Consider the following 57,671-nt stretch of genomic DNA (forward strand, 5'->3'; position numbering starts at 1 on the left):
CCATTTCCAGCTCTTCTTCGCTCTTATTATTTCCATGAAAATGAATTTTTTCAACCGGATATTTCGCAGCAATGGCCGTATACAACTCCCCGCCTGATACAACATCAAGGGAAAGTCCCTCCTCGTTGGCAAGCTGCAGCATCGCAATGGACGAGAAGGCTTTGCTCGCATAGGCGACCTGCGATTTGACCCCATGTTTTTCAAACATCTTTTTAAAAGAGCGGGCCCGGTTTCTGATCAATTCCACATCATAAACGTATAAAGGGGTGCCATATTTTTCAACCAATTCAACTGTATCGCATCCGCCAATTTCAAGATGGCCTTCATCATTGATCGATGCGGTTCCATGTAAGTGCATCTCTTTCCCTCCAAACGAACTTCTATAATAACAAAGCAATCGGATGATACCGATTGCTTCAACAAATTAACATAAATGAAAAATAAGTATGCATCATTTTACTATATTTTATGTCATTTTGCAATGGGATGTCACGGCTTGTTCTCAGGCTGGCGAAATCTATTGCGGGGATGGACGATACTCGGCCGCAGCCTACTGCCTGGAACAGGCCTCCTGATCAGGACTTGGATAAAAGCAATCGGATTGAACGGAATGAACGGCCACATATATGGCGCGTTTAGCGGTCGTAAAGAAACCAAATACAACATATAAATCGTACACCCCAGAATGAACCCTGGCACTTTAAACAAGGCAACAGCAATCAACAGAAGCATTCGAAAGATTTTATTCGCAACACTCAATTCATAACTTGGAGTAGAAAACGTTCCGATAGCCGCAATCGAAACATACAGGATCACTTCTGAATGGAATAGCCCGACATCTACTGCAATTTGTCCAATCAATACGGCAGCAATCAAACCCATAGCCGTCGATAACGGGGTGGGGGTGTGTATGGCCGCTATTCTTAAAAATTCTATTCCCAGATCAGCAATGAGTAATTGGATGATCAAAGGAACTTCAGATTCTTTATCGGGTCCGATATAAGCAAGTTTTTCAGGCAAAAGAGAAGGCTCCAATACAAAAAGAAACCATAGGGGCAATAAAAATATGGATGCCCAAATCCCAAGAAACCTAGTCCACCTTACGAACGTTCCCACTGCTGACGATTGCCGGTATTCTTCAGCGTGTTGAACATGATGGAAATATGTAGCCGGCGTGATCATCACGCTTGGGGAAGTATCAATAAAGATCAGTACATGGCCTTCCAAAAGGTGGATGGCTCCGACATCCGCTCTTTCCGTATACCGGACAAGAGGATATGGGTTGTACCCCTGTTTCATCAGATACTCTTCTATTGTTTTATCGGCCATGGATATTCCGTCGATATCAATATTGGAAATTTCCTTCCTGATCGTTTCAATCAATTCCGGGTTTGCCACACCCTTGATATATCCGATCGCAATGTCCGTTTTTGAACGTTCGCCGACTTTAAACATTTCAAATCTTAAATTCTCGTCCCTTATCCTTCTTCTTGTCAGAGCAGTGTTAACAATGATATTCTCTACATAGCCATCCCGTGATCCCCTGACAACTTTTTCGGTATCCGGTTCCTCTGGCTCCCTCCCAGGGTAACTTCTAACATCGACAATCAGAGCTGACTGCTGGCCTTCGACGACGATTCCCAACAATCCGGACAACACTTGGTCAGCCATTTCATCAAGTGTTTTTACAACTTCAACCGATTCGTGGACAAGTCTGTTCTGGATAATTTCAAAAACATTTCTGGATGGCCTTTCCCGTTCATTCAAATTAACAAGCTCTTTAATTAATTGAATGATAAACTCTGTATCACAAAGACCGTTTACATAATATAACTGCACCTCAGTCTTTAATATCACCAATTTCCTTTGGCCGATATCAAAACTTGTTCCCAGACCTACTCTGTCTTTAAAGTAATGCTCCAATCGTTGCAGATCCTCTGGAATTTCTTTGAAGTTTTTCTCTGCTTTTTTCTCCATTCAGACAGCTCCTTTCCACAGGCAGTATCAGTAATTCACAAAAATCAACCATTGAAATAAAGAACCTACCAATTTTCCCATGACTAGAGCCATCAGCAGACTAATGAGCATTCCCTCCATCCCGATCCTCTTCGATAAAATCGGCAATACATTCAGTACTTCAGTAAGAGCTGCTGCAAGCATGCCGATGAATATCCCACTGGCAAATCCAATGGGAATCAAGATAGCGGCACCAACCGGAATGGAGTAGTTATTCAAATCAGCAAAACTGGCCAACACAACGCTGATAACAACCGCCCATTCATAGGAATGAATATACTCACCGGTTTTCGTGAGTTGCGTAAGCCGCGGTATCACGCCAAGTACGGTTAAAAATGCGACAAATCCTATACCTACGGCAATGCCTCCTGATAAGCCTGTAAATATGACTGCAACAGTTTTAATGATCATCACTGTATTTCGTACTCTCTTTGTGCTTATTCAAAACAACATATTGATCAAGATCCTGCTGATAATTAAACATCTCTATTTCCAATGGACTGGGCTCCTGGTTGATCCTTTTCTTGAATAGATGATTAAAAAAAAGAATCATGCCTAGCCCAAGGCCAAGCGAATAAGGAATCTGGACAATATATGGAGTGGAATTCATCTTCCCTGTCATCATCCAGTAAATCTTCTGATGCATCGTTTGCATACTTGTTTCCTCATGGAAATTCATAATAGCCATGCCGGACCCAACGAAAAGCAAAAGCCAAACGAGAACAAATAAAAAGGAAGGAGCTGTCTTCCTCTTTTTCACTATTTCAAATATCGTTTCCGAAGGTCCGATAACTTGGATTTCCGCATCAGGATACCGGCTTTTTATTTTATTGATGACATTCATGACATCCAAGACAATAAACTTTTTCTCAACTTCAGAAGTATTCGAAAGTACAACCAATTCCTGAAGATTACTCATTTCCTCCGGGACAATCACTTGTGCCATGTCACTCAGCCTCACAATGGCACCCTTTTTAATTGTCAGGCGGTGTTTCATTTGAATATAAATCGTATTCTCCATCATTCCACATCCCGCATTGCTGTTTGTGTATTCTCTATTATGCTTCATTCCATTTACAGCCATTCATTTATTTATGAGAAGGCAGCCTCCTTATCCTCTGAAAGGAAAAACATAAAAAAACGTATGGATTCCCAGCTAAGTGGTATCCATACGCTCTTTCATCTGTTCTAGTATTTTCTTTTCCAGTCTCGAAACCTGGACTTGAGAGATTTCCAGGCGTTTTGCTACCTCAGACTGTGTCTGGTCTTTATAATATCTCAGATATACAATGAGCCTTTCCCGCTCATCAAGCCCTCGAATCGCTTCTTCAAGCGCAATTTTATCAAACCACTTATGTTCACTATGATCTGACAGTTGGTCCATCAATGTAATAGGGTCGCCGTCATTTTCATACACTGTTTCATGTATGGAGGCCGGGGTGCGCCCAGCGTCCTGAGCCATTATGACTTCCTCTAATGACACCTCTAGATGCTCTGCAATTTCCGAAACGGTAGGTACCCTGCCATGTTTCTTCGCGAGCTCATCTTTTGATCTTCGGATTTTATTGCTGAGTTCTTTTAATGAGCGGCTCACCTTTACCGTGCCGTCATCGCGGATGAAACGTTGAATTTCCCCTATAATCATAGGAACGGCATAGGTGGAAAATTTGACATCATATGAGAGGTCAAACTTGTCAACTGATTTCAGCAAGCCAATACTTCCTATTTGAAACAGGTCATCGGGTTCATATCCTCTGTTGAGGAAGCGCTGAACCACAGACCATACAAGTCTCATATTTTTTTCAACAAGTATATCTCGGGCTTCCTGATCTCCGTTCTGACTTCTCCTGATATATTCCTTTACTTCATCGTCTTTCAGAAATGATGTGTTCGAGTCTTTTTTAAGTTCCACATCCATAGGCGCGGCTCCTTAATTGCACAACGCTTTATTTTTCGTTAAATACTTGATTAAGCGTATGGTTGTTCCTGTCCCAGGGTGAGATTGTATTTCCAAGTGGTCAGTGAAATTTTCCATAATTGTAAAGCCCATGCCTGAACGCTCCATTTCCGGTTTTGTTGTAAATAACGGCTGCCTTGCTTCGTCAATGTCAGCAATGCCGACCCCCGAATCTTTAATGACCAGGTCGACTTTTCCATCTTCAATGACTGCAGAAATATAGACAATCCCTGTCGGATTTTGCTCGTAACCGTGTATGATTGCATTCGTAACAGCTTCAGACACCACTGTCTTGATTTCCGTCAGCTCGTCTAAATTTGGATCCAGCTGGGCTATGAATGCGGCGACTGTCACACGGGCAAACGATTCATTTTGGCTGAGTGCACTGAACTGGATTTGCATCTCGTTTCTCATTATCAGGCAACCCCCAATCTTTCAAGCGCAAATTTTTCAGAAGACTCCAAGCGGACGATTTTGAATAGACCCGACATTTCAAATAATCGTTTGACTGGTGGGGAAATGGAACAAACAACCATTTCTCCCTTCTTCAATTTAATTTGCTTATACCTTCCGAGGATTACCCCCAGCCCGGAGCTATCCATAAAAGATAGCTTTTCCAGGTTCAAGACGATATGCAAAATATCGTGAGCCTTGATTGCCTCGGTGATCCGCTCCCGCAAGTGTTCCGCCGTATGATGGTCCAGTTCGCCGGAAAGCCGGATGCATAGAACGTCTTGCTTCACTTCCAAATCAATCTTCAATCCCACATGCACAGCCTCCTTATGTGTCGTATAGTGAGTCAATTCTATCTTCATGCACCCGAATCCTTCTTCATGACAAAACTAGAACCTATTCGCTAAACTTATTGAATTTTCATCATTTTGACTGAGTAAAAATCCCGAATGATCTTTTATATAGTTGCCACCACGATGCTTTCTTTACATTTTTTTCTGCAACTAAGTCCGACTCTGCCAGTTTCTTTCCATCCTTTTTAATGATGATCTTTCCAATTGTTTCACCTTTTTTGATTGGAGCTTTTAAGTTTTTATCAAGTTTCAGTTCAGTGGAGAAATTTTTGGCTTCCTCCCCCTTTTTCGTCAAGAGGGAAACCGGTTCGCCAGTCTGAGCATTGATTTCCTTTACATCCCCTTTGCTAACTTTTACTTTTCCGAGGTTCTCTCCTTTTTTGTAAAGAGAGTGGGTGGCATACTGAGAAAATGCATAATCAAGCATTTTTGTAATCTGTGCATTCCTGCTTTTCGATGTAGGTGCACCAAAGACGACCGCAATGACGCGCATACCCTCTTTTTCCGCTGTTGCTGTTAGACAGTATTTCGCCTCGCTTGTAAAACCTGTTTTCAAGCCGTCGACCCCTGGGTAAAACCGGACGAGTTTATTTGTATTGACGAGCCAGAATTTCTTCTCGGAATCCTCTCTTAAATAGGATTCATATAGCTTCGTAAAATCAGTGATTTCCTCGTGTTTCAATAATTCCTTCGCCATGACTGCCATGTCATGGGCTGTACTGTAATGCTCCTTCGTAGTCAAGCCTGTTGTATTTTGGAATTTGGTATTTTTCAGGCCCAGTTCTTTTGCTCGTTCATTCATTTTGGCAACAAAGGCCTCCTCACTACCCGAAATCTTTTCTGCCATGGCAACGGAGGCATCGTTGGCTGAAGCGATTGCGATTCCAAGCAGCATATCTTTTACAGTCATTTCTTCACCAGGCTCTAGAAAAATCTGGGAACCTCCCATCGAAGCAGCATAGTCACTCGCCCGCACTTTTTCATCCATGCTAAGCTGTCCGCTGTCTAGCGCTTCCATGATGAGGAGCATCGTCATCACCTTTGTCATGGAGGCCGGCGGCAGTTTTTCATGGCTGTTCTTGTCATATAGAACCTTTCCTGTATCCCTTTCTATTAAAATCGCCGACCGAGAATCATCCGACAGCTCTTTTTGCTTCTCCTCTGTCGCGAAAACGTGCTGGTCTGCCAAAGTGAATATCAGCAAGAAAGAAAAAAATATACCGGCTAACCTTTTCATCAAAACCCCTCCATTTGTATGATAAAAAACGGTAATGTTTACCAACTATCACCATTGTCTCCTGGAAAGGTTTTTTTATACTTTTTTTATAAAAAATGCCTTGCGGACTAAACACCGCAAGGCCTATGATTTTTCTATCAACTTTCAATCGTTAAATCGGAAAGGAAGCTATCTCCTGCGCCCTTCCAGTCAATGCCGAAATTATGCGCGATCGTTGCACCTACATCGGCAAATGTTTTCCGGATCGGCAGCTCCCTACCGCCATTAAAACGTTTTGAATATACTAGTAGTGGCACGAATTCCCTTGTATGATCCGTCCCATGGTGGGTAGGATCATTTCCATGGTCAGCCGTTACAATCAATAAATCGTCTTCTTTCATTCTCTCAAAAACCTCAGGCAGTCGTTTATCGAACTGTTCAAGTGCAGCTCCATATCCTTCGGGGTCCCGTCTGTGACCAAATTTGGCATCAAAATCGACGAGATTAATGAAACTGAGACCAGTGAAATCTTCTTCCATTATCCGAATCAACTTGTCCATACCATCCATATTGGAATTGGTCCTGATGGATTTCGTAATCCCTTCTCCATCATAAATGTCATGGATTTTTCCAATGGCTATTACATCTAAGTCATTGGATGACAGCTCATTCATTACTGTCCGATCAAATGGCTTCAAGGCATAATCGTGACGATTGGCCGTACGCTGAAAATTTCCGGGCGATCCTATAAATGGGCGTGCAATCACCCGTCCGACCTTAAATTCCTCGTCAAGTGTAAGTTCCCTCGCTTTTTCACATATATTATACAGTTCCGTAAGCGGAATCACTTCTTCATGTGAGGCAATCTGCAAAACGGAATCTGCTGATGTATAAACGATCAATGCCCCTGTTTCCATGTGTTCAGGGCCAAGCCGTTCTATGATTTCTGTCCCGCTTGCAGGTATATTTCCAATGACTGACCTTCCAGAAGCCTCTTCGAGACGTGTGATAAGCAATTCGGGAAAACCGTTGGGAAACACTTTAAACGGGTGGCTTGTGATCAGTCCCATAATTTCCCAGTGGCCGGTCAGCGTATCTTTTCCTCTCGATGCCTCCTGCATTTTTGTATAAAAGGCAAGAGGCTTTTCAACTTTCTCTACCCCTTTGATTTCTCTAATGTTCGATAAACCGAGGCTCCCCATATTTGGCAAATTCAAACCGTCTATCTTTTCCGCGATATGGCCCAGCGTGTCAGCGCCGATATCATCGAAATCCTTCGCATCCGGGGCTTCGCCTATCCCTACTGAATCCAAGACTATCAAGTGAACCCGTTTATATTGAGAACTTATCACAATCATCCCTCCATATCCCATTATTTTTCTAATGGTACCATACCCGTTTAAATACGTTAAAAAAACCGCTTTTGAGAGTAAGCGGTTTTAGGCGCGCGGGTGATATAGTTTGTAAACATCTTTCAATCTCGATTTGGAAACATGCGTATATATCTGTGTAGTTGAAATGTCTGAATGGCCGAGCATTTCCTGGACTGCACGCAAATCTGCTCCATTTTCGAGCAAGTGGGTTGCGAAGGAATGCCTTAATGTATGGGGCGTCAATTCTTTTTCAATATTTGCCTTAGCCGCAAGTTTTTTCAAGTTTTTCCAAAACCCCTGCCTTGTCAACCTTTTGCCATGATGATTTAAAAATAATGCATTCGTCCTATTTTTTTCTTTCCGGAGCTTTGGCCTGGCGTCTCTTAAATAGTGTTCAATCGCTCTGGTTGCTTCCGTCCCGATTGGAATGATCCGCTCTTTATTTCCTTTTCCCCTGCACCTGACAAAACCGATGGTCAGATGTATGTCATCCAGGTTCAAATCCAGAAGCTCGCTGATCCGCGTACCTGTCCCGTATAAAAGCTCCAGCATCGCTTTATCGCGAATCCCAAATAGAGTGGAAAGGTCCGGGGCTTCAAGGAGAGATTGAATGTCTGATATGGAAAGGATTTTCGGCAGATTCTTTTCTAACTGCGGTGTTTCAATATGTATCGTGGGATCGTTCCCGACTACCTTTTCACGTAAAAGGAACTGATGGAACGATCGTATTGATGCAATATGCCGGGCAAGCGTTCTACTGGATTTGCCTTCACCCTTTAGCTGCCCCAAAAATTGAATAATATGCATACGAGAGATGTCATCAAAACGGGTGATTTTCAATATGTTTTGAATATAGGCAAGATAGTTAACCAAGTCACGTTCATAAGCCTTTACTGTGTTCTGGGACAACCCCTTTTCCACAACCATAAAATGAATAAAATCCTGCAGACGGTCTTTCATTTTCTTCCCTACTCCCCATTCGAATAAAAAAACAACAGGCGGGAGAGCCAATCACTCTCTTCATCACTCTCATGCTGCTGAATCACTTTGACAGCCGTTCCTTCTGGCTCGTCGTATCTCCGGTAATTTTCATACTCCTGGCTAACCCATATAATACCATAGTAGAACATAATCGTACATGCTGCAAAAAGCAGAAACACCCTCAGTACCTGGAATATCAATCTAGCAGTATTCCTCATCTCATCAAACCCTTTTCAAGTATTCGGTCTGCTTGTACCAGTAATACATGATATGCAATAATTGTCCATGTTTATACGTAAAGGGATATAAATTTGATGGTGAAGGATATGTCCTGCAAAAACGCCCACCCTTTTAAAATAAGGATGGGCGCTCAATTTCATTTATCTTTGCCGGCTGGCGGTTCTTTCCGTTCATTCTCCACTTTATCGTGACAACGCCAACAAATGCCATGAAATGTCAGCCTGTGATCTTTAATTTTAAAATTAAAATCATGTTCAACAATTTTTTCAACATCTCCGAGAAGATCTTCCTGTATTTCATCGACCGTTCCGCACTCGATACATATAAGATGGTGATGAAAATGATCGGCACCTTCCTGCCGCAGATCATATCTGGAAACCCCGTCTCCAAAATTAATTTTGTCGACCACTTTCAATTCAGTCAAAAGTTCAAGGGTCCTATATACAGTTGCAAGACCGATGTCCGGAGATTTGTCCTTGACAAGCAAATAGACATCTTCCGCACTCAAATGGTCGTCCTCATGTTCAAGCAACACCCTAACCGTGGCTTCACGCTGGGGAGTAAGCTTATAGCTTGCGGAATGCAATTGTTTCTTTATGCGATTAATGCGACTTTCCATCAGACGGTCCTCCCTCGCCACTATCCATTTTATTATAACAGACAGTGAATAATAATCAAATTAAAATTATTATAAAAATGGGAGGTTGACAATCGAAAATGACTATTATCTAGTGATGGAAACGATGATAGATTTCATCAGTGCCGGAGCTACGAATGCCTCAATGCTCGCAGCAAGTGTGATCACGGCCATAGCTGCTATAAAAGACAAGAAATAACGTGCAAATTCCGGAACAAAGTGAAATGAGAAACCCTGTCTTATAAATATTTTTCTCATGAGTTTAATTGAGAATGCTGTTGAAATGACAGCGATAAAAATGTATACGGGTATGAACAGCAGATTTTGGGGCAGCAAGGTCACAAATGCAAGAAGCAGGCCATGCCAGCCCATTTGATTTACAAGAAACCCGACAGAGAATCCCACAACTACCCCTTTTAAAAATAGCAGAATCAAAATCAAAGGAAATCCAATGATTGAAATCCCAAGCACCCACATTAATCCAGTAAATTTCACATTATGAAAAAAACTGAGTTTTAACAAATCTTCAGCCTGCCCGGTTTTTCCATCCGCCACTTGTCCAAAAAAATGATTCAAGTAATGAAAAAGATCTTCCTTCTGTGCGATTGACAGACTATTGACAATGACTGCTCCAAAAATGATGCCCATGATGAACAGTACCATGATGAATGAATAGATGGGAGAATAGGTTTGAATGTGTCGAGTAATATGGCTGGTATAGAATTTTTTCCGCATATGCTGCTTCCTCCTGTTCTGCGATTGATACATCTTATGAGAGAAAAGCAATGCATATGACTCGTTTCTATCTATCATTCATTATTTTTCAGTATCCTCTATCATTTCGCAACTTTTCCGTAGCGTCCTCCTCCTCCCTGCTTCAATTGCAATTCTCCTGCTCTGGCTTTTACAATCAAACCAGCCAGTTCGGAATTAACTACCTTCTTTAATTCGTCTTCAGACACCCGATGCAGAATATTCATTTCTGTTCCGAAATGACTGTACAGTTTATCCATGGTTTTTGCTCCAAGCCCAGGTATAAAGTCGAGCGGTACTTGATGGGTATAGGGGGGCCTTTCTAGAGGGTTCTGAATTCCTTCATCAGCAAGCTCTGAAATTCTCTCGGAAACCCCTTTGGTGAACTTCTCAGACCCACAGGTCAAACACGTGTCCCCTTCTTTCAATGTTAAGCACCTAGTACATGCCGTTCGGTAATATTTTCCCAAGAAAGGATTGAGGCCGTAGTTCTCATCAATTTTATTGCCATCTACACCAGTCAATGCTTTTTTGACAGCCGAGAATGTGGGGCCTTCCAAGGTCATTAATTGATATTCCCTGGCCATCTTTGGCAAAGAATGGGCATCGGAGTTCGTTACGAAAGTATACCTGTGCAGTTCCCCGATCTGATCAGCCATTATCGTATTGGAGCTCAGGCCAAGTTCAATCCCATCTATCAATTCTGGATTTAAAACTTCTGTCAGTGATTGCTTCACCCCTTTGCCGTATAAGCTTTTAAATGGTGTGAATACATGTGCAGGGATGAACAGGCCGCCTAATAACTTCACTTTCTCTTGAATATTGACTGCTTTTTCATATACCCTCTGTGTACTGAGCTGAGAATTCGTCACTCGCTTTGAAAGCCACGAGGAAAAGTCTTCTAATTGCTCAAAACCGGGGAAAAAGGCAAGCAGGTGAATCGGACCGCTGCAGCTCTCATCCAAAACTTCCATTTCTGTTCCCGGAAGTAATGTTACTTCATTTTCAAAGCGAAACCCACCTTCTTCCATTTCCATTAGCCGGCCCTCTTCACAGAGCTGTTTCATCTCCACAATCACTTCGGGTGAATGGCAGTCGATGACCCCTACAATATCCAGCCCCTTTGGGAACCTGGCTGTTTGTAATATGTTGGTCAGAGTAAGGCTTTTTGCTGCTGTGATTTTTACTGGTTTTCCCGAAAAAGTCCTGCCTATATGGATATGCAGGTCCACGAAATATTGATCCATGTTATTTTTTCTCCATTAATTGCAAGTACTGGATGGCAAATATTGTTTTGGCATCATAGATTCTATCATTTTCGATACATACAAGCGATTCCTCAAGTGAGAGCTCAACCAATTCAACAAATTCGTCATCATCAGCCTCCGCCGGATTTTCCACTTTTTCCAGCTCAGTAGCCAAATAAAGATGAATGATTTCATTGGCAAAACCAGGTGATGTGTAGAAGGAAGAAATGTATTCCATATTTCCGGCACGATAACCGGTTTCCTCCTCAAGCTCCCTCTCCGCAGTGACATCCGGATTTTCCCCCGGCTCTAATTTCCCTGCAGGAATTTCAAGCAACGATCTTTCCAAAGGCTTTCTAAACTGTTCTACCATGACAATTTTGTTGTCATCCGTCAATGCAATCAGGCCTACAGCACCAGGATGACGGACGATCTCACGCTTCGACAACTTCCCATTTGGAAGCTCAACCTCATCCACCTGTACACTGATGATTTTTCCTTTAAAAATTTGTTCTGTACTTACTGTTTTTTCTTCGAACTTATTCACCTTTCTTCAGCTCCCTGTTCTATTTCAATTCCCGATAATCATACATTTTACCATACATCGAGGGGGGATCATGATGAGAGTGACTATTAGTGAAAATCGTATAATCTTAGTTGGGAAAGCATGGGAGATCCAAGCTCTGCTTCGAAAATACTCCAAACAGCATAGGCTGCTAAAAAATTGGTTGGATTCCTGCACATTGATTGAATATTAGGACCGCCTTCGGATAGAATGGAAAAAATGAGGAAAGGCGGAATATGAATGGAAAAACGCAGGCTTGGAACATCGGATTTATCCGTATCGAAAATGGGTCTCGGCTGCATGTCTCTTGGTACGGATACCGCAACTGCTGAGAAAATCATTAAAACTGCGCTGGATGAAGGAGTCAACTATTTTGATACTGCTGATTTATACGATTACGGGGTCAACGAGGAAATAGTAGGAAAATCCCTCGCTTCCGTACGCGATCAAGTGATCATCGCCACGAAGGTCGGAAACCGCTGGACTGAAAAGAAAGACGGCTGGAGATGGGATCCATCTAACCATTATATAAAAGAAGCGGTGAAAAAGAGTCTTGAGCGTCTGGGTACAGATTACATCGATTTATATCAACTGCACGGCGGGACCATTGGTGACCCAATCGATGACACAATCGAAGCTTTTGAAGAATTGAAAGCCGAAGGTCTGATCAGACATTACGGGATTTCATCCATCAGGCCCAATGTCATTCGTGAATACGCGTCCAAGTCTTCCATTGTTAGTGTCATGATGCAATACAGCCTTCTGGACCGCCGTCCGGAAGAGATTATGCCTTTATTTGAGGAAAGTGGTATAAGTATCGTGACAAGGGGCTCTCTAGCCAAAGGCTTACTAAGTGATAAAATGCTGGGAATGAAAGATGGGCAATGGGAGGACAAAGATTACCTGGATTATTCTTCAAATGATGTCAAGGAATTGATAGAGAGCATTCAAGCAAAACTCTTACATGATAACAGGTCCTTGAATGAATTGGCGTTCCAATTCAATCTGGAAAATAGGGCAGTTGCGGCAGTTGTTGCAGGAGCCAGTACAGTCGAACAAGTGAGAGACAATGCCCGTGCTGTTAATTCCCCTGCCTTATCAAAAGAAGAGTTGGCGTTTTTACAACTGATTACAAAAGAGAGCCGATATACTGATCATCGTTGAAAATTTTTTCATCAAATTTTTACCTTTTTTCTAATAATTCCGCATATATTTTGTTCGCTAATTCTAGTATAATGGTAATATCGAATCATAAAACTCTTTTACCACAATTTTTTAGGGACATCTCGACATTTTTTTCATGAATATGATCAGGATTTAGTTCGTTTCGCCGCTTTTCGACAACGACATTTTTTTCATGAATATGACTTTGGAAACACTTATACTAAAATGCAACTTAGTGAAAAAGGCAAATCTGTTCGAAAGTCAGAGACGCAAAGCCACAGGCCTAAGGTTAATTTAACTATGGCAGCTGGGTTACCCGAATACATTCGTATTTATGGGAGGTAGCAATGAAAAAAACAGTCGTAACGAAATCGGAGGAACTGGACAAGGAATGGGTAGAGCTTATATTATTTGCACTGGGCGCTGGAATCAGTCCACAGGAAATTAAGAAATTCTTTAAAGAACGCCAATAATACATAATAGTACCCGTCAATCGGGAATTTTGCTCTATTCATAACTTTTTATTTTGTGTTATAATGGTCAAAGAGTAGGTGACTATGTAGATGATAGGTCAACGAATAAAAGATTATCGGCTTCAAAAAAAATTATCGCTGTCCGAGTTGGCTGACAGAGCGGGTATTGCCAAATCTTATTTAAGTTCAATCGAACGCAATATCCAGTCCAATCCGTCCATTCAAATATTGGAAAAACTTTCATCTGTGCTGGATGTCCCCGTCCATGTACTCCTTCACGGAGAAACGGGAGAGATCGAGTTGGATCATGATTGGGAAGAACTCGTTCGTGAAGCAATGTCTTCAGGCATTTCGAAAGAAGAATTCCGTGAGTTTTTGGAATTCAATAAATGGAAAATGAAGAACAAATGAACGTTCATGGCGATGTTTTCGTCTGAACGTTTTTTATTTTTATAGAAAATATTAAACGCTGGCCCCATTAATCCCTATCTTGCTCACATCACTAAAGTACGAAAAAGCTCCTCCACAAGTGCAATATCAATACACTGATACTATTCCCAGTTCTTTGTAAATGCTTAATAGAACTCCTCTATGCTTTTTGTATTTTTGTTCTTTATGACGAATTTTAAGTATCAAATAATTTTAATTTTTTATATAAATTTCATTTAGTTTGATATTTTCTTAATTAAGAACGAAAATCTCCCGAATGCAATCGTTTTCTCTTCTTTTCTTGCTATACTTCAACTTTATTAAGAACGATATATTTTTTATAATGAACATACCGATTGAAAGGTGGTAATGTTATGTGATCGGGTTTCACATTAAAGAGCTCAGAGAACAAAGGGGGTTTTCACTTTCAAAACTTGCAGAAAAGGCAGGCATATCAAAATCCTATTTAAGCTATATAGAACGGGATATGCAAAAGAATCCTTCTTTACAAATCCTCTCCAAAATTGCCCGCCCACTTGGAATCTCTGTTGATCAACTTGTCCAGGATAGCATCCAAAAAGAGATCAAACTTGATCAAGAATGGCAATTACTCATACTAAAGGCAATCCAAGCCGGTATGAAAAAAGAGGATTTTCTAGAATATTATGAGTACATTCAATTTAAAAACCGCCAAAAAAAAAGATAAGGTCCTAAGGGGGATACATATGGGCGAGTACAAAAGGGTCAACAAATATCTTAACGATTTGGACCATGAATGGGTTATGCTAATGAGAGAGGCAAAGCAACTGAAAGTAAAGAAAGAAGACATTCGATCATATTTTAAAAAGATGAGAAATGAACAGGCACATCAAGGTTCGGACAATGATTTAATTGATCCAATAAAAAAGTAACAATAGTCAGCCTGGTTTCTAAAAATACCAGGCGGACTATTTTAATAGGCATCCACTACTATATCCTGACTCATTTCCAGTTCCGGCTCCGTGGATTGTATAATATCATCAACGGTAAATCCCTTTGCCACTTCCTTCAGTACCAGACCATTCTCCTTTACATCTATTACAGCACGATCCGTAATAATTCTGTCAACCACCTTCTTGCCTGTCAATGGCAACACACATTCGTTTAAAATTTTCGGATCGCCGTTTTTGTTGACATGCTCCATGATGACAATGATTTGTCCGGCACCATGCACAAGGTCCATCGCTCCCCCCATGCCCTTGATCATTTTACCGGGAATCATCCAGTTGGCCAAGTCTCCATCTTTTGAAACTTCCATTCCGCCCAGTATAGCCAGGTTCACATGCCCTCCTCGAATCATGGCAAACGATTCGGCACTGTCAAAATAAGCGGCTCCAGGAATAGCCGTAACTGTCTCTTTTCCTGCGTTGATTAAGTCGGCATCCACTTCCGGATCTGTCGGATATGGGCCGATACCGAGCAGCCCGTTTTCCGATTGAAGCACCACCTGTTTATTGTCCGATATATAGTTGGCCACCAAAGTCGGCATACCGATTCCAAGGTTTACATAATACCCGTCCTTTATTTCCTTTTCCGCCCTCCTGGCAATCTTTTCCCTCACTGCAGCTTTACTCAATTTGACAACCTCCTTCCTATTGTCTGACCGTCCTTCTCTCAATCCTTTTTTCAAGTTCTCCCTGAATTATTCCCTGGATATAAATGCTCGGGCTATGAATGCAATCAGGATCCAACTCACCTACCTCCACTAAGTTTTCAACCTGTGCAATAGTCACTTTCCCCGCAGCTGCAATCATTGGATTGAAATTCCTGGCAGTCTTTCTGTAAATGAGATTTCCCATCCTGTCTCCTTTCCAAGCATTGACAAGGCTGAAATCTGCTGTCAGCGCCTCTTCCAGTACATATTCCTTTCCATTAAATACGCGAATTTCTTTATCTTCCGCAATGGGTGTACCGACGCCGGCAGGTGTGTAAAAAGCTGGAATTCCCGCCCCTCCCGCACGGATTTTTTCTGCAAGAGTCCCCTGTGGAGTCAACTCAACTTCAATCTCACCTGCCAATACCTGACGTTCGAACTCCTTGTTCTCCCCTACGTATGAGCCGATGATTTTCTTGATCTGCTTGTTTTGAAGAAGAAGGCCAAGTCCCCATTCATCCACTCCACAGTTATTTGATATGACGGTTAGATCTTTTACTCCCTTGTCGACAAGTGCCATGATAAGATGTTCCGGAATCCCGCATAGACCAAATCCTCCAACCATCAAGGTGGCCCCGTTGCCAATATCTGCCACTGCATCTTGAAACGTCGAAAAAATTCTCTTCATGCCATCAAAACCTCCCTTGGTCATTATTGTTCTGCCAATTCGACGATGGTTGCCACTCCTTGGCCACCGCCGATGCAAAGCGTTGCAAGCCCCCTTTTTGCCCCTCTTCTTTTCATTTCATGAAGAAGTGTAACTAGTATTCTTGCTCCGCTGGCACCAATCGGATGTCCTAGTGCAATCGCTCCTCCATTGACATTCAAAATGGACTTATTAAAATGCAATTCTCTGTCCACTGCAAGAGATTGGGCTGCAAATGCTTCGTTTGCTTCTATAAGATCCATATCCTCCAATGACAACCCGGCCTTTTGAAGTGCTTTTTTTACAGCTGATACAGGCCCGATTCCCATAATTCTCGGATCAACTCCGGCATTGGCATTGGCACTGATATAAGCAATTGGTTTGACACCGAGTTCAATCGCTTTTTTTCTTGACATGACGACTACAGCTGCAGCTCCATCGTTAATACCGGATGAATTTCCGGCTGTAACGCTGCCTTCCTTTTTAAAGGCAGGCCGTAAGGCTGCAAGCTTTGCAGCAGTCGTACCTTTGCGTGGATATTCATCCGTATCAAAAATGATAGGGTCACCTTTTCGCTGCGGTATTTCAATCGGGACGATTTCTTCTTTAAATCTGCCTTCTTCGATCGCTTTAACCGCTTTTTCCTGGCTTGATACAGCGAATTCATCCTGCTCTTCCCTGCTGATACCAAATTGCTCGCATAAATTTTCTGCCGTGACACCCATATGATAATCGTTGAAAATACAGGTAAGCCCGTCGCTTACCATACTGTCAACAAGGTTTTGATCACCCATTTTGAATCCTTCCCGGGCATTCTTCAAAAGGTACGGCGCCTGGGACATATTTTCCATCCCACCGGCAACAACTACTTCCGCCTCCCCTGCCAAAACAGCCTGCGCAGCGAGGTGGATTGCCTTTAAGCCGGATCCACATACTTTATTAATCGTCATGGAGGAAACGCTTTCAGGGATGCCCGCCTTTATCGCCGCTTGCCGCGCCGGATTTTGCCCCAAACCTGCTTGGAGAACGTTACCCATTATGACTTCATCCACTTCTTCCGGTTTTACTCCCGCTCTATTAATTGCCTCTTTGATGGCTGCCGCTCCCAAGTCGGGAGCCGGCGTATTCTTCAATGTTCCTAGAAAACTTCCAATTGCTGTCCGAGCTGCGCTGACGATCGCCACTTCCCGCTGACTCATTTTCTTTAGCCTCCTTTGAATAATTCCTATTCTAACTTTTTCGTGAAAAGTTACAGAAATCCTCTATTTGACAAATGAATCGGTGAAAACCATCACTCTTTGCCTTTCAATAAATCCTTTGATTCCTTATAATAAAGATAGTGAAACTTCTACGGCTGACAATCGTATAAAAGGATAAAAGCAAGTATGGACAGGAGTGGATACAGCTTGAATTCGTTTTTTTCTTTTTTTCTGGGTATGTTAGCTACTGCTGAAGCAGTTCTCATATGGCTTATTTTGTTCTTGGGCTTTGATTTGGGTTTCCTCCCCTCTTCGGGTCTCTCGATTTTGGCAAGCATCTTGACATACTACGGGGTCAAGTCCGTTTCAAACTACCGTTTTTTAAAAAAGAACGGATTGACGAGAAAAGAATATGCCTATATCCAAAAAAATTTACAGGAAGCCAAAAAGAAGATGGCGCGTCTGCAAAAGTCATTTTTTTCCGTCAGGACAATGGGTGCATTCAAGCAGTTGTATGAGCTAAACAAGCTTGTCAAAAGGATGTATTCCATTGTCCATAAAGACCCTCGCAGATTTTACCAGTCAGAGAGGTTCTTCTTCTACCATCTAGACTCGGTTGTCGAAATATCTGAGCGATATGCACGGCTGGCTGCACAGCCCGTGAAAAACGATCAAATATATCTATCGCTGAAAGAGACGCAGAGTACACTCGAAGATCTGAATGAATCCATCAAGAAGGACATTTACCAAGTATTGTCTTCAGACGTGGATGATTTGCAGTTCGAGTTGGATGTCGCAAAACACTCACTGAAAAAATTGGAATATCACCCCCTCGATGACGAAAGGAGTACTAAAGAATGAGTGAACCGATGAATGAAAAAGTATTGAAAGATGAATTTACTGACGGATTGGATGACTTGCTCGCCAATCCGTTCGGGGAGCAGGAGCTCACCCTTCAACCGCAAATGGAGGAGCCCGCCGCTCCGAAACCGGTCAAACTTGTGGATGCCCTGCCTGAAGAGAGCAAAAAAAGAGCGTTGGATCTTGCAAAGCAAATTGATCCTACAAATCATCAGGCAATCATCTCATATGGAACACAAGCACAGTCACAGCTCCTGAATTTTTCAAGCTCTATGCTGGATCACGTTCAAAATAAAGATATTGGGCCGATTGGCGATATATTGAATGAATTGATGGGAAAACTGAAATCAGTTAATCCCGAAGAGTTGACACCCGAGAAAAAGAACTTTTTATCTAAAATGTTTGGAAAAATATCTAGTTCAATCCAGGAAACGATGTCAAAATACCAAAAAACCGGCGCCCAAATCGATCGGATCAGCGTCAAGTTGAACCAATCAAAAGATGTGCTTATTTCAGATATACAGATGCTTGAGCAATTGTATGAGAAAAACAAAGAATATTTCCATGCATTGAATATTTTTATAGCTGCAGGCGAGCTGAAGCTTGAGGAAATTCGAACAGAGACAATTCCTGCCCTGAAGAAAAAAGCCGAAGCATCAGGAGACCAAATGGCGTTTCAGGATGTAAACGATATGATTCAATTTGCCGACCGGCTTGACAAGAGGTTGTATGACCTTAAATTAAGCAGACAAATAACGATTCAAAGTGCCCCTCAAATCCGGATGATCCAAAATACGAACCAGGCGTTGGCCGAAAAGATTCAGACATCGATCGTAACAGCCATCCCACTTTGGAAAAACCAAATTGCGATTGCACTTTCCCTCTTCCGTCAGCGGCAGGCTGTTGAAGCACAGAAGCAGGTATCGAAAACAACGAACGATTTGCTTCTTAAAAATGCTGAAATGCTTAAGTCCAATACCCTAGAAACTGCCAGAGAAAACGAACGCGGCCTTGTCGATATTGAAACGTTGAAAAAAACTCAGGCCAACTTAATCACTACGCTGGAAGAAACGATCAAGATCCAGGAAGAAGGCCGGACAAAACGCGCCCAGGCCGAGCAGGAACTTGTTACGATGGAGAACGAATTGAAGCAAAAACTGCTTAGCTTAAAATGAACAAGGTCCTAGTATAATATAACAACAACCACGAAAAGCCGGACTCGCATAGGTCCGGCTTTTCTGGCTATAGGAGGGTATTTCTTTGAACTTGCCAACTAAAGTGACCATTATTGAAGTCGGTCCAAGAGACGGTCTCCAAAATGAACAAAGTTTTGTGGATACGGAAGTGAAAAAAAATTTCATCCGGCAATTGGCGGCTTCTGGAATCAAAGAGATGGAAATCACATCTTTCGTTTCTCCCAAATGGGTGCCGCAAATGAGTGATGCCGCTGAAATTGTTCAAGCCGCTCCTGCCGGGGCAAGAAGCATCGTCTTAGCCCCAAACCGCCGTGGAGTTGACAGAGTGCTGGATACTGCCTCCAAGGCGGTTGCATTATTTGTAGGCGTCAGCAACACTTTTAACAAGAAAAACATTAATAAGCCGACAAAAGAAAGCATGAAAGAATTAAGACCCATCATCTCCGAACTCAAGAAGAAAGACTTTTTTGTCCGGGCTTGCATCTCCACCGCTTTTTACTGTCCGTATGAGGGAAGAATCCCAGAAGCCGATACATTATCGCTATGCAGAGAATTCGTTGAAGCCGGTGTGGATGAGCTGAGCGTCGCAGACACAATCGGCATGGCTGTACCAACGGAATCATTTTCACTTTTTTCCCTGATCAAAAAGGAGCTACCGGAACCCATGGTTACGGCTCATTTCCATGATACAAGAAGGACCGCTCTAGCCAATATATTTGCCGCCCTTCAAGCAGGTATCGACCGATTTGACACATCAGCAGGCGGACTTGGCGGCTGCCCTTTCGCCCCTGGAGCAAGCGGCAACGTGGCAACGGAGGATGTTGTATATATGCTGCATCGCATGGGGATTGAAACCGGAATCGATTTGAATAAGCTGAGAGAAGCGATTGATACGATCGCTCCTGCCATCTCCAGGCCAATTGATACCGGTTATTATCAATTGACCGGAAATTCCGACTAGTCGAGCAGGCTCATTCGGCCGTTTAATATTTCATTGGGACTGACGAGTTGGAAGGTATGACTCTTTTCAGAAAAATCAATTTCAAGCTGATCATCCAAAAAAATAAGCTTGGACTGCTCCACCCATATGGGCATTTCATTCGTATCCACTGATATTTCATCACTCCCCCTCTCCTGTTTCCCCATAAGTCTGAGGGTGGGAATGGCACTGAGGGAGCAGCCATCGATGTCATACATCAGCTTCAGGTCGAGATCTCTGCCTGCAAGCTTTTTTTTAATGTGATCAGCAGCTTTGGAAGTAAATGTGATGTTTATCATCATTTATTCATCCTTTCTATTCCTCTTTTGGTGGTTTGCTTCTCCTTATTTGAAACCCCCTACTATTTAAGGGATTTCGTTTTCAAAAAGGGAGGCAGCGAAAGACGGAGATGAGAAAAAATAATTTCTTTATGCAGATGCGGTCCTTCCGGCAAAAAGCCTTTTTGTGACAGTGCATGAGGGAAATTTTGTATTTTGTGCATCAGGACTGAAAAAATAGGTAATGATTTAATCAAGAACATAAACGAAAGTTCGGCTGCGTTCTCGTTTCAGTTTTCAAATCTTTGGGTCTTCTCTCCGTCAATTTTTAACATCCAGTACCCTTTTTCCGGAAATGACAATTTTCCTGCATATATATATACCGGACTGTTTGATAAACCATCGATATGTTCCGCCTCTTGCACAAAAGTATGTTCAGACACTATTTTTCCGTCCTCACCTAATAATTGTACGTCAATTTTCTTTTTATTTTTCCCCAAACTTTCTATCGTCATGTCAGTTTCCTTTAGAATCTCCATTTCTTTTGGAGATTTTTCAAGTATATAGTTTTCCGTTTTCGGGAATGGTGGCAGGACTTCTAATGAAAACTCATCAAATAGTTGGCCATCCACATAAAACGAGAGCTGCCATAACCCTTCATCAGGAAAAGGAGTAAATTCCGTTAATACATGGGCATCATCATCATTAAGACCCATCAACAATACACCTTCCGATAGCATTACACTCTTATTATTATTTGCCGCTTCTATTTTATAATCCTTCCCGGCAAGTTCTTCAGGATTCCCCCAAAATAAAATCATCAACTTGGCAACCCTTCTAGCATCTTCCGCAACGAAATGGTCAAAGACGTTCAAAATTCCAACCTTTCCTTCAATTCCAAAGACTTCCTGCTTTGTATCCGGTAGTGTAAAAAACCGTCCTTTTTCTGCATATTCCTTATCCAAAAAAGTTTCTTCCATATTGACCATGGAGGATTCCATCTCAGAAGATTCCTTGTTCATTGCAAGTTCCTGAATTAATTTTCCTCTAAACTGCGAGAAAACCAGGATAAATAAAATCACTAAAAGCGAGACGAAAGTTACAGCTGGTTTAAAGTTTTTTTCTTTATTAGGGCGGTTTTCCTGTAATTTAAATAGTATAGTTAGCCGCTGCTCTTTCGATAATGAATATTTAGGAAGACTCTTTAGACTTTCTTTGATTGGCTCTGTTTCCCTCACAAACAAACCCCTCCTCTTCCAATAATTCCTTCAGTTTTTTCAATGCCCTATGATAAGTGACGTTCACTTTGTTCGAGCTGCATTTTAATATTTCACCTGTTTCCTTTGAAGACAGTTCCAATATTCCTCGCAATATCACCACTTCCTTTTGCTGAGAAGAAAGCCGCTCAATGGCATCATATAACTGCTGCTGTTCCAGGTTTTGAATGATAATTTCCTCCGATCCGGGAACCTGCCCATGTCCCGAGGCGAAATAATGCTTAATCCTCCGCCATACTCTTTTTCTTCTATAACGGTCTATCACGATGTTTCTTGCAATGGCTATTAACCAAGTTTTTGGGTTCGAGTCCCCTTTGAATTTGGATATTTTATTGATTGCAATCAGAAAAGTGTCCTGAACCAGGTCTTCCACGTCCGTAAACCCTGTATAATACGTAAGGAAACTTGTAATATCTCGCTCATATTTTTCAAACCAATCTTCAATTGAATATTCCTTCACACCTTCCCTCCTCTCCTCTACATATTAGACGATCGGGAGTGGATTATCTTACATTGTTTAGAAATAATTTTTAAAAAACGCCTTAGTGTTGGTAAAGAAAAAGAGAGGCTGACCAATACACAAGGGAATTAGCGGGCATTTGGGAGTCATTGCAATCTATCGCTGGAAAAAAGGTCGCAGGAACTTGAGAAGCATGAGGTTTCAGCGATCTTTTGACTATAACAAAAACACGCGGAGACCCTTTCCCCGCGTGTTTCCCTATTATTTAATTTGTTTTCAACATATCGGACTTTTCTCCCTGCTTTATATAGTATTTTCCTTTAGTCATGACTGCCAGTGCAATGGTTAAGAAGAAGGCTATGATCCCTGCAAAAAATGCAGCAAACCCTTCCAGGAAGTTACCCATTAAACCAAAGGCGGCAATGGTCCCGATAACACTGGAAATAATGAGGGAAATTACTCCAACCGGATTCCAGGCATATAAATATTCCTGACGGTATTCAAAATAATCCGGACCAATTTTCAATACTTTTTTAACAACGAATGCATCACAAATAACTATGGCTGCCCATGCGAATAAGAAGACTCCCTGGAATGTCAATAACGGGCCAAGGTGGTCCATTACCCCCAACAACATGGATACCACTGCTGCTGTAGCTGTAAAAAACACCCAGAAATTCCTCCCTGGTTTGAAACGGAAAACATTTTCAAAGAAATTGGCCAGTGAAAGTGATCCGCTGTAAAGGTTGGTGATATTGATTCGCAATTGAGTAAGGATTGTAAATAAAGCCCCAAAAATTCCAATCAATTGTACAAAATAGATTCCAGGGTTCTCCTGCATGAAACGTGCACCAAACCAAATGCCAATCATCCCCATAACAAAAAAGCAAACAAGCGCCGGGATAAAGCCCACCATAAAAACACCCATCTTAAATTGGTCCGGTTTTATAAATCGTGCATAATCCGAGATAAGTAAAGCTATAATTCCTACCAGGCCATTCATAATACCGATGCAAGTAACAAGTGACGCACCACCGACAGCCATACCCTCTGGAAGCACGCCCCAGAGACTACCTGCATATGCAGGCTCAAGTTTTGCAGCAACTACGATCCCTGCCCCCATCAAAATGACGAACAGGGGGAGCGTCCACTTTTGAAGTTTATCGAGCTGTTTCACGCCAAACCAGTTAAATGGAACAACTGCAAATCCGAAAAATATCATCAAACCCCAAACGGGAATCCCGGGAATATATTCATGGACTGCATATGCCATGATTGCCCCTTCGATCGCACAATACATAATAAAGTTCAAAGCATAGATAAGGGATGTGATAGACGCCCCGATATAACCGAAGCCTCCCCCTCTGGCCATCAAGTTCACATTCAGTCCGGACTTACCTGCGATATAGGCGATCCCAATCCCTAAAGTCCCTGCAACGATGGTAGCATAAATCTCAGCAAGTAAAGCGTTCATTGAACCGAAACTCACCGTCATCAGACTTCCCATCTGCATGAACAGCATAGCTGTAGCTACCCCTAGGGTCACGTTCGTGATACTCCACCAATTCATTCGATAATGCTCCGGTACTCGCTCCAATGCATAATCCTCTTTTTTCTCTTTCTTCTCTATTGTTTTTCCATCATTTTCAATCACTTCCGCCACAATCTTCCCCCCTTAGTTTCCATAGAACCTTATCCAACTGACAACTTTTAGATCCTTCCTCCTTCCCACAAAATAATCGTAACCGCTTACACCGAAGAGCCGTCTGACTCTTTGATGAAAGAATATAGAGCAAAAAGCATACCAACCTGATATATATTCCTTAATTTTTTTAAAAAATAACAGTAACCTTTTATTTATCTGGTAAATAAGTAGTAGAAATAGCTATATAGTAATAGGGAATTCTACTTTTCCACCGGAGAGATTGTTCAATTTCGCAATTCCTTTTGCACTTTTGCAAAAAATCGAATGCTTTTATTCACCCTGGGGAAATTGCTGAAAGTAAAAAAATGTAAACTAGAGAACCTTTATTCATGTTTTGCACATCAATCAATGAACTGAAACTGTTCGATATGTTTTATCAAAACCGGCAGAAAATATACCGTTACTCTCCTTATCAATCAATATAATACATTGACGTTTCGTCTGCCGGCTAAATTCGATACTCCTCATTTCATCCCCTATCTACAGGAACGTTTCTGCTTGTAAAATACAACTTCCACAGTATTGTTCAGTGGCATGCTTCAAACAGAACAAACCCTTCCTCTATCTAAAAGAGAAAGGGTTTGTTCTTATCTTGTTTAGTATGACCATTTTTTGTCATCGTCAATCCATCGATCATTTTTCAACTCAAATGACGTATAATCATCGTGGAAAACAAAGTAAGATGGTAAGTTCAACGCTTTCCCACCGGCTTTTTTCCAACATTCACTAAACCAGTTAGTAAAAACTTTTGTTCTTGCGGAATTATTAGATCTTCGTTCTGTTCGTAAAAATCGAAAAAAAAAAGTCTAGCTGACTATCTTTCAATTGATAGTATTCAATTTCTGGAAATACTTCTATACTTCCTGCAAAAACCGTTTCATCATCTGCTTCACAGAAAACTTCATTGGCTTCCTTGTCCATTGAAAACATTCTAATTGATAATTCAAACCTTGTAGGTTCAATAAAAGCAGTGAAATCCAATAAATCTATATCGGCAGAAAATTTATTTTCAAATACCTTTTAAGGTTTCCAACTAACAAGTCGGAAGGTTTTTCAAGGTTGGATTTAATCGAACTAATGTAATTTTCGATTAAAAACATAAATAAATCTCCACTCCATTAAAACTTTCCTGTAAAAATCAATTTTATATATTCAATATACTTTATTTTTTAAAAAACGCTTTTTTGCCAAGACGTTCGACAAGCCGCGGGAATAAGGTATACAGAATGCTTCCTGCGTTCATCCAGCCAGGCAAGTTGATCTCCCTTCGGTTCATCAGCATGGCTTCCACAATTTTTTCAGCCACCTTTTCAGTGGACAGTATATACCGGCCAAGACTTTTGACGTAGTTTCCGCTCGGATCTGCGCGGTCAAAGAAATTCGTCGCCATCGGTCCCGGATTTACGGCGGTCACAAAAATACCATCTTTGGCAAGTTCCATCCTCAAGCTGTTTGTATATCCCAAAACCGCATGCTTCGTTGCTGAATAAACACTCGATTTTGGAGTGGCAAGCTTTCCTGCCTGAGATGAAATATTGATGATATGCCCGGATTTTCTTTGCCTCATATAATTGATCACTTCTTTTGTACAGACAATCAGACCGACGACATTGACCGAGAACATCCCCTTGACATCCGCTGCTGTCACATCTTTCGCCTCGGAAAATACTCCATACCCGGCATTATTGACCAGAACATCAATGTACTCAACTCTTTCAATTATGTCTCGAAAAACCGCCGGAATATCTTCATGCCTGGAAAGATCAAGTTGTAAGGGCAAACAGTCCACACTGTATTTTTCGCTGACGTTTTCAGCCAGTTGCTCCAGCTTTTTTTGATTACGGGCAAGCAGTACAAGATTTGCACCGCTTGCCGCACACCTGTGAGCAATCTGCTCTCCCAGGCCGCCCGATGCCCCGGTGATTACTACTGTTTTCCCTTTTAAACGTTCATTTTTTCTCATCGTCCGCACTCCATCACGCTGAAAAATAAGCCGTACCGTTATCGTTAATCTGCTTTGTAATCGCTTCGGTTGATAAAAGATAGTCAAGCTGTGCCGTCGTTTCAGACAACGTCAAGCCCAGTTGTTTTTCGTAAACGGCGGGAAACAGAATTTTTGTCAGTTCAAATGTTGTCAGCGGTTTTTCCTTCAACAGCTCCAACACTTGCATGGCACGGTCATGCTGCCTTGAAATTCGGCGCTCAATGAGCTCATGAGCCTTTTTCACCTCAGATCCATGGCCTGTAAAGACTTCTCGGATTTCCACATCAAGCATTTTTCGAAGCGACTTGTTATATTGAAGCTGCGGCTTTGGGCGGTCCTTCGAAGGATCAAGAGAAGGCTCAAGCAGCGGATTGGAAGAAATGGTTGCAAGGATGTGATCCCCTGCAATCAGCGTTCCGTTATCTCCTCGGTAAAAAGCCAAATGGCTTTGAGCATGCCCCGGTGTTTCGAACACCGTCCAGTTTTCGAAGCCCGGAATGATATCCCCCTCTTCAATTTCATAAGTAAGCGCGCGTATAGCCGAATACCGGAGAGGAGACTTTAAAGCTAAAAGCATTTTCGCAAAGTCCCCCTCCATCCCAAATTCAGTGAACAGCTGACTGTAAAATTGATCATAAAATTTTAGAAAGTCCTTGTCCTTTTCAATCCAGGGGCGGACGTACGGATGTCCATATACGGGAATATCTTCCGGGAGCCATTCGAGCAGCCCTACATGATCCGGGTGATGGTGGGTCAATACTACTTGTTCAATATCCCTAGGCTCATAGCCGACTTCCTTTAATTGCTGTTTAAATGTCTCCCATGCCACTTCGGTTTTGACACCTGCATCAACCAAAGTCAGTGAATCTCCTTTGACAAGATATACATTAACATCACCTACAGAAAACGGTGTAGGCAAAACCAGTTTCATTATTTTTTCGTCCATACCTAATCCCTCAACTTTTTATTTTAAAAAAGAGTTCATAACATAAGCATGTATAGTTTATCGACTTTTGCATAAAATGTCATTATATTTGGATAGAAAATAGGGAATTGTTCATCCATACCCCTTGACAATTTTGCATTCTGTCAGCATAATCATATATAAACTTGAGCTAAAAAAGCGATGATCGGGATCAGTAGATAAGCAAATGATGAAAGAGATTGGGGTCCAGCGGCTGGAAGGCTCCATCATCCACTAACTTATCGAACCTGCCCATGTGAGCTGTCAGCCAAAACTGACCGTCCCCCTGCGTTACAGGGTTTGAGATAACTGCCTTCGTTGGCGGTTAATAAAGGTGGTACCGCGAAAGTCAACCCTTTCGTCCTTTGATGGATGAAAGGTTTTTTTGTTTTTTAATATATGGAGGGAAAACACATGAAGATTTCATTCATCGGAGCAGGATCCATGGCAGAGGCTATTATTGCTGGGTTAATCGAAAAAAATATTTGCCGGGGTCAAGACATCTTTGTCACCAACCGCGAGGACCGGGAGAAATTGGGACAGCTTGAACGCCGTTACGGAATCCAGTCGACATATGACATGGAAGGTTTGATCAAAAATGCCGATATGGTCATTTTTGCAGTAAAGCCGAAAGACGCAGATTCTGCCCTTCAGAAGATCCAGCCATACATCCAATCGGATACATTTTTCATTTCAGTCATGGCAGGAATATCCATCGCATTTATGGAAGAAAAATTAAAAGTGCCATGTGCTGTTGCAAGAGCAATGCCGAATACATCCGCAAGCGTAGGTAAATCAGCAACAGCCGTTGCTTTCAATCAGTATGCTTCCGTCAACCAAAGGGAACTGGCAGCCACTGTGTTTTCTTCAATTGGAATAACAGCCGTAGTAGAGGAAAACAAGCTTGATGCTATTACAGCCCTTTCCGGGAGTGGACCGGCTTATATCTACTATGTTGTTGAAGCGATGGAACAATCTGCTCGGGAGATCGGCCTTGATTCAAATATGGCAAAGGAGCTTATTCTTCAAACACTGGCGGGTGCCGCAGAAATGTTGGGTACCTCAGACTGCCCTGCCTCAGAACTGCGTAAGGCTGTAACAAGTCCGGGTGGAACAACGGAAGCCGGCATTAAGATACTACAAAAGAACAACGTAGAAGATGCCTTCATCCAATGCATCAAGGCAGCAGCGGAACAGTCAAAGCGCCTTGGACAAATCCATGACTCAAAACACTTAGTCTAATGCTTGAATCTCGCTGCTGGGTTTCTTTTTCTCCATCTTGGTATAATAATGAATGACCAAATGACGAAAGGGGCTTCTACTGAATGACTGTAAAATTATTTGAACCATATGAGATAAACAATATTACATTAAAAAATCGAATAGTCATGTCGCCCATGTGCATGTATTCTTGCCATAATGAAGACGGCATGGTCAATGATTGGCATTATACCCACTATACCAGCCGCGCCGTCGGGCAAGTCGGTTTGATTATCGTGGAGGCCACCGCGGTCACTCCTCAAGGAAGAATCAGTCCGCAAGATTTGGGAATTTGGAGTGATGATCATGTAGAGGGGTTGACAAAGCTTGTCGGCATGATCAAAGCACATGGAGCTAAAGCAGGCATACAAATCGCCCATGCAGGCAGGAAAGCTGAATTAAAAGGCGACATTCTGGCTCCTTCAGCCATTCCTTTCAACGAAAAAATGAAAACGCCGAAAGAAATGAGCATCACTGATATTAAGGAAACGGTCGAATTCTTTAGAAAAGCAGCGGAACGAGCCAAGAAAGCCGGTTTTGACATCATTGAAATTCACGGGGCTCATGGTTACCTTATTAATGAGTTCCTATCTCCAATAACTAACCATCGAACAGACGAATACGGCGGGTCCATGGAAAACCGCTACCGCTTCTTAAAGGAGGTTATTAACGAGGTTAAAACGGTATGGAACGGCCCTCTCTTTGTCCGGGTTTCAGCCAATGACTATCTAAGCGAAGGTCTTGATCCATCCGATTATGTAACGATAGCCAAATGGATGAAGGAAGACGGGATTCATTTGATCGATGTCAGTTCGGGAGCTGTGGCTCCGGCGAAAATCTCAACATATCCTGGTTACCAGGTGCCATTTTCCGAAAAAATTAAACGGGAAGCAGACATCCCGACAGGATCTGTCGGTTTGATCACAACAGGGATTCAAGCAGAAGAAATATTGCAAAATAATCGCGCAGACCTTATTTTCTTAGCACGTGCCCTTTTGAGGGATCCGTATTGGCCAAGGAACGCTGCAAAAGAGCTCGGCCATGAAATCGAGGCTCCGGTCCAATATCAACGGGGTTGGTAATTTAGAAGCGAAACGATGTTGACTAATCGTATAAGGAAATACGAAGGCTGCTAGGCGATGGAGCTAGATTAGAAAAACGAGGGCGACGCTTCGCACCTTCAAGAATTTCATGTAAGAAAAGCCATACCTTCAATTAAAAGGTATGGCTATATTTGTAAAATCTGAAACCACTTTAGAATCGGAAAAGATTGTACGTGCTTCTTTCTCTAGGCGATTCCAGTCTTCTTTAGCATATCTGGAGCTGATATGGGTCAGGCAAAGCATGCCTACATTCGCCTCACGGGCAATTTCAGCTGCCTGCATGGTGGTGGAGTGGAAATATTCCCTTGCCATTTCTTCATTTTCACCTGAAAAAGTGGATTCATGGACTAACAGGTTGGCATTTCTAGCAAGTTCAACAGCATTTTTACACGGTCGTGTATCCCCCAATATGGCAATAACACGGCCTTTCTGAGGCGGTCCAACATAGTCGCTTCCATGGATGGTTCTTCCATCATCAAGCTTGACAGTCTCTTCTTCTTTCAGCCTTTTATATATGGGACCTGGAGGGATTCCCTCTTCCCGAAGCTTTCTTGCATCAAGTGTCCCCTGCTTGTCCTTTTCGGTAATTCGGAATCCGTAACTTGCAACGGCATGATCCAAAAGCAATGCTTCAACCTTAAACTGGGAATCTTCGAATAGCAGGCCATCACCATACTCAATGATAGAGAGAGGATACTTTAAGTGTGTTTCGCTTATTTTAAGCGATACCTCGAGGAATTGCCGAATTCCCCTCGGTCCATATACAGTCAGCTCCGTTGTGCCGCCCTGAAATGAGCGGCTGCCCAATAAGCCCGGCAAACCGAAAATGTGGTCCCCGTGAAGGTGGGTAATGAATATTTTTTCGATTTTTCTTGGTTTTAATGACGTATGAAGGATTTGGTGCTGCGTTGCCTCTCCGCAGTCAAATAACCAAACCGCATTTCTTTCTTCCAAAAGCATTAAGGCCAGTGCAGAAACATTCCGCAGTTTCGCGGGAACTCCAGCACCTGTGCCGAGAAACAGAAGATTCATAAGCTCGCCCCCTTCTATCTAATGTACATATTAATGGGGTAAAACAACGGACGGCGTCATTCACCCGACCCATTTCAGTCGAATATACTATCGCGGAGGTGTTGCTCGTGAAACGCGCCAATCTTGAAGATTATCTGGAAAAAGGAATGTACGGCCCGAAGCAGACTAAGATTGAGGAACGGAAGAAGTTTCTCGGTACAATCAGGGAAAGGATAGTCGTCGCGCTCACTAAAAGTCAGGTCATGGAACCAGGCATCTATCCCGAGGTTGAAAAACTGATGAACGAACATCCGAAAACAATCCTTTTGCTCAATGGAGAACTGGGGTATACCTTTCTGTCTGATTATATAAATAAGGCTCGCCAAAATAATATACCCTTTTCCATTGTAAGGGATAAAGACCATTCCACAGATATCGGGCTTGTTCTTACTTATCAGCATGCCATTGATAAAGAAGAAATTTATATCCAAAAACTGCCGTCCAAATACTCTGGATCAAAAAAGAATTCCAAGAGTAAAAAAGCTCCCTTTTCTTTTATTAAGGGTATGTTTAAAAGGAAATGATCAGGATTTCTTTTTATTTTCAGGATGGGGCGACTCCGCACCTGTACGCAGAATTGATGAGCCGTACTTCTTTTTCATCTGATCGATGGCTTCGTAAAGCGGCTCTTTTTTTGCCACTTTTTCATAGGAGAACAAACTAAGCTGTTCAAAGGAATGATCCGCTTTTAAAAGGTCTTGTCCCGTGATTCCCAAAAGGCGAACCGGATGACCATTCCAGTTTTTTATAAATAACGTCTTGGCTGCCTTGAAAATATCTCGTGCCTCAACGATCGGGTTTTCTAGCATACGGCTTCTGGTAATAGTTTCACGGTTTTTATATTTGATCATAACAGAAACATTTTTTGTCACATACTGCTTCCTTTTCAGCCTGGAGGCTACATTGTCTGAAAGCTTCTCCAATACAGAAAGAAGTTCGGATTGATTGGAAATATCCCTCGGCAAAGTAATCGAACTGCCGATGCTCTTTTTAACAGCAGCAGCGTCTGGATCGACTTTCCGTGGGTCTATCCCGTTTGCCCGTTCCTTCAGCCTGATTCCGTGGATGCCTATTGCTGATTGGAGCTGCAAATCATTGGCATGAGCAAGGTCTCTGATCGTTTTCACATGAATCAATTCCAGTTTTTTTGCTGTTTTTTCACCAATCCCATGCATTTCAATCACCGGCAATGGCCACAGAACAGCCGGTACGTCCCTTTTCCTTAATATGGAGATACCCAACGGCTTTTTCATATCGGATGCCATTTTCGCCAGGAATTTATTCGGAGCTATCCCAATGCTACATGGCAGATCAAGTGTTTTCAATAAATCTTTTTGGATCATTTCAGCTATCTGAACTGGTTTGCCCAAGTCTTGGCAATCCGTAATATCAACGTACCCTTCGTCAATTGATACAGGTTCGACAAGATCACTGTACTTTCTTAAAAGGTCGAAAATGGCTTGTGAAACAAGCCGGTAGCGCTCGTGATTCGGTTGTTTGACGATGAGCTTCGGACAAAGCTTTTTCGCCTCCCAAAGCTGCATCGTCGTTTTGACACCGTATTCGCGTGCTTCATAGCTGCATGTGACAATAATCCCTTTTCTTTGTTTGGCATCGCCAGCAATCGCCAAAGGCTTTCCTTTCAAAGAAGGGTCATTAGCGATTTCCACCGAAGCGAAAAAGCTGTTCATATCTACATGAAGAATTACCCGCCCCATTTTCGGATAGAATTCCTTCATCTCTTCATCAATCCTTAATTGTCTGCCACTTCTTCTATTACCGCAACAACCATTTCAGTCAGCTTGTTCAATTCCGCGATTGGCATCCGTTCATTCGTTGTGTGGATTTCTTCATATCCGACACCTAAATTGACAGTTGGAATGCCGAATCCCGCAATGATATTTGCGTCGCTTCCGCCGCCGCTAGCCAATAACCGCGGTTCGCGCCCTACTTTATGAGCAGCCTTTTTAGCAATTTCTACGACATGGTCACCATCTGAAAATTTAAAGCCTGGATACATAACTTGAATCTCAACATCTGCGCTTCCACCCAATTCTTTTGCAGTTGCCTCAAATGCCTTTTTCATTTTTTCTGTCTGAGCGATCATTTTTTCCTCAACTAATGATCGAGCTTCCGCCAGGATATCGACACGGTCAGCAACGATGTTTGTCGCTTTGCCGCCTTCGAACCTCCCTATATTGGCTGTCGTTTCCTCATCGATCCTTCCAAGCGGCATTTTTGCAATGGCTTTGGCGGCAATGTTGATGGCCGATACGCCTTTTTCAGGAGCGACTCCTGCATGCGCAGTTTTACCATGGATCACTGCTTTTACTTTTGCTTGGGTTGGAGCGGCTACAATGATATCCCCAACAGGGCCGTCACTGTCCAAAGCAAAACCATATTCTGCTTTGACAAGTTGGGAATCAAGAGCTTTAGCACCGACTAAACCAGATTCTTCTCCTACAGTGATGATGAACTGAATATCTCCGTGCGGGGTGCCGTTTTCTTTTAATGTCCTAATGGCTTCCAGCATGGCGGCAAGCCCTGCTTTATCATCCGCACCCAAAATCGTCGTCCCGTCTGTCACAACATATCCGTCTTTAATGGATGGGTTCACTTGGTTGCCTGGAACAACCGTATCCATATGTGATGTAAAGTAAATAGGAGCTACACCGTCCTTTGTTCCTTTTAGGGTGCAGATTAAATTACCAGCTCCATGTCCCGTTTGTTCCTTCGTATCGTCCTCATATACTTCCACGCCAAGCTTTTGAAATTTTTGTTTGAGCAACTTGGCTATTTCTGCCTCGTTTTTAGTTTCCGAGTCCGTTTTCACCAATTCAAGAAATTCATCGAGCAACCGTTGTTCGTTGATCATGTTTACTTCTCCTCCCGTCTATAATGGAATATTTCCGTGCTTTTTTTGGGGTCTATCATCTTTCTTATTATGCAGCATTTCCAGAGCTTGTATCAATTTCAGCCTTGTTTCTCGAGGGTCAATGACATCATCCACCATTCCACGGGCAGCCGCTACATAAGGGTTCGCAAATTTTTCCCGGTAATCTGTAATTTTTTGTTTCCGTATCTTTTCTGGATTTTCACTTTGCGCAATTTCACGGGCAAAGATAATGTTTGCCGCTCCCTGAGGTCCCATAACCGCTATCTCTGCATTAGGCCAGGCAAAAACCAAGTCGGCGCCGATCGATTTGCTGTTCAATGCTACATAAGCACCGCCATAGGCTTTTCTCAATATGACCGTAATTTTCGGGACAGTGGCTTCTGAATAGGCATAAAGGATTTTTGCCCCATGCCTAATAATGCCTCCATGCTCCTGTTTCACTCCTGGAAAAAAACCTGTGACATCCTCAAACGTTATGATGGGAATATTAAAGGAGTCGCAAAAACGGATGAACCTTGCCGCTTTATCCGACGAGTCGATATCTAGTCCCCCAGCGAGAAACTTGGGTTGATTACAAACGAGTCCGACCGCTTCCCCACGGATTCTGGCAAAACCAATGACGATATTTTTGGCGAATTCCTTCTGAACTTCAAAAAAGGAATTGTCGTCAACCACTTGATCAATGACCGCACGGACATCATATGGCCTTACAGCATCATAAGGTACAGTATCTGCCAAATCCGGCCTTAGCTCATCTCCGGCAATCCATTTTTCCCTTGCAGATTTTTCCTGATTATTTTGGGGGAGATAAGAAAGAAGTTTCCTCACCATAAAAAGAACCTCTTCTTCGCTACCCGCCCGAAAATGCGCATTTCCACTGAATGTATTATGTACCTTGGATCCACCCAGATCTTCTGATGAAATTTTTTCACCTGTAACAGTCTCTATCACTTTGGGCCCTGTAATAAACATTTGGCTTGTCTTATCAACCATAAAAACGAAATCGGTAATAGCAGGGGAATATACAGCTCCTCCTGCACATGGCCCCATTATGACAGAAATTTGAGGAATCACCCCCGAATATATGGCATTGCGATAAAAGACATGGCCATATCCGTCAAGTGATACGACACCCTCCTGGATTCTTGCGCCACCAGAGTCGTTCAGTCCGATGAAAGGTGCTCCATTTTTTGCAGCCAAATCCATTGCTTTAGCAATTTTTTCAGCATGCATTTCACCGAGCGCACCGCCAAACACGGTGAAATCCTGTGAAAAAAGATAAACAGGTCTGCCGTTGATCTTTCCGTAGCCGGTGACCACTCCATCGCCCGGATATTTCATTTCTTCCAGGCCAAAATCTGTAGAACGATGTTCAATGAAAGGATTGAGTTCTACAAATGTGTCTTCATCCAAAAGCAGTTCGATCCTTTCCCTCGCTGTCAGCTTTCCCTTTTCATGCTGTTTTGCAATCCGTTCGTCTCCCCCACCAAGCTCTGCTCTCCTGCGACGATCATACAAATCATTGATCTTTTCGTATATATCCGTCACTCATTTCTCCTCCATGTGTAATTTTTCACATAGTTCAAACAAGACTCCATGACCGGATTTCGGATGCATAAACGCGACACGTGACTGGCCGGCACCTTCTCTTGGTATTTCATTCACCATACGGATACCCTTTTCCTTTAGCTCTGATATCCGTTCTTGTATGGAATGAACGCCAAATGCAATATGATGGATTCCCTCTCCGCGTTTTTCAATGAATTTTGAAATCGGGCCATTTTCATTAAGCGATTCCAAAAGTTCTATTTTCACATTGTTCGCATCAATAAAAGCGACACGTACTTGCTGAGATTGTACTTCCTCAATGTCTATACAGTGAAAACCGAGCGTCTCCGTATAGAACACCAATGCCTCGTCAATAGATTTGACTGCTATGCCGATATGATCCACTTTTTTCATGCGTTTGGCCTCCGTTCCAATGATTCCTCTCCTTGCACCAGATTCATTATACATGCTTGTCTCTTTAAAATATTCCATATAAAATAGAATGTAAAGTGAAGAGATAAGGAGTGAAGAAGTTGACCAACAAAAAAATCCAACGACTGATCATATACTTAATGCTGTTTGCCATGATTGCCACCACAGTAATGGCCGGATTGTCATTTATGTTATAAATGGAATAAAAAACAGAACATCCCATATAGAAAAAGGCCCTGCTGTTTGGCAAGGCCTTTTATTGAGCTCCGGCTTCGCTGGCCAATTGTTCAAAAGACTTATCAGAATACGTAATCAATATTTTAGTTCCTGACGATACATGCTCGTACAGGCTCTCCAGGGACCTTTTTGGAAGACGGATGCACCCTTCAGACACATACTCCCCAATTGAATGGGGCTGATTTGTTCCATGTAAGCCATAAATCCTCCCGTCCGTTCCTCTGGCGTCAAAGCCGATCCAGCGCGATCCAAGCGGATTTCGTGGGTCTCCCCCCGGAATATTTCTTTTTCGGTAATACGGATTTACCGCTTTTACCGTTACTGTGAATATTCCTTCAGGGGTAAGATCATTCGTTTTCCCAGTAGCAACCTTTGTCCGCAATCGGATTTCGCCATGGTCAAGCCACACTAGCTCATTCGTTTTCTTATTAATGATGATTATAGGATCGCCAGGCAAAATTTCCGCATCGAACGGCCAAAATGGAGAGCCGGCCAGTAGAAAGAAAATCAAAAAAACGCGCACGTTCTTCACCCTTTTTTATTAGTTTGGTTATTGGGGTGAAATCTGATTCATACTTAGCCGGCTCATCCGTGCCAAAAAGATTATACTTCCTCGCAATACTGCTCAAAATATTGCTGAAGCTTGTTTACCACTGACATTGGATCATGCCCTTCAATTTCATGACGTTCAACCATTGTACAGATTTTTCCATCTTTCAATAAAGCAAAAGATGGAGAAGACGGTGGATAATCAGTGAAGTAACTTCTCGCCTTGGCCGTTGCTTCCCTGTCCTGTCCAGCAAATACCGTAACAAGATGGTCAGGGCGCTTATCATAGTGAATTGCATGCGCTGCTGCAGGACGGGCCACTCCTCCGGCACATCCACATACGGAATTGATCATAACCAAGGTTGTCCCTTTTCTTGCCAAAGCGACTTCCACTTCTTCCGGTGTTTGAAGCTGCTCATATCCAGCCTGTTCCATATCTTCACGGGCCTGGCGCACGATATCGTTGACATATAAATTAAAATCCATGCTCATCTATTTTTTCCCCTTTCAAATACATTCTTAATTTTACTAATGCTATCATAACAATTTGGCGGTCGTTTTATCAAATATCGGAATTTCATCAAAAGTTTTGGTTTAACTGTAAAAAATTCGGGTATGATAAAATTACATCTAGATCCATACCCCTAAACTCCCTAGATGTTTTGGATAGCCTATGGGCTGTCCCTTTTTATTGGCAAAAACCTTTAACTTATTTTCCATAAAAAGCATCAAACAAAAGGCGACTTGCTTTAGCAACTGGCATTTCCTCATTCATTACTTTCTTTTCAATCCCTGGAACAAGTTTTTCTACCTTTTCATTTCCAAAAAAGGCGCTTTCCAACTGTTCTTTGACTTGAGCGTAAAGCCACTCCTTCGCCTGCATTTTACGTTTTTCCAGCAACAGCCCCGAATCTTTGGTCATCTTCATATATCGCTGAATCATTTCCCAAACTTGATCGATCCCTTCTTCATAAAGAGCGGAACAAGTGAGTGCCGGGGTTGTCCAGCCTTTAGTCGTCGGCTGCAAAAAATGCAGGATCTGTTTATATTCCTTCTGTGTTTTTTTAGCCAGCTCCAGATTCCCGCCGTCAGCCTTGTTTATAATAACAGCATCCGCCAGCTCCATGACGCCCTTTTTCATGCCTTGCAATTCATCACCTGCGCCCGTTAAGACAAGCAACATAAAAAAGTCAACCATGCTCTTGACCACCACTTCACTTTGACCGACACCAACCGTTTCAATCAATAAAATATCGTAGCCGGCTGCTTCACACGCAATAATCGTTTCCCGTGTTTTTCTGTGGACTCCCCCAAGTGTTCCTCCGGAAGGTGAAGGCCTGATAAAAGCATTCGGATGATTCGCAAGACGCTCCATCCGAGTTTTATCCCCCAAGATGCTTCCTCCATGCAGCGTTGAACTGGGGTCCACAGCAAGAACAGCTACACGATGTCCTTTATGGCATAATAAAAGGCCAAATGATTCGATGAAAGTGCTTTTTCCGGCTCCCGGAACTCCGGTTATACCAATCCGGATTGAATCACCGGAGTATGGAAGCAGGCGCTGCAGCATTTCCTCTGACGGCTTTTGATGGCGGGAGGCATTGCTTTCAATCAGCGTAATAGCTCTGGAAAGCATGGTACGGTCACCGGAAAGCAGTCCTTCAATTATGGCATCAACACTTGTTTCTGTCGATTTTTGCCTAATAAATTTCTTTCGTACCTCTTCAGTCATCGGGTTCATCCACTTCCTCATATCCGAGCCTGTCATATATTTCTTCAATCACTTTTTGGGCCGCGACAGGAATGACAGTGCCTGGTCCGAAAATAGCGGCAGCCCCGTTCTCTTTAAGGAAATCATAGTCCTGCGGAGGAATGACACCGCCAATCACCACAATGATATCTTCTCTCCCGATTTTCACCAATTCCTCGATCAGTTTAGGCAGCAATGTGCGATGGCCGGCAGCCAGAGAGCTAACCCCGATAACATGGACATCATTTTCAGCTGCTTGTCTTGCCGTTTCTTCAGGCGTTTGGAACAATGGGCCAATATCAACATCGAATCCCAGGTCAGCAAATGCGGTTGCAATGACTTTAGCTCCGCGATCATGGCCATCCTGGCCCATTTTGGCAATTAAAATCCTTGGCCTCCGCCCCTCGTTTTCCATGAATTCGTCAGTCATTTCTTTGATCAGGGTAATTTCCTCCTCGTTGGAGAAATGGGAGCCGTATACGCCGCTGATTGACCTGATTATTGCTTTGTGCCTTCCACATGCTTTTTCAATGGCTGAAGAAATTTCACCCAGGGTCGCCCTTTCCCTTGCAGCGTCAACAGCAAGCTCCAAAAGGTTTGCTGAGCGGCTCGCTGCACCTTCGGAAAGCTTTTTCAAAGCTGCCTGGACCTTGTCTTCGGAACGCTGTGCTTTCAGCTGCTTGATACGCTCCAACTGCTTCTCCCTTACAGCTGTATTGTCTATATTTAAAATCTCAATTTCCTCTTCCTGCTCCAAACGGAATCGGTTCACTCCAATGATTGTCTCTTTATTGGAATCAATCAAAGCCTGTCGTCTGGCAGCAGCTTCTTCAATCCGCATTTTCGGAAGACCGGTTTCAATCGCTTTCGTCATTCCGCCCAGTTCCTCGATTTCTTCGATATGGTTCCAAGCCCTTTTCATCAATTCATCAGTCAATGTTTCAACATAATACGAACCGCCCCAAGGATCAATGACGTTCGTCAACCCCGTTTCCTCTTGCAAAAACAGCTGGGTATTCCGTGCGATTCGGGCTGAAAAGTCTGTCGGAAGAGCAATCGCTTCATCAAGTGCATTCGTATGAAGGGATTGTGTATGTCCCGTGGCAGCAGCATGGGCCTCAATCAATGTCCGGACCACATTATTATAAGGGTCCTGTTCCGTCAAACTCCATCCGGATGTTTGGCTATGTGTGCGCAGGGCCAGCGACTTGGTCTTCTTAGGTTCAAACGGACTCATCAGTTTCGCCCACATCATTCTTGCCGCCCGAAGCTTCGCCACTTCCATGAAGTAATTCATTCCAATCCCCCAGAAAAATGAAAGGCGCGGGGCAAAAGAATCTATGTCAAGACCGGCTTTCAAACCTGTTCTGACATACTCAAGCCCGTCCGCTAGAGTATAGGCCAACTCTATATCCGCCGGTGCACCTGCCTCCTGCATATGGTAACCGGAAATCGAGATGCTGTTGAACTTCGGCATATGTTTGGAAGTATATTGAAAAATATCCCCAATGATTCTCATAGACATTTCAGGCGGATAAATATACGTATTTCTTACCATATATTCTTTTAAAATATCATTTTGAATCGTACCGGAAAGCTGCTCTTTTTTGACACCCTGCTCTTCAGCAGTCACGATGAAAAAAGCCAGCACCGGAATGACGGCTCCGTTCATCGTCATCGATACGGACATTTGATCAAGCGGGATTCCGTCAAATAATATTTTCATATCAAGGAGGGAATCGATAGCCACTCCTGCTTTGCCGACATCTCCTTCCACTCGCGGATGATCTGAATCATAGCCGCGGTGAGTAGCCAAATCAAACGCGACCGACAGACCTTTTTGCCCCATGGCCAAATTTCGGCGGTAAAAAGCATTGCTTTCCTCGGCGGTTGAAAATCCTGCATATTGCCGGATCGTCCATGGACGGTTGACATACATCGTCGGATATGGCCCCCGTGTAAAAGGGGGAAGCCCTGGCATCGTGTCCGTATACTCTACATGTTCTAGATCTTTTCTTGTATATAAATCTTTTATTTCGATTTGTTCATTCGTTGTAAAACTGGTGTTTTTTAGTGCCCTCTGATTTTGGGGAATCACCGTAAACCGGGGTACGATCGATTGGAAGTCTGGCTTTTCATCCATTTCTTTCTGCCTCCCATCGGTTTAACATTCCATGTAGCTTTTCAACTATATTTTGTCCCGTGTAAAATGTGCCATCCATTTGGAGTGACTCCAGTTCTTCTTCTGTAAATTTTCCGGCAATATCCAAATGAATACCGGGCATCCTTTCTTTTGCCCACCTCCCGATTTCTGCGGCGAATTCATTATAGAGAGAATCCGGACCGCATAAACAAAAGGTCGTTTCAGTTGATTCCTCAATGTATCGCTTAATGTCAGATAAGTCCTGAAGCTCTTCACTCCAGACAGCTTGTATTCCTGCGGAAGACAAAACCCCCGAAACAAAGTCAGCATATGGTTTATATGCCTTCAATTCCCCAAGACAGATGATACCCACAGATGGGGCCTCGCCTCTTAAAGACAATTTGTGCGATCTTTGCCGCAGTTTCTCAAACGTGGCTGCAAGCCTTATACTTGGCAGCGGCTCGACCTTCAACTTTCCCTTACCCGCCGGAAAAGATGGGTAGCCTTCCACCGGATAGCGCACCTGCTCACCAGCCAATGCATAGACATTTACGCCAACTGCCCTACTCTTTCTATTCTCCATATCTTTCAATCTATCAGTAGCAACCTGATGAATCCTCTCTTGCAACCATCCTTCTTCCAAGACTTCAATTATGCCGCCTTTTTTGTCAATTTCCTTGAAAAATTCCCACCCTTTATTGACTAAATGTGATGTTAACGTCTCAATATAATAGGAGCCTCCTGCCGGGTCGACAACCTGATCCAAAAGGGCTTCTTCCTTTAATAACAGCTGAGTATTTCTGGCAATTCTTCTTGAAAAATTATCCGGATTTCCTGACAATTCATCAAATGGTGCCACATGAAGATAGTTGACACCGCCGAGTATTCCAGCAAGTGCTTCATTACCTGCACGGAGAATATTTACAAAGGGATCCAGGACAGACTTTGTGAGGTTGGCTGTTTCTGCGCTAATCGGAACAGACTGTTCGCCTTCCGGTATTCCATAAACATCAGCAATTGTTTTCCAAAGCACCCTGAAAGCCCTGAATTTCGACAACTCCATAAAAAAATCAGCTCCAATGGCAAATCGGAAAATCAACTTGCTAGCGGTTTCCGCCGGAGACCACCCTGATTTTTTCATCCGTTCAATATACAATACGGCCAATGATAAAGAAATTCCAAGCTCTTGTACTGCGTGAGCTCCTGCTTCTTTATAAGACGATGTATCAATCAAAATAGTATGTAAAGATGGAAATTGCCGGTCTAGCTCCTTTATCTGAGAAATCCAATGTTCCATTTGGCTGCTTCCAGGATTATGGATATAGCCTTTATTAAGCTCTCCTGTTATAAAATCCGCTGCAACCGCTCCATTGAGATCAATATTTACATTAAGCAGCTTTTCAGCGATGATGTCAAAACGACTGCCAGCAAAAATAAGCAGCGGGATTTGGTCCAGCGGAATGATATTGTTTAATTCTTCGAAATTTACATGATCAACCTCATCGAGGTGTAGAGGGTCGAAAGCCACCGCCTCCTGTCCTCTTTCCAAAGACAGTTTTAATTGGCGCGTTAATTCTTTCCAATCCTCCATTTTCTGCTCTTGCGCGATACACCAGCCGCGTTTGTTGTTCGAATCATCAAAACCACGTAAATAAGATCCCTCACCCGGATATTGATCTAACCGGTCATAATTGATTTGCTGCTTCGTATAAAGAGGGGCTATTTTAATATTTTCGTACGTATCTGTATACAAACCCTTCAAATCATCGTTCTTCGTCGATTTAAGCGCTGCATTTTTCCAGTCATTTACAGTTGCTTGTTTGAAGGTTGCTTGTTTTGCCTGATCAATGAACATGACATACACCCTTCCTTTTCATGTAAACGATTTCAATATTATCTATCTCTATTTTATTATAGTTGAGGAACTCAGACAACCGGTCAAACCAATCCAACTGGAGAGGGACCTTTCCCCTGTTGGAATTAAAAATTTTTCTGCTGCGTAATCCGTGCACTGCTGACACTATCTCATTTCGTTCATATCAAGTGATCGAACTCTCTTTTTATAAGAAGTTATTAGATTTAACAATTGCTTGATTGAATGTTAATATATCCTATATACCAATCATCCTACAAATTGGAGTGTAAAAGATGCTTAAAAAGACGAACCGTTTATCCTTGGTAGATCAGGTCATTTCTCAAATGGAGCAATTGATTGAAAATGGGCATTGGCCAGTTGGGCATAGGCTGCCCCCTGAAATGGTGCTAATGGAGGAATTTGATGTAAGCCGAAATACACTCAGAGAGGCAATTCAAGCTTTGGTACATGCCGGTTTATTGGAATCCAAGCAAGGTAGCGGGACGGTGGTACGCTCGACCAGTGTACTGGAGGCCGCCATTCTGCGCCATGTCGAAAAGACTGGCCTGATGGAAACTTTGGAAGTCCGGTTGGCATTGGAAAAAGAGGCAGCACAACTGGCCGCCAAACGAAGAACGGAAGAAGATATTGACAAGCTTCAGGCTGCTATTGCCAAATGCCGAGATGCTGCCGAAAGAAGGCAGTTGGAAGATTTCATTACGGCAGATATCGAATTTCATAAAACAATCGTTCAGGCCTCTAAAAATCAGTTGTTGCAAGATTTATATGAACATATGACAAAGCCATTATATTCCTCGATCAAAGATTTAATGGCAATGGATACTCAGTTTTGTTATGACAAAGAAATACATAATGAACTGTTTAAAGCCATACGTGATCAGGATGTTGAAGCAGCGGTAAATGATGTTAATGAATATATTGCACAATTTAAAAAAAGATTGACATAAGTAATCGCTATAATAAACCACAGATTTTTTGAAAATTATAGGAGGCGGCATTTTGAATAAAAAAGGACCAACCCTGGAGCAAATGCCAGGACATGAAGTCAATTGGTTGTTATTCATAGGAATCATTTTTATCGGATCTAATTTAAGGGCGCCGCTCACTTCGGTCGGTTCACTTATTCCATTTATACGTGATGATTTGGAAATCAGCAATGCATTAGCCGGGACAATTACAACGTTACCTCTTCTGGCATTCGCTTTTCTTTCTCCTTTTGCTCCAAAGATAGCTGATCGATTGGGAATGGAACGGGCGATTCTTGTATCATTAATTCTGCTGACTGTTGGATTAATTGTCCGATCCACTTTTGGTGCGGGATTTCTTTTTGCCGGCACCATCATGATTGGTTTGGCGATCGCTGTGGGAAACGTATTATTGCCCGGATATATTAAAATGAATTTTCCTTTTAAAATTGGAGTTATGACGGGTATATATGCTGTTTTTATGAATGTTTTTGGAGCCTTGGGTTCCGGCTTGAGTGTGCCGATCTCGACAATTCGGGGAGTAGGCTGGAAAGGATCCCTAGCAGTATGGGCTATCCTTTCTGCCATCGCCATATTTTTCTGGCTGCCACAATTGCGAAAGCGGAATAAAATTGCCGTTTCGGCAACACCAACCAAAAAAGGGAGATCCGTTTGGCGCTCTCCTCTGGCTTGGAGCATCACCTTGTTTATGGGATTGCAGTCATTGATGTTTTATACTTTAATTACTTGGCTTCCAGACATTTTGAAATCTCATGGTTTCAGTTCGAATGGAGCCGGATGGATGCTTTTCCTCATGCAGTTTGCGTTGATTCCCATCACATTTGTAATCCCGGTGATCGCAGATAAAATGAAAAATCAAAAACTGTTGGCCGGGGTCACAGCCATCTTATTTTTTACAGGTATCTTTGCCTTAATGATTGGAGCAAAGCCATTATTATATATATCTGTTATATTGATCGGAATTGCCGGCGGCAGTGCCTTCAGTCTGTCCATGATGTTTTTCAGCCTTCGGACAGTCGACGGACAACAAGCAACAGAACTGTCCGGTATGGCGCAATCACTCGGATATCTGTTAGCTGCTACAGGACCTGTATTATTTGGAGCCTTATATGATTTGAGCGGAGAATGGCAGACCTCACTGATTATGCTAATGATCCTATCGGGAGTGATCTTTATTGCTGGATTTGAATCAGGGAAGGATAGAGTGATTATTGACCATTCCGCTCAAAGTGTCACCCTATCAGAATCACGTGCGGATAACAATTAAGCGTTGAAACGAGTAGTGCATGCCGAACACATGACTAAATATTATTTTAGGAGCTTTTTAGATAACCCCTTTATTTTGATTTATCGAAATTGATATTTTGCATATAGTCGGCGGCTTTTTGAGCTTCTGCAACGAAAACGGGTAAGCTGACAATCTCTATGTGACAAAACTACGAAAGTGCAGCACATCTCCTGTTTAGCATTTTAACAGGAGAATGTGTGTTTTTAACTTCACCTATCTCTATCCGTAAAAATCTTACCGTATGCTAGTAAGTAGATTTGGTTGCGAGGTAAAGAGTGTAGTAGACCATTTTCTGAACTTACGAGTTAAAATCATAGATTTGGATCCGAATCTACCGATCTTATTAATTGAACCAAGTGTTGTAAAGAGCCGATATACCCTTTTCGATATTATCAATCGACATTCCTCCAAAACCAATTAAAAAGACAGGATGTTTAAATGGGTTGTTTTCTTTTCTGTACCAATAATCACTTATGCTATATAGATGAATGCTCGCATCCCTTGCCATTTGAAGTAAAACTTCCTCACTTTCATTTGTGATTACCTGCATCACAATATGTAGACCTGTTTGGCCTTTTAGAACAATCGCTTTTTCTTTGAAACACTTTTTAATCGCTTTTAAGGTAACCTTATATTTTTTCTTATATATTTCTTTCATTCGGAATCGATGTTGCTCCCAGTGCCCATCCCTCATGAATAGTTCAAGTGTTTTTTGTTCTACTCTTGATGTCGTTTGCTGTAATTCAAAACTATGAAGGTATTTTGCAAGTAAATGCTTTGGCAAAACAATATAACCTATATTTATGGCTGGTAGTAAGGTACCATGGAAGGTGCCCATATAAATGACCCGCTCGTTTTGATCAAGATTTTGCAAAGAAGGAATTAACTCACTTGAATGCCGATACTCTGACAAATAGTCGTCTTCAATGATATAAGCATTGTTCTTTACAGCCCAATTAAGTAAATGAATCCGCTTTTGAATCTTCATAATGCTCCCAAACGGGAACTGAAAAGAAGGAGAAGTGAATACAAGATTTGCTCCTGAATTTTCCAAATCCCCTGCGTTTATACCATCATCTTCAATGGCAGTGGGTGCAATGTTGCATCCAAAGCTTTCAAAGATATTGGTGGCGTGAGAATATCCTGGCTCGCCAACTGCAACCGTCTTTCCGCGAAGGCCAATAAGATTGCTAACCATCCATAGTAATATTTGCGAATGTGACCCAATAATAATTTGCTCCTCAGAACAACGAACCCCTCTTGAATTTCTGACATATGATGCAATTTCCCTTCTTAATCCAAGCTCACCTTGAGAATCTCCTGTATTAAAAATATGATTCGTTCCATAACTCAACACTTCATTTGTTAGTCTTCTCCACGTTGCAATCGGAAAATTTTCTATATCAACGTGGTCCAAATTGAAGGCATATTTATATGTTGTCTCAGTTTTTTTTTCGTCATGGTCAACTCCATTGCTTTCATGTTTATTAAAAAATCCTATATCGATCTCTTTGACGTAATGTCCGCTTCGTGGCTTGCTTTCAATTAACCCCTCTATAATAAGCTGGTCATACGCTGTTTCAAGTGTGGCCTTATTGACCTGCAATTGCTCTGACATTTTTCTAATAGAAGGCAGTGACGTATTCGCTTGAATGTGCCCTTCCATAATTTCTTTTTTAATGCCTTTGTAAATTTGGACGTATAAAGGCTCTGTGGAATTACGATTTATAGTTATTAATAACTCGTTCATGTCATTCTCCTACTCTCTCATTTCGAATACTGAACATAAAAAATAGCGAAAGGCTGCATATGAGTAATATCGAAATAGCCATGATTACAAAACTATAATTAATTCCCGTCCAATCAATCATAAATGCTGCCAAAAAGCTAGCTCCCGCTTCTCCAATAAAAGCGATCGTTGATAATGCACTGAACACTTTTCCCAGCTGTTCTTCAGGTGTATATTTTTGAATCATTAACACCATGGGGAGGTCTATAAAGGATTCCGCCACTCCAGTGAATAATGCGATAAGTGCTGCAATCAAAATGGTTGGTGAAAGTCCAACACCCATTAAACCAAATCCCCATAGGATGCAACCAATCATGATAAATTGCGGATAATTCGATTTTATTTCCATTTTTCCTAATAGAATAGCTCCAATTGCATTTCCCGCCGCAAAAAGCGTCAGAATTAATGAAAATCCTTTTGCCCCCATTTGCCACTGTTGGTCGGAAATAATAGGGAGTCCAAGACGTTCCATACCCGTAAAAAACAGCAATACCACGCCAAATGAGACAATAGATAGAAACATTATTCTTTTTGTCTGTAATAATGTAAACATCCCTTGCAATTCCTTTAAAACACGAATTTTATTAGAGTTTTTCTCCCACTCTACTTTCAAAGATATCACAAACACGAGTGGGAAAAGAGAAAAAATGCAAATGAAAAAGAATATCGATTCCATTGAAAAAGTTGCTAGTAAAATACCCCCAATAACAGGGGCTAGCGACCTTGATAACTGAAGAATTAATTGAAAAATAGAATTCCCTTTTGGCCATAACGTCTCTGGTAATGTGATTGATACAAGACTTCTAATCGCAGGGCTGTAAAAACAGCGAAACGTAACGATTAGAAACGATGCAATTGCTATATACCAAATTGATTCAATATGAAGCATAAAAGAAACAAAGATAGAAAGCGTGATGATCCCCGTTCCGATTTGATTCCAAATGATGATTTTTTTCTTGTTCCAAATATCCGCATACACACCCCCAATAAGACCAAACAATAAATACGGAACCGCACTACTTTGAACGACAATAGCAGCTTGTAAAGTCGAATCTGACATTTTATATGCAAGCCAATAAAGTACAACTTGAAATATAACGAAACCAAATCCCGACAACATGTTTAGAACCAACACAAATATATAATGATTATATTTAAGCAGTTCTTTATAGCTAGTAGTCTTCATCTAAACCTCCCTCTCTTCATATCCACTTTAAAGAAAGTTGAACAAAGAGAATCGGTTCACTTTATAATTTATTTACCGGGTCAGATTTCAATGTTTACTTGAAATTTTTTTGATTCTCCCATTAATATTTTTCTGCATGTTGTTAATCTAAATTACTTTGGAATAAAAAATGGTTCCAACCATAAGTTTTGATGGTTGGAACCATTTTTTATTATTTTTGGCTAGTTATGTCCCAGCCTCTTTTGCTGATTAATAGACAGATGTATTTTCTCTTGATATATTTTCCAGAATTTCTTTTACCCTTTTTAAGAAGTTACCGCACACAAGACCATCAAGTACACGGTGATCCATTGACAGACAGAGGTTAACCATATCACGAGCGGCAATCCCCCCGTTTTTCAATATCACCGGCCGTTTGACAATTGATTCAATCTGTAAAATAGCGGCCTGTGGATGGTTAATGATTCCCATTGATTGTATTGAACCGAAAGAGCCAGTGTTATTGACAGTAAAAGTTCCACCCTGGATATCATCAGTTCTTAACCTGCCGTTCCTCGCCTTATTTGCCAGTCCGGCTATTTCCTTAGCGATACCTTTAATGGATTGCTCATCCGCGTTTTTGATCACAGGAACATACAGTACATCTTCACTTGCTACTGCGATAGACAGATTGATATCTTTCTTCTGAACGATTTTGTCTCCAGCCCATACGGAATTGATCATCGGGTATTCCCTTAAAGCTTGAGCCACCGCTTTGACAAAGAAAGCGAAATAAGTCAGGTTAAAGCCCTCTTTTAACTTGAATTCATCTTTAATTGAGTTGCGGAATTGGACAAGCCCTGTTACATCAACCTCCACCATCATCCATGCATGCGGAATTTCTTGTTTGCTCCGGACCATGTTGGCGGCAATCGTTCTACGGATGTTTGTGATTGGTATTTCAGTATCCCCCGGAAGGACTGGAATTTGCACAGGTTGATAAGCAATACCATGGTTCGCAGAAACAACTTTTTGCTTTGCCGATCCACTTGTTTCATCCTTTGTAGGTATCTCTCCTGCATTAATGAGCTTTTGTAAATCCTTCCTGGTAATGCGGCCTTCCAAGCCGGTCCCATCTACCTGATTCAGGTCGATGTCATATTCCTGCGCCATCCGGACAACCGCGGGTGAATACCGGGGTTTATTCCGACTTTTAATGCTCTCGGTTTCTTGACCAGTAATATCATGATTCTTCTCCAACGATGCAGCTTTCGGCAACTCCTCTGCTGGAACCACCTCTGCTGTGTCGATTGTGCATATGATTTCCCCAACTGCGAGTGTTTCGTTTTCCTGGGCAATGATTTCCTTAATTGTTCCAGAAAAGGAAGAAGGGATTTCAGCGTTGACTTTGTCAGTTAAGACTTCAGCAAGAGGGTCATATTTATTGACTTCATCTCCGGGTCCAACAAGCCATCTGCTGATTGTTCCTTCGGTAACACTTTCTCCGAGCTGGGGCATCGTTATATTTTTAACAGCCAAATAAAACAAGCCTCCTTTACGAGATAATCAATGGGGACAAGTTAAAATTCCGCAAGTTCCCTCATCGCCCTTTCAATTTTCTCCGGATTTATCATAAAGTACTTTTCCATAGTGGGTGCATACGGCATGGCCGGCACGTCGGGACCTGCAAGCCTCTTGACGGGAGCATCCAGGTCAAACAGGCACTCTTCCGCGATGATTGCTGCCACCTCGCCGATGATACTTCCTTCTTTATTATCTTCAGTGATTAGCAATACCTTCCCCGTTTTGGAAGCTGCTTCCATGATCGCTTCTTTATCAAGCGGATAAATTGTTCGTAAATCAAGTATATGCGTGCTAATACCGTCTTTGGCAAGCTTTTCTGCAGCTTGCAGGGCCATATGGACACATAATCCATACGTGATGACAGTAATGTCATCACCCTCCCGTTTAACATCGGCTTTTCCAATCGGCAAAACATAGTCCTCATCAGGAACTTCGCCTTTAATTAAACGATAGGCCCTTTTATGTTCAAAAAACAGTACGGGATCTTCATCCCGAATCGCCGCTTTCAATAAGCCCTTTACGTCATATGGTGTTGACGGCATCACTATTTTCAAACCTGGCTGATTGGCAAAAACGGCTTCGACTGACTGTGAATGATAAAGAGCACCATGGACTCCACCGCCATAAGGCGCCCTAATGACAATCGGGCATGCCCAATCATTATTTGAGCGGTAACGAATCCGAGCAGCTTCAGAAATGATCTGATTAACTGCAGGCATGATAAAGTCTGCAAACTGCATTTCAGCAACCGGCCTGTATCCATACATAGCCGCTCCAATTCCAACTCCTGCAATTGCTGATTCAGCCAAAGGTGTGTCGATGACTCTTTGATCACCAAACAATTCATGTAACCCTTGGGTCGCTTTGAATACACCGCCTTTTCTGCCTACATCTTCACCAAGGACAAAAACTTTTTCATCCCGCTCCATTTCTTCTCTAAGTGCTTCCGTAACTGCTTCAATATACGAAATGACTGCCATAAAAATCCCCCCTCTTACGCCTCTTCATGATACACATGCTTCAAGGCCTCTTCCGGCAATGCGTATGGTGCTTCCTCCGCATAATCCGTTGCCTCGTTCACTTGCCTCATGATTCGGTCATTTATCTCTTTTTCAAGTTCGTTATCCAATAGTCCATTTTCTTTCAGATAGGATTCGAACAAAATGATGGGGTCCTGGCTTTTTGCTTTCTCCATCTCATCCTGTGACCTATAAGTGCGGTCATCATCATCAGACGAATGGGGTGTCAGCCGATTGCAGACAGTTTCAATGAGCACAGGCCCTTCGCCATTCCGGCAGCGGGCTGCAGCTTCTTTTACTGTTTTATACACAATAAGCGGATCATTTCCATCTATAGTTATGCCTTGCATTCCGTAGCCTACAGCACGGTCGGATATTTTCTCGCAGGCAATTTGCTTTTCAATCGGAACGGAAATCGCATATTTATTATTCTCACACATAAAAATAACCGGAAGCCTGTGTACACCAGCAAAATTTGCTCCTTCATGAAAATCCCCTTGGTTTGAGGAACCTTCACCAAAGGTTACAAATGCTACTTGGTCGTTGCCTTCCATTCTTGCCGCTAATGCAATCCCCACTGCATGGGGGACCTGTGTAGTGACAGGAGAAGACCCGGTAACGATCCGATTTTTCTTTTTTCCGAAATGGCCAGGCATCTGCCTACCCCCGGAGTTCGGATCTTCTGCTTTTGCAAAGCCCGAAAGCATAATTTCTTTTGGTGTCATACCAAAAGCAAGGACAACTCCAAGGTCCCTGTAATAAGGCAGAACGTAATCTTTTTCACGATCAAGAGCAAATGCCGCCCCTACCTGTGCAGCTTCCTGCCCCTGACAGGAAATGACAAATGGGATCTTTCCAGACCGGTTCAAAAGCCACATCCGTTCATCAATCCTGCGGGCAAGCAGCATGGTCTCATATATGCCTAAAACTTCTTGATCGCTCAATCCAAGCTCTTTATGACGGTTTTTTGCCATTCTTTCTACCTCCCGATAGATTTATGTTTCATGTATTAATTCATATATGTATGGCGCGCCCGTCCACTGCAAGTGCCGCTTCGCCCATCACCTCGCCCAAGGAAGGGTGTGGGTGGACGGTATGTGAAATTTCCCACGGTGTGGCATCAAGGACGCGAGCAAGTCCCGCTTCCGAAATCAAGTCAGTCACATTCGGACCGATCATATGCACACCGAGAATATCATTAGTGTCCGCATCGGATACAATTTTCACAAATCCGTCGTCATCCCCGAATATCAGTGCCTTGCCGATGGCTTGGAATGGAAACTTTCCGGTCTTGACTTTGAAGCCTTTTTCTTTCGCTTGGTATTCCGTCAAACCTACACTTGCTATTTCAGGAGTGCTGTATATGCATTTTGGCACATGATCATAAATAATGGGGGATGGATCTTGTCCCGCAATATGCTCTACTGCCTTAACACCTTCATGGGAAGCGGCGTGAGCTAACTGCAGGCCCCCGATGACATCCCCTATCGCATATATATGCGATTCTTTTGTTTGGTAATATTCATTTACTTTGATAAACCCATTATCCAATTCAATATCTGTATTCTGAAGTCCAATATTATTGGAATTTGGATCCCTTCCGACAGCCACAAGAATTTTTTCTGCTGCAAACTCCTTGATCTGGCCATCCGCTACGGCCGAGATTTTTACCATGCCGTCTCCTTTCAAGCATGTTTCCGGCTGTACTTTCGCCTTTGTCACTACATTGATGTTTTTCTTTTTAAGAAGGCGCTCCAATTCCTTGGCTATCTCCTGATCTTCAGCAGCTAATAGTTGCTCTGCATATTCAAGGATTGTCACTTCCACACCGAAATCAGCAAGCATTGATGCCCACTCGATTCCGATTACCCCACCGCCAATGATAATCATTGAACTTGGAAGACGTTCCATCTCGAGAGCTTCATCGGATGTGATAATATACGTATCATCAATGTCAAGCCCTGGCAAGGATTTTGTCCGTGATCCCGTTGCAATAATAACGTTTTTGGGGACAAGCATTTCGTTTTCACTGCCATCGGACATTTCAACCGATACAGTACCTGGCAGCGGCGAAAAGATGGATGGTCCCAATATCCGGCCAAAACCATCATAGACATCTATTTTTCCTTTTTTTATCAATTGTTGGACACCTTTATAAAGCCGGTCAACGACACCCGCTTTTCTTTGCTGGACCTTATTAAAATTCAAGATCGCTTTTTCTGCCTCAATCCCGAATTCTTCACTTCGTTTTACTGTCCTGAACACTTCTGCGCTGCGGAGCAGTGCCTTGCTCGGTATACACCCTTTATGTAAACATGTTCCTCCGAGGGCTTCTTTTTCAACGATTGCCGTTTTTAAGCCTAGTTGTGAAGCCCGGATCGCAGCTACATATCCCCCGGTGCCTCCCCCAATAATTACTACATCATACTCATGAGCCATCTGAATGCCCCCCTTATTTCCAAAACCGAGTTAACCATGCATAGGGCTTAATGCTTGTTACTCCGCCTTTAACATAATTTTACAGCACCAATTTTAAACCTTTTTAAATTCTATTGTACAGAATATGCTTGTTATTAAGTAAAAATTGGCTTCTTGTTTTGCGCAATGTTTCTATTCGTTCCTCTGCCATCCTGTCCGCAGCCAAGTATGTGGGAATATTATCACGCTTGGATATGTTAATGACCTTTTCAACATTATTGTAGATTGTTTCGACCTTCTTAAGCGCACGTTCTTGGTTATAACCGTGGAGTTCATCGGCAACATTTATGACTCCGCCTGCATTTAAAACATAATCAGGTGCATAAACAATACCTTTTTCATAAATAATGTCCCCGTGTCGGGACTCCTTCAACTGATTATTTGCGGATCCGGCTATCACTTTCGCTTTCAGCTTAGGGATTGTTTGGTCATTGATTATAGCGCCAAGCGCACAAGGCGCAAAAATATCCGCCTCCGCCCCGTATATTTCTTTAGGATCTACCGCTTTGGCATTAAAGGCTTCTACAGCTCGTTTGACTGCCTCTTTATTTATATCGGTAACGATCAGTCTTGCACCCTCTTCATGCAAATGCCGGCAAAGCTCGAACGCAACATTACCTACGCCCTGTACTGCGACTGTTTTACCTTTAACTGAATCAGAGCCGAATGCTTCTTTTACTGCTGCCTTCATTCCTACAAAACATCCATAAGCAGTCACGGGAGAAGGGTTGCCGGAAGAACCGAAGGCAGAGGAGCCAGTAACAAAGTTTGTCTCCTCATATATAAGATCCATATCTTCAACGGTTGTCCCTACATCCTCCGCTGTTATGTACCGGCCGTTCAGCCCTTGAATAAACCGGCCGAATGCCCTGAACATCTCCTCGTTTTTATCTTTTTTTGGATCACCGATAATGACTGCTTTCCCGCCGCCAAGATTCAAACCCGCAGCCGCATTCTTATAAGTCATCCCTTTGGCAAGGCGCAAAGCGTCATTTATTGCCGCTTCTTCGCTGTCGTAGGTCCACATCCTTGTCCCTCCGAGAGCCGGTCCGAGTGTAGTATCATGTATGGCTATTATGGCTTTTAATCCTGACTGTTCATCCTGGCAAAACAATAATTGCTCGTAATCGTCCCGGACCATTGTTTCAAATATTTTCACAAGCTCACCCCGTTTTTGTGTTTTATTACAAACATGTATTCATAAGTGACCAGTTTTATATTAGAAAAATGTCCAGCCCCTAAGTTTATTATTTCACAATTGATTGTAGCGAAAAGCGGGATGCTTGACAAATGATTCCGTTGAGATATGATTTTTTTTGAGATAACGTTGATAAGGAGATTTTCATGACTCGAATTATAGCACTCATCCTGTTGGTTCTGCCCGGCCTATTGGCAGGCTATGGCATAAAATTAATGAGAGATATGTTGTTTGGTGTTTTACAGCGTCCTTTTCCATATCTATGGACCCAATTTTTTGGCGGCTTGATTTTTTTTCTTATAGGCTTAGGGTTTATTGGTGGATTTATTCTACATCGTGACCGAAAAAGAAATAAAGTTCAGGACCGTTTTAAGAAAAAGGTGAACCGATAAACCAAATTTCACAGCGATTCCAGGATCGTTCCGCCCAAACTGCTGATTTCTTCTCAATACTGTTGATTCTCTGTACATCGGCAGTTAGGCATCCCCGCTCGCTTGAAGCGGCAAACTAAAAGATCTGCTAAAAAGATTGCAGATCTTTTTTATTGATATTGCTCCCTCAATCGGTAGGCTTTCCCTGGATAATCGGTAATAATGGCCGAACAATCGATTGCAAAGAGCCTCTTCATGTCTTTCTCTTTGTTTACTGTATATGGTCTGACAGCAATACCGCATGCCATAGTGTCTATGATTTCCCGATCGGAAATTGATTTAAGCTTAGGGTGAATACCGCTTGCCCCAAGAGACGCTGCATATTCCCAAGGCTTGTATAAAACTTCATTGTATAATGGAGCTGTTATGATTGCAGGTGCGATTTCCTTGCAGTGAACAAGTGATTTGTGGTTGAACGAAGAAATAAGCACCCTTCTTTCAAGGCAATACTCATGTACCAATTCAACGACCTTTTCTTCCATACCTCTATATGGGTTTACCGCATTTTTCAATTCAATATTACATAACAGATCATTGGCTTCCAACCATTCAAATACTTCTCGCAAAGAAGGAATCCGGCAACTTTTTTTAAAAAAATGGAGCGAATGGTAGTTAGCTTTTAGTTTGGATAACTCGCTGTATGTGAGTTCGTTAACATAGCCGCTCCCATTCGTGGTCCTGTCGACAGTGAGGTCATGAATAACAGCAATCTCCCCATCTGCCGTTAATTGTACATCAAGCTCAATACCATCAGCCCCATCAATTTCTGCCGCAACAAAGGCTTCCATTGTATTTTCCGGGTGAGTACCGGCAGATCCCCGATGTGCAAAAATAAATGTCATCTGCTCACCGCCTAAAGTAGGATAATTACATCATACCCTTTTTAGGCATCATATGCAGGAAAGATGATTGGCGAGAATTAAAATCGATCTTTTTTAAGAAGCTTTATGCTCCAGCCGCAATTTATCTGCAACCATGGCGATGAACTCACTATTTGTCGGTTTAGCTTTTGACATGCTCACAGTATAGCCGAATAAAGAAGAGATGGCATCTATATTCCCTCGGCTCCAGGCAACCTCGATGGCATGTCGTATAGCTCTTTCAACACGACTTGCTGTTGTATTGAATTTCTTTGCGATATCCGGGTAAAGGACTTTTGTGATGGCTCCTAAAAGTTCAATATCGTGATAAACCATGGAAATGGCTTCACGCAAATATAAATACCCCTTTATGTGCGCAGGAACTCCAATTTCGTGGATGACTGATGTGATGCTTGCTTCTAGATTTTGAGGCTTCTTCTCCTCCTGGACTTTGGAAGCCGTTGTTGATTTAAAGGAAGGGACACCCTTTTCACTGACACCACGAATATGGTTTGCCAAATATTCCATATCAAATGGCTTAAGTATAAAATAAGACGCGCCGAGTTCTACTGCTTTTGTCGTTACATCCTCTTGGCCAAAGGCCGTCAGCATAATCACATTTGGAAATCGAATGTCGGAGTTCCGTAATCTTTCAAGTACTCCCAAACCGTCCAAGTGAGGCATGATAATGTCCAATACCAAAACATCCGGCTCCACCTTTTCCAGTAAATTCAAACATTCCTGTCCATTGTGAGCGGTTCCAATCACTTCAATATCAGGCTGGGTTGACATATAATCCTCTAATAAAGAAACTAGTTCACGGTTATCATCAGCAAGTACGACTTTTATTTTATTCAAATCTCTTCCTCCCCATCATAAAAAAGAATAAATATTGCTTTTACTATATTCTAACAAACAAATACGCCAACGAAAGTTAAATTCCTTTAAATTCTTTTAAAATAAGGAAAAAATACATTTAATGCTTAAATTTGCTATTATTTTCAACTGCATTCGCCATCTTTCGATAAAAAACACTATAATTGTCGAATTTTCTTTAGATACTCATAAAAAAAGAGGGCAAGAGGCCCTCTTCAACCAACTTTATCTAAGTTGTTCTCGCGCTCATAAATATCGATTCCCGCTTCATGCAGCATCCATTCGATATGAACACCATAGCCGGAGGTCGGATCATTCACGAAAACGTGGGTGACTGCACCGATCAATTTTCCGTTTTGTATAATCGGGCTTCCGCTCATCCCTTGAACAATCCCACCGGTTTTATTCAATAGCCGTTTATCTGTCACTTTAATGACCATCCCTTTTGTGGCAGGAAATTTTTGAGGAATGGTGCTGACAATCTCAATGTCATAAGGCTCAACTTGATTTCCTTCTACGACCGTCAATATTTTTGCCGGTCCTTCTTTTACTTGATGGGATAACCCTATTGGCATTGCCTTATCCATTGCTCCATTTTTAATTTCTTTGTTAAGTTTTCCAAATATCCCGAACGGACTATTTAAGGTGATGTTGCCTATTACCTCACGGTTACCCGAAAAACGAGCCAACTTTTCCCCGGGATTGCCATTTTTCCCTTTTTCAATGGATGTTACAGTGGACTTTACAATTTGTCCGTTATCAACAACTATTGGCTTTTTTGTGTCGATATCTGAAATAACATGACCCAATGCCCCGTACTTTTTTGATTTCGGTTCATAAAATGTCATTGTTCCGATACCAGCAGCCGAGTCCCTTATATATAACCCCAATTTATATTCTTGTTCCTTTTCATCCTTCAGCGGCAGCAGTTTGGTTTGAAATTGCTCTTTTTCACGTTGGACGGTCAAATCAAGCGCTTTTCCCCTCTTTCCGGCATCTTCCACAACCGGTGCCACTTGCTCCATATTTTCGATCTTTTTACCGTTGATTTTTGTAATAATGTCCCCTACCTGAATCCCTGCCTCTTCTCCAGGTGATGCCTTGGCCTCTTTTGTTGAAACCAGATGATGGCCGACCACAAGCACTCCCAGAGTATTCAGCCTAACACCGATTGATTGGCCACCAGGGAAAACCTTGAAGTTTTTTAGGACATTCACATCAACTTTTTTTACAGGGAGGCCGGCAATTTGCAGGAAAAGCTCGTCCTTTCCAGGAGACTCAGCGTTTAATGAAACGGAATTTGCCTGTTCCGAGTACGTAAAGTTTTCAGGGGAATCCGCCATCGCAGTGACGGTTTCGCCTTTTGGAATCACATGCTCCTGCCCCTCCAGCAAAGTAATATTTGACGGGATTTTAATATACTGCTGAAAAGGATTGGAAAAGCCTAGAAGAAGAAGTGAAACAAGGAGAATTCCACCTGTCATTTGTCTCAGTCGATCTTTCATAAGTCCATTTTCACTCTCCTCGCCTTCTAGTCCACAATTATAATTTGACCTCACGGGCGAGCATTTATAACCGAGAGCGGGAAAAAAAGATGCCCAATGAAGGATAGGATTACAAACTTTTAATTGTTTTTCAATGTATAGGCAGACTCAACCAGTTCCTTGGCATGTTTTTTCGTAATTGCAGTGATTTCAGTTCCGGAGATCATTCGACCAATCTCATTTATTTTCTCAGCTTTATTTAGGTTTTTAATCGCTGTCCGCGTTCTTCCATCTGTGATTTTTTTCGATATAAGCAAATGGTTATCAGCCATCGCCGCTACCTGAGGCAAATGCGAAATACAAAGCACTTGTGAGTATTTGGAAATATGGTGGATCTTTTCAGCCATGGCTTGGGCCACCCTGCCGCTTACACCTGTATCTACTTCATCAAAAATTACGGATGTGACCCTTTTTGAAAAAATGGTTTTAAGCGCAAGCATGATTCTGGATAATTCTCCTCCGGATGCTACCTTTGATAGAGGCTTCAGA

Annotated in this window: 61 protein-coding genes, 3 pseudogenes and 1 riboswitch (1 of these 65 running past the window's edge); of the genes and pseudogenes, 17 read left to right on the plus strand and 47 right to left on the minus strand. The window is 42.3% G+C overall.

Going from position 1 to position 57,671, the window contains the following annotated elements:
* The 15 genes and pseudogenes from C509_RS24285 to C509_RS0118700 form a co-directional block, all read right to left on the minus strand.
* Positions 1–358 (minus strand): annotated as a pseudogene (locus C509_RS24285) (diaminopimelate decarboxylase); the annotation flags it as partial.
* Between the two features lie 131 nt (positions 359–489).
* Positions 490–1,977, minus strand: a complete 1,488-nt coding sequence (locus tag C509_RS0118635; RefSeq protein ID WP_018708446.1) for a spore germination protein — start codon at positions 1,975–1,977, stop codon at positions 490–492.
* 27 nt (positions 1,978–2,004) lie between these two features.
* Positions 2,005–2,427, minus strand: a complete 423-nt coding sequence (locus tag C509_RS0118640; protein WP_018708447.1) for a stage V sporulation protein AB — start codon at positions 2,425–2,427, stop codon at positions 2,005–2,007.
* Complete coding sequence (locus C509_RS0118645) at positions 2,417–3,037, minus strand: stage V sporulation protein AA (RefSeq protein WP_026319966.1); 621 nt, start codon at positions 3,035–3,037, stop codon at positions 2,417–2,419. Before C509_RS0118645 ends, C509_RS0118640 begins: the two co-directional genes overlap by 11 nt.
* 135 nt (positions 3,038–3,172) lie before the next feature.
* Positions 3,173–3,934 carry an RNA polymerase sporulation sigma factor SigF gene (sigF, locus tag C509_RS0118650; RefSeq protein WP_018708449.1) on the minus strand — a complete coding sequence of 254 codons (762 nt, stop codon included), beginning with the start codon at positions 3,932–3,934 and terminating at the stop codon, positions 3,173–3,175.
* Positions 3,935–3,946: 12 nt separating this feature from the next.
* A complete protein-coding gene (spoIIAB, locus tag C509_RS0118655; RefSeq protein ID WP_018708450.1) occupies positions 3,947–4,387 on the minus strand; it encodes an anti-sigma F factor in 441 nt (146 codons plus the stop codon).
* A gap of 2 nt (positions 4,388–4,389) precedes the next feature.
* Positions 4,390–4,740: an anti-sigma F factor antagonist gene (spoIIAA, locus tag C509_RS0118660; RefSeq protein WP_018708451.1), complete on the minus strand. Its 351-nt coding sequence runs from the start codon at positions 4,738–4,740 to the stop codon at positions 4,390–4,392.
* 109 nt (positions 4,741–4,849) lie between these two features.
* Positions 4,850–6,016, minus strand: coding sequence for a D-alanyl-D-alanine carboxypeptidase family protein (locus C509_RS0118665; protein WP_018708452.1), 1,167 nt, complete (start codon positions 6,014–6,016; stop codon positions 4,850–4,852).
* Between the two features lie 137 nt (positions 6,017–6,153).
* Positions 6,154–7,344 carry a phosphopentomutase gene (gene deoB, locus C509_RS0118670; protein ID WP_154654464.1) on the minus strand — a complete coding sequence of 397 codons (1,191 nt, stop codon included), beginning with the start codon at positions 7,342–7,344 and terminating at the stop codon, positions 6,154–6,156.
* A gap of 90 nt (positions 7,345–7,434) precedes the next feature.
* A complete protein-coding gene (gene xerD / locus C509_RS0118675) occupies positions 7,435–8,328 on the minus strand; it encodes a site-specific tyrosine recombinase XerD (protein WP_018708454.1) in 894 nt (297 codons plus the stop codon).
* Positions 8,329–8,336: 8 nt separating this feature from the next.
* Positions 8,337–8,567 carry a YqzK family protein gene (locus C509_RS0118680; RefSeq protein WP_018708455.1) on the minus strand — a complete coding sequence of 77 codons (231 nt, stop codon included), beginning with the start codon at positions 8,565–8,567 and terminating at the stop codon, positions 8,337–8,339.
* Between the two features lie 158 nt (positions 8,568–8,725).
* Positions 8,726–9,208 (minus strand): ferric iron uptake transcriptional regulator, encoded by a 483-nt coding sequence (gene fur, locus C509_RS0118685; protein ID WP_018708456.1) that lies wholly within the window; start codon positions 9,206–9,208, stop codon positions 8,726–8,728.
* Between the two features lie 105 nt (positions 9,209–9,313).
* A complete protein-coding gene (gene spoIIM / locus C509_RS0118690) occupies positions 9,314–9,961 on the minus strand; it encodes a stage II sporulation protein M (protein WP_018708457.1) in 648 nt (215 codons plus the stop codon).
* Positions 9,962–10,062: 101 nt separating this feature from the next.
* Positions 10,063–11,226, minus strand: a complete 1,164-nt coding sequence (locus C509_RS0118695; RefSeq protein WP_018708458.1) for an endonuclease Q family protein — start codon at positions 11,224–11,226, stop codon at positions 10,063–10,065.
* 1 nt (position 11,227) lies between these two features.
* Complete coding sequence (locus C509_RS0118700) at positions 11,228–11,773, minus strand: NUDIX domain-containing protein (protein ID WP_018708459.1); 546 nt, start codon at positions 11,771–11,773, stop codon at positions 11,228–11,230.
* Positions 11,774–11,846: 73 nt separating this feature from the next.
* Between C509_RS0118700 and mciZ the strand changes: the two genes are divergently transcribed.
* The 6 genes from mciZ to C509_RS0118730 all read left to right on the plus strand — a co-directional run bounded on the left by mciZ (position 11,847) and on the right by C509_RS0118730 (position 14,768).
* Entirely contained in the window at positions 11,847–11,984 is a 138-nt protein-coding gene (gene mciZ, locus C509_RS27560) for a Z-ring formation inhibitor MciZ (RefSeq protein ID WP_018708460.1), read from the plus strand.
* A 47-nt stretch (positions 11,985–12,031) separates the two neighbouring features.
* A complete protein-coding gene (locus C509_RS0118710) occupies positions 12,032–12,955 on the plus strand; it encodes an aldo/keto reductase (protein ID WP_018708461.1) in 924 nt (307 codons plus the stop codon).
* 233 nt (positions 12,956–13,188) lie between these two features.
* A riboswitch (cyclic di-GMP riboswitch) is annotated at positions 13,189–13,275 on the plus strand.
* A 27-nt stretch (positions 13,276–13,302) separates the two neighbouring features.
* Positions 13,303–13,428, plus strand: coding sequence for an anti-repressor SinI family protein (locus C509_RS25740; RefSeq protein WP_018708462.1), 126 nt, complete (start codon positions 13,303–13,305; stop codon positions 13,426–13,428).
* Between the two features lie 90 nt (positions 13,429–13,518).
* On the plus strand, positions 13,519–13,839 hold the full coding sequence (locus tag C509_RS0118720) for a helix-turn-helix domain-containing protein (RefSeq protein ID WP_018708463.1): 321 nt from the start codon (positions 13,519–13,521) through the stop codon (positions 13,837–13,839).
* 394 nt (positions 13,840–14,233) lie between these two features.
* Entirely contained in the window at positions 14,234–14,563 is a 330-nt protein-coding gene (locus C509_RS0118725; protein ID WP_018708464.1) for a helix-turn-helix domain-containing protein, read from the plus strand.
* Between the two features lie 19 nt (positions 14,564–14,582).
* Positions 14,583–14,768, plus strand: coding sequence for an anti-repressor SinI family protein (locus tag C509_RS0118730; protein ID WP_018708465.1), 186 nt, complete (start codon positions 14,583–14,585; stop codon positions 14,766–14,768).
* A gap of 41 nt (positions 14,769–14,809) precedes the next feature.
* Here the strand turns inward: C509_RS0118730 and C509_RS0118735 are convergent, their stop codons facing one another.
* Genes C509_RS0118735 through C509_RS0118745 form a run of 3 tightly spaced genes read right to left on the minus strand, consistent with a single transcriptional unit; the run spans position 14,810 to position 17,395 of the window.
* Positions 14,810–15,472, minus strand: a complete 663-nt coding sequence (locus C509_RS0118735) for a 3-oxoacid CoA-transferase subunit B (protein WP_018708466.1) — start codon at positions 15,470–15,472, stop codon at positions 14,810–14,812.
* A gap of 16 nt (positions 15,473–15,488) precedes the next feature.
* Complete coding sequence (locus C509_RS0118740) at positions 15,489–16,178, minus strand: CoA transferase subunit A (protein WP_018708467.1); 690 nt, start codon at positions 16,176–16,178, stop codon at positions 15,489–15,491.
* A 23-nt stretch (positions 16,179–16,201) separates the two neighbouring features.
* Positions 16,202–17,395 carry an acetyl-CoA C-acetyltransferase gene (locus tag C509_RS0118745; RefSeq protein WP_018708468.1) on the minus strand — a complete coding sequence of 398 codons (1,194 nt, stop codon included), beginning with the start codon at positions 17,393–17,395 and terminating at the stop codon, positions 16,202–16,204.
* Positions 17,396–17,602: 207 nt separating this feature from the next.
* Between C509_RS0118745 and C509_RS0118750 the strand changes: the two genes are divergently transcribed.
* The 3 genes from C509_RS0118750 (at position 17,603) to C509_RS0118760 (ending at position 20,413) form a co-directional block, all read left to right on the plus strand.
* Positions 17,603–18,256, plus strand: a complete 654-nt coding sequence (locus tag C509_RS0118750) for a 5-bromo-4-chloroindolyl phosphate hydrolysis family protein (RefSeq protein WP_018708469.1) — start codon at positions 17,603–17,605, stop codon at positions 18,254–18,256.
* Positions 18,253–19,431 (plus strand): toxic anion resistance protein, encoded by a 1,179-nt coding sequence (locus C509_RS0118755; protein ID WP_018708470.1) that lies wholly within the window; start codon positions 18,253–18,255, stop codon positions 19,429–19,431. Before C509_RS0118750 ends, C509_RS0118755 begins: the two co-directional genes overlap by 4 nt.
* 79 nt (positions 19,432–19,510) lie before the next feature.
* Positions 19,511–20,413: a hydroxymethylglutaryl-CoA lyase gene (locus C509_RS0118760; protein WP_026319967.1), complete on the plus strand. Its 903-nt coding sequence runs from the start codon at positions 19,511–19,513 to the stop codon at positions 20,411–20,413.
* Here C509_RS0118760 and C509_RS0118765 read toward each other — a convergent pair.
* Complete coding sequence (locus C509_RS0118765; protein ID WP_018708472.1) at positions 20,410–20,730, minus strand: iron-sulfur cluster biosynthesis family protein; 321 nt, start codon at positions 20,728–20,730, stop codon at positions 20,410–20,412. The genes C509_RS0118760 and C509_RS0118765 overlap by 4 nt on opposite strands.
* A 120-nt stretch (positions 20,731–20,850) precedes the next feature.
* Here C509_RS0118765 and C509_RS27565 point away from each other — a divergent pair, with 120 nt between their 5' ends.
* Positions 20,851–20,910 (plus strand): CDGSH iron-sulfur domain-containing protein, encoded by a 60-nt coding sequence (locus tag C509_RS27565; RefSeq protein WP_083934627.1) that lies wholly within the window; start codon positions 20,851–20,853, stop codon positions 20,908–20,910.
* A gap of 89 nt (positions 20,911–20,999) precedes the next feature.
* Here C509_RS27565 and C509_RS0118770 read toward each other — a convergent pair whose 3' ends face one another.
* The 6 genes from C509_RS0118770 to C509_RS0118800 all read right to left on the minus strand — a co-directional run bounded on the left by C509_RS0118770 (position 21,000) and on the right by C509_RS0118800 (position 27,081).
* Positions 21,000–21,947 (minus strand): hypothetical protein, encoded by a 948-nt coding sequence (locus tag C509_RS0118770; RefSeq protein ID WP_018708473.1) that lies wholly within the window; start codon positions 21,945–21,947, stop codon positions 21,000–21,002.
* Entirely contained in the window at positions 21,901–22,446 is a 546-nt protein-coding gene (locus C509_RS0118775; RefSeq protein ID WP_018708474.1) for an RNA polymerase sigma factor, read from the minus strand. Before C509_RS0118775 ends, C509_RS0118770 begins: the two co-directional genes overlap by 47 nt.
* Positions 22,447–22,711: 265 nt before the next feature.
* Positions 22,712–24,109: a purine-cytosine permease family protein gene (locus C509_RS0118780; RefSeq protein ID WP_018708475.1), complete on the minus strand. Its 1,398-nt coding sequence runs from the start codon at positions 24,107–24,109 to the stop codon at positions 22,712–22,714.
* Positions 24,110–24,916: 807 nt separating this feature from the next.
* Positions 24,917–25,132 (minus strand): hypothetical protein, encoded by a 216-nt coding sequence (locus tag C509_RS26240; protein ID WP_169509260.1) that lies wholly within the window; start codon positions 25,130–25,132, stop codon positions 24,917–24,919.
* A gap of 181 nt (positions 25,133–25,313) precedes the next feature.
* Positions 25,314–26,114, minus strand: a complete 801-nt coding sequence (locus C509_RS0118795; protein WP_018708477.1) for an SDR family NAD(P)-dependent oxidoreductase — start codon at positions 26,112–26,114, stop codon at positions 25,314–25,316.
* Positions 26,115–26,127: 13 nt separating this feature from the next.
* Positions 26,128–27,081, minus strand: a complete 954-nt coding sequence (locus C509_RS0118800; RefSeq protein ID WP_018708478.1) for an MBL fold metallo-hydrolase — start codon at positions 27,079–27,081, stop codon at positions 26,128–26,130.
* A 432-nt stretch (positions 27,082–27,513) separates the two neighbouring features.
* Here C509_RS0118800 and proC point away from each other — a divergent pair, with 432 nt between their 5' ends.
* Positions 27,514–28,341 carry a pyrroline-5-carboxylate reductase gene (proC, locus tag C509_RS0118805; protein WP_018708479.1) on the plus strand — a complete coding sequence of 276 codons (828 nt, stop codon included), beginning with the start codon at positions 27,514–27,516 and terminating at the stop codon, positions 28,339–28,341.
* Positions 28,342–28,424: 83 nt separating this feature from the next.
* On the plus strand, positions 28,425–29,441 hold the full coding sequence (gene namA / locus C509_RS0118810) for an NADPH dehydrogenase NamA (protein ID WP_018708480.1): 1,017 nt from the start codon (positions 28,425–28,427) through the stop codon (positions 29,439–29,441).
* Positions 29,442–29,570: 129 nt separating this feature from the next.
* Here namA and rnz read toward each other — a convergent pair whose 3' ends face one another.
* Positions 29,571–30,494: a ribonuclease Z gene (gene rnz, locus C509_RS0118815; protein WP_018708481.1), complete on the minus strand. Its 924-nt coding sequence runs from the start codon at positions 30,492–30,494 to the stop codon at positions 29,571–29,573.
* A 107-nt stretch (positions 30,495–30,601) separates the two neighbouring features.
* On the opposite strand from rnz, the gene C509_RS0118820 reads away from it, so the two are divergent.
* A complete protein-coding gene (locus C509_RS0118820) occupies positions 30,602–31,057 on the plus strand; it encodes a YueI family protein (RefSeq protein ID WP_018708482.1) in 456 nt (151 codons plus the stop codon).
* On the opposite strand, the gene C509_RS0118825 is transcribed toward C509_RS0118820, so the two are convergent.
* From C509_RS0118825 to mce, 4 genes are read right to left on the minus strand one after another with little or no spacing between them, the layout of a single operon-like run.
* Entirely contained in the window at positions 31,058–32,272 is a 1,215-nt protein-coding gene (locus C509_RS0118825; protein WP_018708483.1) for a DNA polymerase IV, read from the minus strand.
* A gap of 14 nt (positions 32,273–32,286) precedes the next feature.
* Complete coding sequence (locus C509_RS0118830) at positions 32,287–33,408, minus strand: M20/M25/M40 family metallo-hydrolase (RefSeq protein WP_018708484.1); 1,122 nt, start codon at positions 33,406–33,408, stop codon at positions 32,287–32,289.
* A gap of 18 nt (positions 33,409–33,426) precedes the next feature.
* Positions 33,427–34,977 carry an acyl-CoA carboxylase subunit beta gene (locus tag C509_RS0118835; protein WP_018708485.1) on the minus strand — a complete coding sequence of 517 codons (1,551 nt, stop codon included), beginning with the start codon at positions 34,975–34,977 and terminating at the stop codon, positions 33,427–33,429.
* A complete protein-coding gene (gene mce / locus C509_RS0118840) occupies positions 34,978–35,391 on the minus strand; it encodes a methylmalonyl-CoA epimerase (RefSeq protein ID WP_026319969.1) in 414 nt (137 codons plus the stop codon).
* Between the two features lie 110 nt (positions 35,392–35,501).
* On the opposite strand from mce, the gene prli42 reads away from it, so the two are divergent.
* Positions 35,502–35,606, plus strand: a complete 105-nt coding sequence (gene prli42, locus C509_RS26245; RefSeq protein ID WP_306419638.1) for a stressosome-associated protein Prli42 — start codon at positions 35,502–35,504, stop codon at positions 35,604–35,606.
* 59 nt (positions 35,607–35,665) lie between these two features.
* Here prli42 and C509_RS0118850 read toward each other — a convergent pair whose 3' ends face one another.
* The 5 genes from C509_RS0118850 to C509_RS0118870 form a co-directional block, all read right to left on the minus strand.
* Positions 35,666–36,169 carry a L,D-transpeptidase gene (locus C509_RS0118850; RefSeq protein ID WP_018708488.1) on the minus strand — a complete coding sequence of 168 codons (504 nt, stop codon included), beginning with the start codon at positions 36,167–36,169 and terminating at the stop codon, positions 35,666–35,668.
* Between the two features lie 80 nt (positions 36,170–36,249).
* Positions 36,250–36,687, minus strand: coding sequence for a BrxA/BrxB family bacilliredoxin (locus tag C509_RS0118855; RefSeq protein WP_018708489.1), 438 nt, complete (start codon positions 36,685–36,687; stop codon positions 36,250–36,252).
* A 217-nt stretch (positions 36,688–36,904) separates the two neighbouring features.
* Positions 36,905–37,948, minus strand: coding sequence for a methylmalonyl Co-A mutase-associated GTPase MeaB (meaB, locus tag C509_RS0118860; protein WP_425423170.1), 1,044 nt, complete (start codon positions 37,946–37,948; stop codon positions 36,905–36,907).
* Positions 37,920–40,088, minus strand: a complete 2,169-nt coding sequence (gene scpA / locus C509_RS0118865) for a methylmalonyl-CoA mutase (protein ID WP_018708491.1) — start codon at positions 40,086–40,088, stop codon at positions 37,920–37,922. Before scpA ends, meaB begins: the two co-directional genes overlap by 29 nt.
* Positions 40,081–41,943 carry a methylmalonyl-CoA mutase family protein gene (locus tag C509_RS0118870; RefSeq protein ID WP_018708492.1) on the minus strand — a complete coding sequence of 621 codons (1,863 nt, stop codon included), beginning with the start codon at positions 41,941–41,943 and terminating at the stop codon, positions 40,081–40,083. The genes scpA and C509_RS0118870 overlap by 8 nt, the downstream gene beginning before the upstream one ends.
* Positions 41,944–42,236: 293 nt before the next feature.
* On the opposite strand from C509_RS0118870, the gene C509_RS0118875 reads away from it, so the two are divergent.
* Both C509_RS0118875 and C509_RS24295 read left to right on the plus strand, forming a co-directional pair.
* On the plus strand, positions 42,237–42,911 hold the full coding sequence (locus C509_RS0118875) for a FadR/GntR family transcriptional regulator (protein WP_018708493.1): 675 nt from the start codon (positions 42,237–42,239) through the stop codon (positions 42,909–42,911).
* Between the two features lie 82 nt (positions 42,912–42,993).
* The gene (locus tag C509_RS24295; protein WP_033370375.1) at positions 42,994–44,217 is read left to right on the plus strand and encodes a CynX/NimT family MFS transporter; all 1,224 of its coding nucleotides are present in this window, start codon (positions 42,994–42,996) and stop codon (positions 44,215–44,217) included.
* A 364-nt stretch (positions 44,218–44,581) separates the two neighbouring features.
* Here C509_RS24295 and pdxR read toward each other — a convergent pair whose 3' ends face one another.
* The 8 genes and pseudogenes from pdxR to C509_RS0118915 all read right to left on the minus strand — a co-directional run bounded on the left by pdxR (position 44,582) and on the right by C509_RS0118915 (position 53,414).
* Positions 44,582–45,988, minus strand: coding sequence for a MocR-like pyridoxine biosynthesis transcription factor PdxR (pdxR, locus tag C509_RS0118885; protein WP_018708495.1), 1,407 nt, complete (start codon positions 45,986–45,988; stop codon positions 44,582–44,584).
* Position 45,989: 1 nt separating this feature from the next.
* Positions 45,990–47,213, minus strand: a complete 1,224-nt coding sequence (locus tag C509_RS0118890) for an MFS transporter (protein WP_018708496.1) — start codon at positions 47,211–47,213, stop codon at positions 45,990–45,992.
* A gap of 249 nt (positions 47,214–47,462) precedes the next feature.
* A pseudogene (locus tag C509_RS0118895) lies at positions 47,463–48,395 on the minus strand (dihydrolipoamide acetyltransferase family protein); the annotation flags it as partial.
* Between the two features lie 165 nt (positions 48,396–48,560).
* Positions 48,561–48,710, minus strand: a pseudogene (locus tag C509_RS27570) (biotin/lipoyl-containing protein); the annotation flags it as partial.
* Positions 48,711–48,772: 62 nt separating this feature from the next.
* A complete protein-coding gene (locus C509_RS0118900; protein WP_018708498.1) occupies positions 48,773–49,756 on the minus strand; it encodes an alpha-ketoacid dehydrogenase subunit beta in 984 nt (327 codons plus the stop codon).
* Between the two features lie 14 nt (positions 49,757–49,770).
* On the minus strand, positions 49,771–50,769 hold the full coding sequence (locus tag C509_RS0118905) for a thiamine pyrophosphate-dependent dehydrogenase E1 component subunit alpha (protein ID WP_018708499.1): 999 nt from the start codon (positions 50,767–50,769) through the stop codon (positions 49,771–49,773).
* 40 nt (positions 50,770–50,809) lie between these two features.
* Positions 50,810–52,234 carry a dihydrolipoyl dehydrogenase gene (gene lpdA, locus C509_RS0118910; protein WP_018708500.1) on the minus strand — a complete coding sequence of 475 codons (1,425 nt, stop codon included), beginning with the start codon at positions 52,232–52,234 and terminating at the stop codon, positions 50,810–50,812.
* A 103-nt stretch (positions 52,235–52,337) separates the two neighbouring features.
* Positions 52,338–53,414, minus strand: coding sequence for a Leu/Phe/Val dehydrogenase (locus C509_RS0118915; RefSeq protein WP_425423171.1), 1,077 nt, complete (start codon positions 53,412–53,414; stop codon positions 52,338–52,340).
* A gap of 203 nt (positions 53,415–53,617) precedes the next feature.
* Between C509_RS0118915 and C509_RS0118920 the strand changes: the two genes are divergently transcribed.
* The gene (locus C509_RS0118920) at positions 53,618–53,863 is read left to right on the plus strand and encodes a DUF2627 domain-containing protein (RefSeq protein WP_018708502.1); all 246 of its coding nucleotides are present in this window, start codon (positions 53,618–53,620) and stop codon (positions 53,861–53,863) included.
* A 149-nt stretch (positions 53,864–54,012) separates the two neighbouring features.
* Here C509_RS0118920 and C509_RS0118925 read toward each other — a convergent pair whose 3' ends face one another.
* From C509_RS0118925 to recN, 4 genes are all read right to left on the minus strand, one after another.
* A complete protein-coding gene (locus C509_RS0118925) occupies positions 54,013–54,744 on the minus strand; it encodes a glycerophosphodiester phosphodiesterase (protein WP_018708503.1) in 732 nt (243 codons plus the stop codon).
* A gap of 93 nt (positions 54,745–54,837) precedes the next feature.
* Complete coding sequence (spo0A, locus tag C509_RS0118930; protein WP_018708504.1) at positions 54,838–55,620, minus strand: sporulation transcription factor Spo0A; 783 nt, start codon at positions 55,618–55,620, stop codon at positions 54,838–54,840.
* Between the two features lie 233 nt (positions 55,621–55,853).
* Positions 55,854–57,143: a SpoIVB peptidase gene (gene spoIVB, locus C509_RS0118935; protein WP_018708505.1), complete on the minus strand. Its 1,290-nt coding sequence runs from the start codon at positions 57,141–57,143 to the stop codon at positions 55,854–55,856.
* 119 nt (positions 57,144–57,262) lie between these two features.
* Positions 57,263–57,671 carry the final stretch of a DNA repair protein RecN gene (gene recN / locus C509_RS0118940; RefSeq protein ID WP_018708506.1) on the minus strand. The gene runs 1,265 nt beyond the window's last position, so 409 of the gene's 1,674 nt are visible here — the last part of the coding sequence; its start codon lies beyond the right edge, outside the window — the gene reads right to left on this strand; it ends in the stop codon at positions 57,263–57,265.

The organism is Siminovitchia fordii DSM 16014 = CIP 108821 (assembly GCF_000374565.1).
Lineage (GTDB): Bacteria > Bacillota > Bacilli > Bacillales > Bacillaceae_C > Siminovitchia > Siminovitchia fordii.

Excerpts from the sequence above, each read along its gene's own strand:
- C509_RS0118830 (WP_018708484.1), bottom strand. The coding sequence starts at position 33,408 with ATGATCAACGAACAACGGTTGCTCGATGAATTTCTTGAATTGGTGAAA.
- C509_RS0118925 (WP_018708503.1), bottom strand. The coding sequence starts at position 54,744 with ATGACATTTATTTTTGCACATCGGGGATCTGCCGGTACTCACCCGGAA.
- C509_RS0118890 (WP_018708496.1), bottom strand. The coding sequence starts at position 47,213 with ATGAAGACTACTAGCTATAAAGAACTGCTTAAATATAATCATTATATA.
- C509_RS0118695 (WP_018708458.1), bottom strand. The coding sequence starts at position 11,226 with ATGGATCAATATTTCGTGGACCTGCATATCCATATAGGCAGGACTTTT.
- spoIIM (WP_018708457.1), bottom strand. The coding sequence starts at position 9,961 with ATGCGGAAAAAATTCTATACCAGCCATATTACTCGACACATTCAAACC.
- C509_RS0118720 (WP_018708463.1), top strand. The coding sequence starts at position 13,519 with ATGATAGGTCAACGAATAAAAGATTATCGGCTTCAAAAAAAATTATCG.
- meaB (WP_425423170.1), bottom strand. The coding sequence starts at position 37,948 with ATGAGGAAGTGGATGAACCCGATGACTGAAGAGGTACGAAAGAAATTT.
- C509_RS0118870 (WP_018708492.1), bottom strand. The coding sequence starts at position 41,943 with ATGTTCATTGATCAGGCAAAACAAGCAACCTTCAAACAAGCAACTGTA.
- C509_RS0118665 (WP_018708452.1), bottom strand. The coding sequence starts at position 6,016 with ATGAAAAGGTTAGCCGGTATATTTTTTTCTTTCTTGCTGATATTCACT.
- pdxR (WP_018708495.1), bottom strand. The coding sequence starts at position 45,988 with ATGAACGAGTTATTAATAACTATAAATCGTAATTCCACAGAGCCTTTA.
- spoIVB (WP_018708505.1), bottom strand. The coding sequence starts at position 57,143 with ATGAAAGATCGACTGAGACAAATGACAGGTGGAATTCTCCTTGTTTCA.
- mciZ (WP_018708460.1), top strand. The coding sequence starts at position 11,847 with ATGAGAGTGACTATTAGTGAAAATCGTATAATCTTAGTTGGGAAAGCA.
- C509_RS0118875 (WP_018708493.1), top strand. The coding sequence starts at position 42,237 with ATGCTTAAAAAGACGAACCGTTTATCCTTGGTAGATCAGGTCATTTCT.
- spoIIAB (WP_018708450.1), bottom strand. The coding sequence starts at position 4,387 with ATGAGAAACGAGATGCAAATCCAGTTCAGTGCACTCAGCCAAAATGAA.
- C509_RS25740 (WP_018708462.1), top strand. The coding sequence starts at position 13,303 with ATGAAAAAAACAGTCGTAACGAAATCGGAGGAACTGGACAAGGAATGG.
- C509_RS0118900 (WP_018708498.1), bottom strand. The coding sequence starts at position 49,756 with ATGGCAGTCATTTCGTATATTGAAGCAGTTACGGAAGCACTTAGAGAA.
- sigF (WP_018708449.1), bottom strand. The coding sequence starts at position 3,934 with ATGGATGTGGAACTTAAAAAAGACTCGAACACATCATTTCTGAAAGAC.
- lpdA (WP_018708500.1), bottom strand. The coding sequence starts at position 52,234 with ATGGCTCATGAGTATGATGTAGTAATTATTGGGGGAGGCACCGGGGGA.
- C509_RS24295 (WP_033370375.1), top strand. The coding sequence starts at position 42,994 with ATGCCAGGACATGAAGTCAATTGGTTGTTATTCATAGGAATCATTTTT.
- C509_RS0118915 (WP_425423171.1), bottom strand. The coding sequence starts at position 53,414 with ATGGTCCGGGACGATTACGAGCAATTATTGTTTTGCCAGGATGAACAG.
- C509_RS0118855 (WP_018708489.1), bottom strand. The coding sequence starts at position 36,687 with ATGAGCATGGATTTTAATTTATATGTCAACGATATCGTGCGCCAGGCC.
- C509_RS0118795 (WP_018708477.1), bottom strand. The coding sequence starts at position 26,114 with ATGAGAAAAAATGAACGTTTAAAAGGGAAAACAGTAGTAATCACCGGG.
- C509_RS0118730 (WP_018708465.1), top strand. The coding sequence starts at position 14,583 with ATGGGCGAGTACAAAAGGGTCAACAAATATCTTAACGATTTGGACCAT.
- namA (WP_018708480.1), top strand. The coding sequence starts at position 28,425 with ATGACTGTAAAATTATTTGAACCATATGAGATAAACAATATTACATTA.
- fur (WP_018708456.1), bottom strand. The coding sequence starts at position 9,208 with ATGGAAAGTCGCATTAATCGCATAAAGAAACAATTGCATTCCGCAAGC.
- C509_RS0118740 (WP_018708467.1), bottom strand. The coding sequence starts at position 16,178 with ATGAAGAGAATTTTTTCGACGTTTCAAGATGCAGTGGCAGATATTGGC.
- C509_RS0118825 (WP_018708483.1), bottom strand. The coding sequence starts at position 32,272 with ATGAAGGAATTCTATCCGAAAATGGGGCGGGTAATTCTTCATGTAGAT.
- C509_RS0118635 (WP_018708446.1), bottom strand. The coding sequence starts at position 1,977 with ATGGAGAAAAAAGCAGAGAAAAACTTCAAAGAAATTCCAGAGGATCTG.
- C509_RS0118745 (WP_018708468.1), bottom strand. The coding sequence starts at position 17,395 with ATGAGTCAGCGGGAAGTGGCGATCGTCAGCGCAGCTCGGACAGCAATT.
- proC (WP_018708479.1), top strand. The coding sequence starts at position 27,514 with ATGAAGATTTCATTCATCGGAGCAGGATCCATGGCAGAGGCTATTATT.
- mce (WP_026319969.1), bottom strand. The coding sequence starts at position 35,391 with ATGAAAAAAGTGGATCATATCGGCATAGCAGTCAAATCTATTGACGAG.
- C509_RS0118645 (WP_026319966.1), bottom strand. The coding sequence starts at position 3,037 with ATGGAGAATACGATTTATATTCAAATGAAACACCGCCTGACAATTAAA.
- C509_RS0118905 (WP_018708499.1), bottom strand. The coding sequence starts at position 50,769 with ATGGCAAAAAACCGTCATAAAGAGCTTGGATTGAGCGATCAAGAAGTT.
- C509_RS0118640 (WP_018708447.1), bottom strand. The coding sequence starts at position 2,427 with ATGATCATTAAAACTGTTGCAGTCATATTTACAGGCTTATCAGGAGGC.
- C509_RS0118920 (WP_018708502.1), top strand. The coding sequence starts at position 53,618 with ATGACTCGAATTATAGCACTCATCCTGTTGGTTCTGCCCGGCCTATTG.
- C509_RS0118680 (WP_018708455.1), bottom strand. The coding sequence starts at position 8,567 with ATGAGGAATACTGCTAGATTGATATTCCAGGTACTGAGGGTGTTTCTG.
- xerD (WP_018708454.1), bottom strand. The coding sequence starts at position 8,328 with ATGAAAGACCGTCTGCAGGATTTTATTCATTTTATGGTTGTGGAAAAG.
- C509_RS0118765 (WP_018708472.1), bottom strand. The coding sequence starts at position 20,730 with ATGATAAACATCACATTTACTTCCAAAGCTGCTGATCACATTAAAAAA.
- C509_RS0118710 (WP_018708461.1), top strand. The coding sequence starts at position 12,032 with ATGGAAAAACGCAGGCTTGGAACATCGGATTTATCCGTATCGAAAATG.
- C509_RS0118755 (WP_018708470.1), top strand. The coding sequence starts at position 18,253 with ATGAGTGAACCGATGAATGAAAAAGTATTGAAAGATGAATTTACTGAC.
- C509_RS0118800 (WP_018708478.1), bottom strand. The coding sequence starts at position 27,081 with ATGGACGAAAAAATAATGAAACTGGTTTTGCCTACACCGTTTTCTGTA.
- rnz (WP_018708481.1), bottom strand. The coding sequence starts at position 30,494 with ATGAATCTTCTGTTTCTCGGCACAGGTGCTGGAGTTCCCGCGAAACTG.
- scpA (WP_018708491.1), bottom strand. The coding sequence starts at position 40,088 with ATGGATGAAAAGCCAGACTTCCAATCGATCGTACCCCGGTTTACGGTG.